Source organism: Clostridium sp. 1001271B_151109_B4 (assembly GCF_015670405.1).
Lineage (GTDB): Bacteria > Bacillota > Clostridia > Clostridiales > Clostridiaceae > Clostridium.
Genome location: NZ_JADPBQ010000002.1, coordinates 1 through 57,671, shown reverse-complemented (window position 1 = coordinate 57,671; position 57,671 = coordinate 1). Strand labels below are relative to the sequence as shown.

Annotated in this window: 70 protein-coding genes and 3 pseudogenes (1 of these 73 running past the window's edge); 69 read left to right on the top strand and 4 right to left on the bottom strand. The window is 27.6% G+C overall.

All coding sequences use genetic code 11. From position 1 onward, the window contains the following. The 9 genes from I4V63_RS01895 to I4V63_RS01855 form a co-directional block, all read left to right on the top strand. Nucleotides 1–200 carry the 3' end of a DUF881 domain-containing protein gene (locus I4V63_RS01895; RefSeq protein ID WP_195999615.1) on the top strand. It extends 538 nt beyond the left edge of the window, so the window shows 200 of its 738 coding nt (coding positions 539–738); its start codon lies beyond the left edge, outside the window; its stop codon occupies nt 198–200. Nucleotides 201–349: 149 nt separating this feature from the next. Then, complete coding sequence (locus I4V63_RS01890) at nt 350–985, top strand: YggS family pyridoxal phosphate-dependent enzyme (RefSeq protein WP_195999614.1); 636 nt, start codon at nt 350–352, stop codon at nt 983–985. Nucleotides 986–998: 13 nt separating this feature from the next. Further along, entirely contained in the window at nt 999–1,442 is a 444-nt protein-coding gene (gene sepF, locus I4V63_RS01885; protein WP_195999613.1) for a cell division protein SepF, read from the top strand. 3 nt (nt 1,443–1,445) lie between these two features. Further along, the gene (locus I4V63_RS01880) at nt 1,446–1,706 is read left to right on the top strand and encodes a YggT family protein (RefSeq protein ID WP_195955238.1); all 261 of its coding nucleotides are present in this window, start codon (nt 1,446–1,448) and stop codon (nt 1,704–1,706) included. A gap of 2 nt (nt 1,707–1,708) precedes the next feature. After that, the gene (locus I4V63_RS01875; protein WP_195999612.1) at nt 1,709–2,476 is read left to right on the top strand and encodes a YlmH/Sll1252 family protein; all 768 of its coding nucleotides are present in this window, start codon (nt 1,709–1,711) and stop codon (nt 2,474–2,476) included. A gap of 14 nt (nt 2,477–2,490) precedes the next feature. Beyond that, entirely contained in the window at nt 2,491–3,093 is a 603-nt protein-coding gene (locus I4V63_RS01870) for a DivIVA domain-containing protein (RefSeq protein WP_195999611.1), read from the top strand. A gap of 153 nt (nt 3,094–3,246) precedes the next feature. Continuing rightward, the gene (locus I4V63_RS01865) at nt 3,247–4,158 is read left to right on the top strand and encodes an RluA family pseudouridine synthase (protein ID WP_195999610.1); all 912 of its coding nucleotides are present in this window, start codon (nt 3,247–3,249) and stop codon (nt 4,156–4,158) included. Nucleotides 4,159–4,236: 78 nt separating this feature from the next. Next, nucleotides 4,237–4,773 carry a bifunctional pyr operon transcriptional regulator/uracil phosphoribosyltransferase PyrR gene (gene pyrR / locus I4V63_RS01860; protein ID WP_195999609.1) on the top strand — a complete coding sequence of 179 codons (537 nt, stop codon included), beginning with the start codon at nt 4,237–4,239 and terminating at the stop codon, nt 4,771–4,773. Nucleotides 4,774–4,788: 15 nt separating this feature from the next. Further along, the gene (locus I4V63_RS01855) at nt 4,789–5,946 is read left to right on the top strand and encodes a class I SAM-dependent RNA methyltransferase (RefSeq protein ID WP_195999608.1); all 1,158 of its coding nucleotides are present in this window, start codon (nt 4,789–4,791) and stop codon (nt 5,944–5,946) included. A 76-nt stretch (nt 5,947–6,022) separates the two neighbouring features. Here the strand turns inward: I4V63_RS01855 and I4V63_RS01850 are convergent, their stop codons facing one another. Beyond that, nucleotides 6,023–7,762, bottom strand: coding sequence for an NFACT RNA binding domain-containing protein (locus tag I4V63_RS01850; RefSeq protein WP_195999607.1), 1,740 nt, complete (start codon nt 7,760–7,762; stop codon nt 6,023–6,025). An 89-nt stretch (nt 7,763–7,851) separates the two neighbouring features. On the opposite strand from I4V63_RS01850, the gene dapF reads away from it, so the two are divergent. The 39 genes and pseudogenes from dapF to I4V63_RS01660 form a co-directional block, all read left to right on the top strand. Next, nucleotides 7,852–8,670, top strand: a complete 819-nt coding sequence (gene dapF / locus I4V63_RS01845) for a diaminopimelate epimerase (protein WP_195999606.1) — start codon at nt 7,852–7,854, stop codon at nt 8,668–8,670. A gap of 16 nt (nt 8,671–8,686) precedes the next feature. Next, nucleotides 8,687–9,682: a hypothetical protein gene (locus tag I4V63_RS01840; protein WP_195999605.1), complete on the top strand. Its 996-nt coding sequence runs from the start codon at nt 8,687–8,689 to the stop codon at nt 9,680–9,682. 123 nt (nt 9,683–9,805) lie between these two features. Further along, complete coding sequence (locus tag I4V63_RS01835) at nt 9,806–11,191, top strand: GspE/PulE family protein (RefSeq protein ID WP_195999604.1); 1,386 nt, start codon at nt 9,806–9,808, stop codon at nt 11,189–11,191. Then, entirely contained in the window at nt 11,181–12,206 is a 1,026-nt protein-coding gene (locus I4V63_RS01830) for a type II secretion system F family protein (RefSeq protein WP_243280432.1), read from the top strand. Before I4V63_RS01835 ends, I4V63_RS01830 begins: the two co-directional genes overlap by 11 nt. Nucleotides 12,207–12,215: 9 nt before the next feature. Further along, nucleotides 12,216–12,653 carry a prepilin-type N-terminal cleavage/methylation domain-containing protein gene (locus I4V63_RS01825; protein ID WP_195999602.1) on the top strand — a complete coding sequence of 146 codons (438 nt, stop codon included), beginning with the start codon at nt 12,216–12,218 and terminating at the stop codon, nt 12,651–12,653. Continuing rightward, nucleotides 12,654–13,091: a hypothetical protein gene (locus I4V63_RS01820; protein ID WP_195999601.1), complete on the top strand. Its 438-nt coding sequence runs from the start codon at nt 12,654–12,656 to the stop codon at nt 13,089–13,091. Next, nucleotides 13,084–13,575, top strand: a complete 492-nt coding sequence (locus I4V63_RS01815) for a prepilin-type N-terminal cleavage/methylation domain-containing protein (protein WP_195999600.1) — start codon at nt 13,084–13,086, stop codon at nt 13,573–13,575. Before I4V63_RS01820 ends, I4V63_RS01815 begins: the two co-directional genes overlap by 8 nt. Further along, a complete protein-coding gene (locus I4V63_RS01810; protein WP_195999599.1) occupies nt 13,566–14,003 on the top strand; it encodes a hypothetical protein in 438 nt (145 codons plus the stop codon). The genes I4V63_RS01815 and I4V63_RS01810 overlap by 10 nt, the downstream gene beginning before the upstream one ends. Nucleotides 14,004–14,019: 16 nt before the next feature. Further along, on the top strand, nt 14,020–14,652 hold the full coding sequence (locus I4V63_RS01805; RefSeq protein WP_195999598.1) for a hypothetical protein: 633 nt from the start codon (nt 14,020–14,022) through the stop codon (nt 14,650–14,652). Further along, nucleotides 14,630–15,022 (top strand): hypothetical protein, encoded by a 393-nt coding sequence (locus I4V63_RS01800; protein ID WP_195999597.1) that lies wholly within the window; start codon nt 14,630–14,632, stop codon nt 15,020–15,022. The genes I4V63_RS01805 and I4V63_RS01800 overlap by 23 nt, the downstream gene beginning before the upstream one ends. Continuing rightward, nucleotides 15,015–15,386 (top strand): hypothetical protein, encoded by a 372-nt coding sequence (locus tag I4V63_RS01795; RefSeq protein ID WP_195999596.1) that lies wholly within the window; start codon nt 15,015–15,017, stop codon nt 15,384–15,386. Before I4V63_RS01800 ends, I4V63_RS01795 begins: the two co-directional genes overlap by 8 nt. Nucleotides 15,387–15,551: 165 nt before the next feature. Further along, nucleotides 15,552–16,109, top strand: a complete 558-nt coding sequence (gene efp, locus I4V63_RS01790; protein WP_195999595.1) for an elongation factor P — start codon at nt 15,552–15,554, stop codon at nt 16,107–16,109. 111 nt (nt 16,110–16,220) lie between these two features. Beyond that, nucleotides 16,221–16,586, top strand: coding sequence for a CD1247 N-terminal domain-containing protein (locus I4V63_RS01785; RefSeq protein WP_195999594.1), 366 nt, complete (start codon nt 16,221–16,223; stop codon nt 16,584–16,586). 274 nt (nt 16,587–16,860) lie between these two features. Next, nucleotides 16,861–17,784 (top strand): stage III sporulation protein AA, encoded by a 924-nt coding sequence (gene spoIIIAA, locus I4V63_RS01780; RefSeq protein WP_195999593.1) that lies wholly within the window; start codon nt 16,861–16,863, stop codon nt 17,782–17,784. Further along, on the top strand, nt 17,769–18,287 hold the full coding sequence (gene spoIIIAB / locus I4V63_RS01775) for a stage III sporulation protein SpoIIIAB (RefSeq protein WP_195999592.1): 519 nt from the start codon (nt 17,769–17,771) through the stop codon (nt 18,285–18,287). The genes spoIIIAA and spoIIIAB overlap by 16 nt, the downstream gene beginning before the upstream one ends. 18 nt (nt 18,288–18,305) lie before the next feature. Continuing rightward, nucleotides 18,306–18,503, top strand: a complete 198-nt coding sequence (spoIIIAC, locus tag I4V63_RS01770) for a stage III sporulation protein AC (protein WP_195999591.1) — start codon at nt 18,306–18,308, stop codon at nt 18,501–18,503. A 9-nt stretch (nt 18,504–18,512) separates the two neighbouring features. After that, nucleotides 18,513–18,896, top strand: a complete 384-nt coding sequence (gene spoIIIAD, locus I4V63_RS01765; RefSeq protein ID WP_195999590.1) for a stage III sporulation protein AD — start codon at nt 18,513–18,515, stop codon at nt 18,894–18,896. 8 nt (nt 18,897–18,904) lie between these two features. Beyond that, nucleotides 18,905–20,104, top strand: a complete 1,200-nt coding sequence (gene spoIIIAE, locus I4V63_RS01760; RefSeq protein WP_195999589.1) for a stage III sporulation protein AE — start codon at nt 18,905–18,907, stop codon at nt 20,102–20,104. Nucleotides 20,105–20,108: 4 nt separating this feature from the next. Then, complete coding sequence (gene spoIIIAF, locus I4V63_RS01755; RefSeq protein ID WP_195999588.1) at nt 20,109–20,696, top strand: stage III sporulation protein AF; 588 nt, start codon at nt 20,109–20,111, stop codon at nt 20,694–20,696. A gap of 5 nt (nt 20,697–20,701) precedes the next feature. Next, nucleotides 20,702–21,313, top strand: a complete 612-nt coding sequence (gene spoIIIAG, locus I4V63_RS01750) for a stage III sporulation protein AG (RefSeq protein WP_195999587.1) — start codon at nt 20,702–20,704, stop codon at nt 21,311–21,313. 39 nt (nt 21,314–21,352) lie between these two features. Beyond that, a complete protein-coding gene (locus I4V63_RS01745) occupies nt 21,353–21,883 on the top strand; it encodes a SpoIIIAH-like family protein (RefSeq protein ID WP_195999586.1) in 531 nt (176 codons plus the stop codon). Between the two features lie 84 nt (nt 21,884–21,967). Beyond that, nucleotides 21,968–22,360: an Asp23/Gls24 family envelope stress response protein gene (locus I4V63_RS01740; protein ID WP_195999585.1), complete on the top strand. Its 393-nt coding sequence runs from the start codon at nt 21,968–21,970 to the stop codon at nt 22,358–22,360. Between the two features lie 295 nt (nt 22,361–22,655). Continuing rightward, a complete protein-coding gene (nusB, locus tag I4V63_RS01735; RefSeq protein ID WP_195999584.1) occupies nt 22,656–23,063 on the top strand; it encodes a transcription antitermination factor NusB in 408 nt (135 codons plus the stop codon). A 25-nt stretch (nt 23,064–23,088) separates the two neighbouring features. Beyond that, nucleotides 23,089–23,937, top strand: a complete 849-nt coding sequence (locus I4V63_RS01730; RefSeq protein WP_195999583.1) for a tetrahydrofolate dehydrogenase/cyclohydrolase catalytic domain-containing protein — start codon at nt 23,089–23,091, stop codon at nt 23,935–23,937. Then, nucleotides 23,927–25,162, top strand: a complete 1,236-nt coding sequence (gene xseA / locus I4V63_RS01725) for an exodeoxyribonuclease VII large subunit (protein ID WP_195999582.1) — start codon at nt 23,927–23,929, stop codon at nt 25,160–25,162. The genes I4V63_RS01730 and xseA overlap by 11 nt, the downstream gene beginning before the upstream one ends. Next, nucleotides 25,140–25,355, top strand: a complete 216-nt coding sequence (xseB, locus tag I4V63_RS01720) for an exodeoxyribonuclease VII small subunit (RefSeq protein ID WP_042396764.1) — start codon at nt 25,140–25,142, stop codon at nt 25,353–25,355. Before xseA ends, xseB begins: the two co-directional genes overlap by 23 nt. Next, the gene (locus I4V63_RS01715; RefSeq protein ID WP_195999581.1) at nt 25,345–26,214 is read left to right on the top strand and encodes a polyprenyl synthetase family protein; all 870 of its coding nucleotides are present in this window, start codon (nt 25,345–25,347) and stop codon (nt 26,212–26,214) included. Before xseB ends, I4V63_RS01715 begins: the two co-directional genes overlap by 11 nt. Nucleotides 26,215–26,231: 17 nt before the next feature. Continuing rightward, nucleotides 26,232–28,091, top strand: a complete 1,860-nt coding sequence (gene dxs / locus I4V63_RS01710) for a 1-deoxy-D-xylulose-5-phosphate synthase (RefSeq protein ID WP_195999580.1) — start codon at nt 26,232–26,234, stop codon at nt 28,089–28,091. Between the two features lie 11 nt (nt 28,092–28,102). After that, the gene (locus tag I4V63_RS01705; protein ID WP_195999579.1) at nt 28,103–28,912 is read left to right on the top strand and encodes a TlyA family RNA methyltransferase; all 810 of its coding nucleotides are present in this window, start codon (nt 28,103–28,105) and stop codon (nt 28,910–28,912) included. A gap of 43 nt (nt 28,913–28,955) precedes the next feature. Then, nucleotides 28,956–29,786, top strand: coding sequence for an NAD(+)/NADH kinase (locus tag I4V63_RS01700; protein ID WP_195999578.1), 831 nt, complete (start codon nt 28,956–28,958; stop codon nt 29,784–29,786). A gap of 39 nt (nt 29,787–29,825) precedes the next feature. Then, nucleotides 29,826–30,275, top strand: a complete 450-nt coding sequence (locus tag I4V63_RS01695; RefSeq protein WP_195999577.1) for an arginine repressor — start codon at nt 29,826–29,828, stop codon at nt 30,273–30,275. Between the two features lie 20 nt (nt 30,276–30,295). Further along, entirely contained in the window at nt 30,296–31,990 is a 1,695-nt protein-coding gene (gene recN, locus I4V63_RS01690) for a DNA repair protein RecN (RefSeq protein WP_195999576.1), read from the top strand. A gap of 183 nt (nt 31,991–32,173) precedes the next feature. Beyond that, nucleotides 32,174–33,364, top strand: a complete 1,191-nt coding sequence (spoIVB, locus tag I4V63_RS01685) for a SpoIVB peptidase (protein ID WP_195999575.1) — start codon at nt 32,174–32,176, stop codon at nt 33,362–33,364. Between the two features lie 307 nt (nt 33,365–33,671). Continuing rightward, nucleotides 33,672–34,490, top strand: a complete 819-nt coding sequence (gene spo0A / locus I4V63_RS01680) for a sporulation transcription factor Spo0A (RefSeq protein WP_195999574.1) — start codon at nt 33,672–33,674, stop codon at nt 34,488–34,490. Nucleotides 34,491–34,657: 167 nt separating this feature from the next. Continuing rightward, nucleotides 34,658–35,008, top strand: coding sequence for a site-specific integrase (locus I4V63_RS15900; RefSeq protein ID WP_347707709.1), 351 nt, complete (start codon nt 34,658–34,660; stop codon nt 35,006–35,008). Nucleotides 35,009–35,012: 4 nt separating this feature from the next. Further along, a complete protein-coding gene (locus I4V63_RS01675; RefSeq protein ID WP_347707713.1) occupies nt 35,013–35,678 on the top strand; it encodes a tyrosine-type recombinase/integrase in 666 nt (221 codons plus the stop codon). A gap of 59 nt (nt 35,679–35,737) precedes the next feature. Further along, entirely contained in the window at nt 35,738–35,902 is a 165-nt protein-coding gene (locus I4V63_RS01670; RefSeq protein WP_195999573.1) for a hypothetical protein, read from the top strand. Nucleotides 35,903–36,011: 109 nt separating this feature from the next. Then, the gene (locus tag I4V63_RS01665) at nt 36,012–36,272 is read left to right on the top strand and encodes a hypothetical protein (RefSeq protein WP_195999572.1); all 261 of its coding nucleotides are present in this window, start codon (nt 36,012–36,014) and stop codon (nt 36,270–36,272) included. A 187-nt stretch (nt 36,273–36,459) separates the two neighbouring features. Beyond that, nucleotides 36,460–36,588 (top strand): annotated as a pseudogene (locus I4V63_RS01660) (sporulation initiation factor Spo0A C-terminal domain-containing protein); the annotation flags it as partial. Between the two features lie 347 nt (nt 36,589–36,935). Here the strand turns inward: I4V63_RS01660 and I4V63_RS01655 are convergent. Then, nucleotides 36,936–37,268: a DUF1622 domain-containing protein gene (locus I4V63_RS01655; RefSeq protein ID WP_243280426.1), complete on the bottom strand. Its 333-nt coding sequence runs from the start codon at nt 37,266–37,268 to the stop codon at nt 36,936–36,938. 174 nt (nt 37,269–37,442) lie between these two features. Between I4V63_RS01655 and I4V63_RS01650 the strand changes: the two genes are divergently transcribed. The 17 genes and pseudogenes from I4V63_RS01650 to scpB form a co-directional block, all read left to right on the top strand. Next, entirely contained in the window at nt 37,443–38,111 is a 669-nt protein-coding gene (locus I4V63_RS01650; protein WP_195999571.1) for an HD domain-containing protein, read from the top strand. A gap of 75 nt (nt 38,112–38,186) precedes the next feature. Next, nucleotides 38,187–38,831, top strand: a complete 645-nt coding sequence (gene spoIIM / locus I4V63_RS01645) for a stage II sporulation protein M (RefSeq protein ID WP_347707712.1) — start codon at nt 38,187–38,189, stop codon at nt 38,829–38,831. Between the two features lie 75 nt (nt 38,832–38,906). Next, entirely contained in the window at nt 38,907–39,785 is an 879-nt protein-coding gene (locus I4V63_RS01640; protein WP_195999569.1) for a tyrosine-type recombinase/integrase, read from the top strand. A gap of 41 nt (nt 39,786–39,826) precedes the next feature. Then, a complete protein-coding gene (locus I4V63_RS01635; protein ID WP_195999568.1) occupies nt 39,827–40,999 on the top strand; it encodes a phosphopentomutase in 1,173 nt (390 codons plus the stop codon). Nucleotides 41,000–41,015: 16 nt separating this feature from the next. Further along, nucleotides 41,016–42,320, top strand: a complete 1,305-nt coding sequence (locus I4V63_RS01630; RefSeq protein ID WP_195999567.1) for a pyrimidine-nucleoside phosphorylase — start codon at nt 41,016–41,018, stop codon at nt 42,318–42,320. Nucleotides 42,321–42,608: 288 nt separating this feature from the next. Beyond that, nucleotides 42,609–43,823 carry a D-alanyl-D-alanine carboxypeptidase family protein gene (locus I4V63_RS01625; RefSeq protein ID WP_195999566.1) on the top strand — a complete coding sequence of 405 codons (1,215 nt, stop codon included), beginning with the start codon at nt 42,609–42,611 and terminating at the stop codon, nt 43,821–43,823. Nucleotides 43,824–43,988: 165 nt separating this feature from the next. Beyond that, a complete protein-coding gene (locus I4V63_RS01620; protein WP_207746481.1) occupies nt 43,989–44,612 on the top strand; it encodes a hypothetical protein in 624 nt (207 codons plus the stop codon). A 121-nt stretch (nt 44,613–44,733) separates the two neighbouring features. Then, the gene (locus tag I4V63_RS01615; protein ID WP_195952844.1) at nt 44,734–45,453 is read left to right on the top strand and encodes a PspA/IM30 family protein; all 720 of its coding nucleotides are present in this window, start codon (nt 44,734–44,736) and stop codon (nt 45,451–45,453) included. A gap of 46 nt (nt 45,454–45,499) precedes the next feature. After that, nucleotides 45,500–46,573 carry an SPFH domain-containing protein gene (locus I4V63_RS01610; RefSeq protein ID WP_195999564.1) on the top strand — a complete coding sequence of 358 codons (1,074 nt, stop codon included), beginning with the start codon at nt 45,500–45,502 and terminating at the stop codon, nt 46,571–46,573. Nucleotides 46,574–46,636: 63 nt separating this feature from the next. Then, the gene (locus I4V63_RS01605) at nt 46,637–47,248 is read left to right on the top strand and encodes a DNA-3-methyladenine glycosylase (protein WP_195999563.1); all 612 of its coding nucleotides are present in this window, start codon (nt 46,637–46,639) and stop codon (nt 47,246–47,248) included. Nucleotides 47,249–47,302: 54 nt separating this feature from the next. Further along, nucleotides 47,303–47,668: a methylglyoxal synthase gene (locus tag I4V63_RS01600; RefSeq protein WP_195999562.1), complete on the top strand. Its 366-nt coding sequence runs from the start codon at nt 47,303–47,305 to the stop codon at nt 47,666–47,668. Nucleotides 47,669–47,943: 275 nt separating this feature from the next. After that, on the top strand, nt 47,944–48,894 hold the full coding sequence (locus I4V63_RS01595) for a GTP-binding protein (protein ID WP_195999561.1): 951 nt from the start codon (nt 47,944–47,946) through the stop codon (nt 48,892–48,894). 11 nt (nt 48,895–48,905) lie between these two features. Further along, nucleotides 48,906–49,541, top strand: a complete 636-nt coding sequence (locus I4V63_RS01590; protein WP_195999560.1) for a GTP-binding protein — start codon at nt 48,906–48,908, stop codon at nt 49,539–49,541. A 16-nt stretch (nt 49,542–49,557) separates the two neighbouring features. Next, on the top strand, nt 49,558–50,466 hold the full coding sequence (locus I4V63_RS01585; protein ID WP_195999559.1) for a permease: 909 nt from the start codon (nt 49,558–49,560) through the stop codon (nt 50,464–50,466). An 18-nt stretch (nt 50,467–50,484) separates the two neighbouring features. Beyond that, nucleotides 50,485–51,150, top strand: a complete 666-nt coding sequence (locus I4V63_RS01580; RefSeq protein ID WP_195999558.1) for a DUF1980 domain-containing protein — start codon at nt 50,485–50,487, stop codon at nt 51,148–51,150. A 97-nt stretch (nt 51,151–51,247) separates the two neighbouring features. Next, complete coding sequence (locus I4V63_RS01575) at nt 51,248–52,003, top strand: segregation/condensation protein A (protein WP_195999557.1); 756 nt, start codon at nt 51,248–51,250, stop codon at nt 52,001–52,003. After that, nucleotides 51,996–52,580: pseudogene (scpB, locus tag I4V63_RS01570) on the top strand (SMC-Scp complex subunit ScpB); the annotation flags it as partial. The gene I4V63_RS01575 and the pseudogene scpB, both read left to right, overlap by 8 nt. 182 nt (nt 52,581–52,762) lie before the next feature. Here scpB and ytfJ read toward each other — a convergent pair. Together ytfJ and I4V63_RS01560 are read right to left on the bottom strand one after the other, a co-directional pair. Beyond that, entirely contained in the window at nt 52,763–53,182 is a 420-nt protein-coding gene (gene ytfJ / locus I4V63_RS01565) for a GerW family sporulation protein (protein ID WP_195999555.1), read from the bottom strand. A 22-nt stretch (nt 53,183–53,204) separates the two neighbouring features. Continuing rightward, nucleotides 53,205–53,783 (bottom strand): DUF2953 domain-containing protein, encoded by a 579-nt coding sequence (locus I4V63_RS01560; protein WP_195999554.1) that lies wholly within the window; start codon nt 53,781–53,783, stop codon nt 53,205–53,207. Between the two features lie 133 nt (nt 53,784–53,916). Here I4V63_RS01560 and I4V63_RS01555 point away from each other — a divergent pair, with 133 nt between their 5' ends. The 4 genes and pseudogenes from I4V63_RS01555 to I4V63_RS01540 all read left to right on the top strand — a co-directional run. Beyond that, on the top strand, nt 53,917–55,101 hold the full coding sequence (locus tag I4V63_RS01555) for a D-alanyl-D-alanine carboxypeptidase family protein (RefSeq protein WP_243280424.1): 1,185 nt from the start codon (nt 53,917–53,919) through the stop codon (nt 55,099–55,101). Nucleotides 55,102–55,204: 103 nt separating this feature from the next. Next, on the top strand, nt 55,205–55,813 hold the full coding sequence (locus I4V63_RS01550; protein ID WP_195999553.1) for an NUDIX hydrolase: 609 nt from the start codon (nt 55,205–55,207) through the stop codon (nt 55,811–55,813). A 197-nt stretch (nt 55,814–56,010) separates the two neighbouring features. After that, nucleotides 56,011–57,351, top strand: coding sequence for an APC family permease (locus tag I4V63_RS01545; RefSeq protein ID WP_195999552.1), 1,341 nt, complete (start codon nt 56,011–56,013; stop codon nt 57,349–57,351). A gap of 169 nt (nt 57,352–57,520) precedes the next feature. Next, nucleotides 57,521–57,671, top strand: a pseudogene (locus tag I4V63_RS01540) (sulfide/dihydroorotate dehydrogenase-like FAD/NAD-binding protein); the annotation flags it as partial.

The following is a 57,671-nucleotide window of genomic DNA, read 5'->3' as shown; positions in this document are numbered from 1 at the left end:
ATATGGAGGGGGCGCCTTTCAAATTTTATGCAATAGGAGATCCAGATCAACTAGAAGCAGCATTATTAGCAGAAGGTAGTCATATCAATGAATTATTAATAAGAAAATTAAAAATTACTATTGATAAATATGATGAAGTGGAATTACCAAGTGCAATTAAATCAATTTCACCCAAATTTATGGAAAGAGCGGATAATTAAATTAAAAAAAGTATTAAAAATTATAAAGAAAAATGTTATAATTATATGGTAGTATAGAAGGGAATTTTATACTTTTGAAGAATATAAATGTATGGAAGATATTATGCTCTTTCAAGGGAGGGATAAATATTAGTATTGCAGAGAAAAGTATGGCAATTTTAAATGAAATACCTAAGGAAGTTACTTTAATAGCCGTATCCAAAACTAAACCTGTAGAAATGATAATGGAATGTTATAATATTGGTCAACGAGATTTTGGGGAAAATAAGGTTCAAGATTTAATTGCAAAAAAAGAAGTATTACCTAAGGATATAAGATGGCATTTTATAGGTAAATTACAAACAAATAAGGTGAAGTATTTAGTAAATAATGTTCACTTAATACATTCTTTATCTAGTATAAAGTTATTAGAAAAAATCGAAAGTGAATTTGGAAAAAATGATTTATCTGCAGATGTACTTATTCAAATAAATATTGGAAGAGAAGAAAGTAAAAGTGGTATTTATGAAGAAGAGCTTGAAGAGATGATTAAAGCTGTTGAAAGTTGCAATCATGTTAAAGTAAAAGGCCTTATGGTTATAATACCGAAAGGTACTGATGAAGAAAATAGATATTATTTTAATAAAACTAAAAAAATATTTGATAACTTAAAGGATAGAAAATTTAAAAATATATCTATGCAAGTTTTATCAATGGGAATGACAAATGATTATAAAATTGCAATCCAAGAAGGAGCTACAATGATAAGAGTTGGTTCTGGAATATTTGGATTAAGAGAAAAGTAGGAGGATGGAGTAAATGAGTATGTTTGAAAAGTTTAAAGAAATAATAGGTGGCGGAGATTATGATGAAGAATTCGATGATATAGAAGAAGTTGAAGAAGAGGAAGAAGTTGAAGAAGTTGAACCAATAATTTCAAAGCAAAGAGGTAATAAGGTTGTTAATATTCATAATTCGGCATCAGCTAAAGTTATGGTTGTTAAACCTGCTTCTTATGATGAGGCTAGAGAAATTTCAGAAGCAATAAAAAATAGAAAAATTGTAGTTGTTAATACTACAGCTATGGAAACTAAAACTGCACAAAGATTAGTTGATTTTATTAGTGGTGCTTGTTGTGTATTAGGAGCTCAACTTCAAGAAGTTGAACAAAGAGTATATTTGCTTTCACCATCTAATGTTGAAGTTAGTAATGAATTAAGAACTGAAATAAGCTCAAAAGCACTTTTCAATTGGAACAAGTAGGAGGTGATTCCAATAGGAATCATAGGTAGTTTTTTATATTTACTATTTTCAGTTTTGAATATAACAATTTTAGCAGAGGTAATTTTATCATATATACCTAGTATTACTGAAAGTAATTTCTATAGAATTTTAATTTCATTGAATTATCCTATATTAGAACCTTTTAGAAGAATTCAGGAAAAGTTTTTTGGAAATATGATGATTGATTTTGCACCTCTGATGGCAATTGTTGTATTAAATTTAATTAGTGGGATGTTGTTATAATAATGATTTCTAAAGAAGATATTTTAAAAAGTTTTTTAAAAGAAGATACTGAAGATGTTTTAAAGGTTTATGAATGTATGAATTTAGCATATAGCAAGGGGATTCCGACTTTTACTAAATTCTTTTGTAAACCTAATGTATGGATTTTCTTTATTAATAAATTTAATTCGAATAATTTTAAAGTAGAAGCTAAAGGCGCCTTTGATGAATGTGATAGAAGAATACTAGCTTTTAATAATATTTATGATATTCCTATGCCTTATAGGATTATAAAAGTTATTAATAAATCTAAATTTAATAATTTATGTCATAAAGATTATTTAGGTGCTATTATGGCTTTAGGACTAGAAAGAGAAAAATTAGGTGATTTAAGAGTAATTGATGATTTTGCAATAGTTCCTATTTATGATGAAGTTGCTGATTATGTTATAAGTGAATTAAATAGTGTAGGAAGGGCTCCTGTAATTGTTGAAGAAATACATGAGGATAATTTACCTAAGTGCAATTATGTAGAGGAAGTTATAATAGTTTCATCTCTTAGATTAGATAGTATAGTTGCAAAACTTGCTAAATTATCAAGAGGAAAAGCAATTGATTTAATTGATAGTGGGAAAGTGTTAGTTGATTATTCTAAGAGTTCACAAAAGAGTAAAGATATAAAAACTAACCAAAGAATTACTATTGGAGGAACAGGAAAATTCATAATAGGGGAAATTATAGGAAGCACAAAAAGTGGAAAATATAAAGTTAAAATAAACAAATTTGTATAGAAGAGGTGGATGGAATGAAATTAACTCCTATGGATATAAACAACAAAGAATTTAAAAAGGGAATAAGAGGATATTCAGTTGAAGAAGTAGATGAGTTCTTAGATGAGGTTGTTGAAAACTATGAGGAAGTATATAAAGAAAATTCTAGATTAAAGGAAAGCTTAAGCAGAGTTAATGAGAAACTAGAACATTATGAAAAATTAGAAGTTACAATACAAAACACGCTTTTATTAGCTCAAAATGCAGCTGATCAAGCTAAAGAAAGTTCTGAAAAGCAGGCTGAATTAATAATTGGAAATGCAAATGAAACAGCACAAAGAATTTTAGATAAAGCTCACGGTGATGTTATTGCAATTAACGATGAGTATGAAAGAGTTAAGCAAGAGTTTATAAAGTTTAGAGCTAAGTTTAGAGGGTTTATGAATACTCAGCTTCAAACTTTCGATGAATTAGAAAAAGATTTAACAAAGAATTATAATGTTGCTCAACCTATAGACAAGTATGAGCTTCATGAAAAAGAAGCTGAAACTTTTACTAATGAAGAAAAAGAAGAATTTAATGTGGAAGATCTTAATGATGATATAAATGAGGTTAAGAGCTTCTATGCTAATAACTAATACATATAGGAGACCGATATTCGGTCTCCTTTAGTTAATTTATTAATTATTATTTTAAGTTAAGAATTTGCTTTATAATTCATACTACTATTGAGTAACATAAGTTTATATATTATAATGTCTTAAGAATACTAATAGACGGAGTAAAAATATATGGAAAATTTGAATTATTTAATTAGTAATGAAGAACAAGGGCAAAGAATAGATAAATATTTATCATTAATGATAGAAGGAAAGTCTAGATCATTCATTCAAGGCTTAATTGACGATAAAAAAGTTATGGCCAATGGAAAGGTTATAAAAAGTAACTATAAGTTAAAAAATAATGATGAGATTACTGTAGAAATGCCAGATCCAATAGAACTAAATGTTGAACCAGAAGAAATGGATTTAGATATTATTTATGAAGATGAAGATGTTATAATAGTTAACAAGTCTAAAGGGGTTGTTGTTCATCCTGCACCAGGTAATTATACTGGTACCTTAGTTAATGGGATATTACATCATTGTAGCGATTTATCAGGAATTAACGGGGTAATAAGACCAGGTATCGTACATAGAATTGATAAAGATACATCAGGAATACTTATTATAGCTAAAAATGATGAAGCTCATAACAAATTAGCAGTTCAATTTAAAGACCATTCTATTAAGAGAGAATATTATGCTTTAGTAGAAGGAAAGTTTAGTAATACTACAGGAACTATTAATAAGCCACTAGGACGAGATAAAAAAGAGAGAATAAAAATGGCTATTAATGAAGAGGGTAAAAGAGCAGTTACTCACTATGAGGTCTTAGAACAATATGATAAAGGTTTATCATTAGTAAAATGCACACTAGAAACTGGGAGAACACATCAAATCAGGGTTCATATGGCTTCAATAGGGCATCCATTAGTTGGTGATTTAGTATATGGATATAAAAGACAAAAGTTTAATGTAGAAGGTCAAGTATTACATGCTAAAACTTTAGGCTTTATTCATCCAAGAACTAATGAATATATGGAATTTACATCAGAGCTGCCAGAGTATTTTAAAGAATTAATAAATAAATTGAATTCTTAAATTAATAGAGAAAATTTTAATTCTAAATTAGAGATGAAATTTAATATCTGAAAATATATAAAGTAAGGAGTTATTTTTATGAAATTAAAGGCAAATTTATTAGATGCAAATGCAGTTAGAAGAAGTTTAATTAGAATTTCTCATGAAATAATTGAAAAAAATAAGGGTGTAGAAGATATAGTATTAATCGGTATAAAGAGAAGAGGATATCCTTTAGCTAAGAGAATTGCTGAAAATATTGAAAAAATAGAAGGAGTATCTGTGGAAGTTGGATATGTTGATATAAGTCTTTATAGAGATGACATAACTGAAGTTACAGAAGCGCCTAAAATAAACTCTGTCGACTTAGGAGTTGAAGTAAAAGGAAAAAAAGTAATATTAGTTGATGATGTTTTATTTACTTGTAGAACTGTAAGAGCAGCTATAGAGGCTATAATTGATGGTGGTAGACCATTATCAATTCAATTAGCTGTACTAATCGATAGAGGACACAAGGAATTGCCAATAAGAGCAGATTATGTAGGGAAAAACATACCAACATCAAAAACTGAAATAGTAGCAGTTGAAATAAACGAAATAGATGGAGAAGATTCGGTTAAAATATATGAATCTTAAAAGGAGACATAAATAATGGAATATAATTTAGTAGCAACAACAACTTTTGGGCTGGAAGGAATAACGGCAAAAGAGTTAAAGGCATTAGGATATGAAGATTTAACAGTTGAAAATGGAAAAGTTCATTTTGAAGGAGATGAAATGGATATTGCAATAGCTAATGTTCATTTAAGAACTGCAGATAGAATTTTTATTAAAATGGCAGAATTTGAAGCAAGAAGCTTTGAAGAATTATTCCAAGGAACTAAAGCTGTAAAATGGAGTGATATTATACCTGTAGATGGTGTTATGCACGTTGTAGGTAAATCGGTTAAATCTACACTTTTTAGTGTTCCAGATTGTCAATCAATTGTTAAAAAAGCTATAGTAACAAGTATGAGCGAAGCATATGGAGTATCTCATTTTTCTGAAGATGGGCCAGTTTATAAGATAGAAGTATCAATTTTAAAGGATGTTGTAACTTTATCTATTGATACAAGTGGTGTAGGACTTCACAAAAGAGGTTATAGAGAAGAGGCTGGTATAGCTCCATTAAAGGAAACATTAGCAGCTGCATTAGTTTTAATATCAAGATGGAAAGAAGATTATACTTTAGTTGATCCATTTTGTGGTTCAGGAACTATTTTAATAGAAGCAGCAATGATAATGCAAAATATAGCACCTGGTTTATTTAGAAACTTCGTAGCAGAAACTTGGCCAACAATTGGTTCAGAGGTATTTGAACAAGTAAAAGAAGGTGCAGAAAGATCTATTAAGAACAAAGATATAAAATTAATAGGTTATGATATAGATGGAAGAATGCTTAAGATTGCTAGAAGCAATTCTCAAAAAGCTGGAGTTGCTAAATATATTGAATTCCAAAAGAGAGATTTCAAACAATTCTCAAGTAGTGATAAAAATGCATTTATTATTACAAATCCTCCATATGGTGAAAGATTAGGAGAGAAAAAAGAGGTAGAAGAGCTTTATAAGTATTTAGGGATGAATAAGAGAAAGCTTGATACATGGGATTTCAACATTTTAACTTCTTACGAAGGTTTTGAAGTGCCGTTTGGTAGAAAGGCAACAAAAAATAGAAAGCTTTATAATGGTAAATTAAAATGTTACTACTATCAATACTTTGATAATGAGAAAATAAAAAATAACGGAGATATGGTTGTAAACCATATTTAGGGTAAGTAGTAGTTAGGAATTAGAAGTTAAGGAATTAAAAAGGTGAAATTGCAAAGCAATTTCACCTTTTTTCAATTTATTTTTTATCTAAATTTAAATTGTTAATTTCGGAAGGATCAACAGTCATTGTATAGTTTGTATGATATATAACCATTCCAGGTTTAGCACCATTAGGCTTTTTTAAATTTTTTACTAATGTATAATCAACATCTACTTTTGAAGAGTCTTTTGCTTTACTGTAATATGCAGCTAAAGTTGCAGCTTCTACTAAAGTATTATCAGGAACGTCATTAGAACAAACAATTACATGTGAGCCAGGAATATTTTTAGTATGAAGCCACATGTGATTTTTATTTGCAAACTTTAATGACAAATTATCATTTTGAAGATTATTTTTACCAACGAAAATATCAATTCCATCTGAAGAAATATAATGAAGAGGCTTTGATGGTTTTGCTTTTTTGTTATTTTTACCATTAGTTTTTCTCTTTCTTACATAACCAGTTGAAATAAGTTCTTCTTTAATATCATCAATTTCAGTATAACTTTCACAATTTTCAATATTAGTTAGTACTGAGTTAAGATATTGTAATTCATCACTATTTTTTTCTAATTGTTCAATGGCTGATTCTTCAGATTTTTTTAGTTTATTATATTTTTTATAATAGCTTTGAACATTTTCAGATGGTGTTTTGTTTTCATCAAGTGGTATAGTTACCTCTTCGCCTTTCTCACTAAAGAAATTAACAGTAGTAAAAGAATTGTCACCTTTTTTTATACTATAAATATAAGATGTTAATAAATCACCTTTTATTTTGAAATCTTCTTTATCATTACATTTTTCTAAGACAGAGTTTAATTTATTTTCTTTCTTTAAACATCTGTCAATATTAGTAGTTACTAATTTTTGAAGATTTACTGAACGTCCTTTAATTCTTTCTTGCTTATCTTTTTCTAAATAGTATTTATCCATCAATTCATGAATATTATTAAATACTTGCGGTGTAAAATTATCCTCAAGTTGATCTAATGGAAGCATATAAAAGTCTACGTAATTACCATCTTTATCTTTATATATAGTAAATACTTCATTTTCTATTAAGTCTTCTAAGAATTTAGATAAAAATACACTTACATTTTCAATAGAAAAATTATTGTAATTTTTGGCATATTCCATAAATAAATGCTCAGATAATGGTTTACTAATACCAGTAAAGCAAGAAACAAAGAAATTTTTGCTAAAAGTTATAGAATTGTTATTCACAAACTCTTGCAAAGTGGTATTATTATAAGAGAAAGGATTAATTTTAGTTGATTTTGGGGGAAGTTTGTAAGCTATTCCCGGATACAAAACCCTAAAACTATTCATTGAAGGAGAAATATGTTTTATACATTCCATAATTTTATTATCTCTTTCTCTTACTAAAGTAATATTACTATGTCTGCCCATTATTTCAATTATTAATGTGTAGACACTATTAAAGCCAAGTTCATCAGATGATTCAATAAGGAATTTTACAATTCTATCACCTTCAAGTTGGACAATATCAATTATTTTACCACCGATTAAATATTTTCTAAGAACCATAGTAAACATAGGAGCCTGCAAAGGGTTAGCTTTTACAACTTCTGTTAAGTTAAACCTTGGATATTTTGGTGAAGCAGATACTAAAAGTTTAAGATTCTTTCTTTCTTTTCGTAAAGTTATTATAATTTCATCTTTTTCAGGCTGATTAATTTTATCAATTTTAGAATTTAATATTGATTTTTTTAAATCTTCAACTAAACTATATAAGTAGATACCGTCTATTGCCATAAATTTCATCCTTTCTTTAGTATTAATTAAAGTAAGTATATCATTATTTTTTGTAATAGTAAAACGGTTAAATAAAGGAGGCAGATATTATGAAGTTTACAAAAATGCATGGAACAGGGAACGATTTTATATTTTTATTAGATTTAGATAATAAGTATATTGGACAAGAGGAAAGTTTAGCAAAAAAACTTTGTCATAGAAGATTTGGTATAGGAGCAGATGGAATAGTTCTTGTAAGAAAATCTGATATTGCTGATATAAAAATGGTAATAATAAATAGTGATGGTTCATGGGCAAATATGTGTGGAAATGCTATAAGATGCTTTGGAAAATATGTTTATGAAAGAAATATTGTATCAAAAGATTTAATATCTGTTGAAACTGGAGATGGAGTTAAAAAGCTAAATCTTACAATAAATAATAGCACTGTAGATGGTGTTAAAGTATATATGGGTGAAATATCTTTTGATGGTTCATTAGTACCATTAAAGAATAAATCACAATTAATAAATGAAGAAATAAATGTTAACGATAAAAAGTATAATGCATCAGCTCTTTTAGTAGGTGTACCACATACTGTAATATTTGTAGATGATGAAAACTATGATGTTAGTGAAGGTAAATATATTGAAAAGTTTGAACTTTTTGAAGAAGGAACAAATGTAAATTTCGTTAAAGTTGTAGATGATGAAAATATAATAGTAAGAACATGGGAAAGAGGTGCTGGAGCAACTTATTCTTGTGGAACAGGATGTTCAGCATCAGTTGTTGTTTGCAATAAATTAAATTTAACAAAAGAAAAAGTAAATGTAAAAGTACCAGGAGGTGAGTTAAGAATAGAAATAGAAGGCAATTCAATTTATATGATTGGAGATGCAAACTTTATTTGTGATGGAATAGTGTATTAAAAATGAGGAAAAATAAATGACTAAAAAAATATATATAAAATTATTAGTAGTATTTCAAGTTGTAGTATTAGGCTTTATACTTGTTGGTTGTAATAAAAACGAAGAAGAGAATAAAGAAGGCATTATAATAAATAAAGGTTCATTTGTTGATGAAGGAAATGATTATGAAACATTCAATATGAATGATGAAGGTAAATATGAACTAATTGACACGGAAGATAAGATAATTAATAACTACAATTTATCATCTCATACTTATACTTTCTTTAAGGATAATAGTTTTTATATTAATTATAATTCAGAAGATATTAAGATTGATCATGATAATATTGTAAGCTTAAAAATATCGCCAGATGGAAATTATGTTTTTTATTTTATTAATGATGAATATCTTATTCCAGCAGTTATGAGGCTTAATGATAAAAAAGAAATTTTGTTAGAAAATAATGCTGTTATTTCTGGTCAGTTTATTGATTGGATTACTGATAAAAAGTTAGCTTTTTATGGAGTAGATACAGAAAACAAAATATCAGGGATATTTACATATGATATTGAAAGTAAGTCCGAAGAAAATCTTTATAAAATTAATAATGGATTTGTAAAGTTTTTAAAGCATATTAAAGATGGAGTTGCTCTTGTAGAAGAACATTATGAAGAAAGTACAATGCTTAAGATTGTTAATATCGATGGGACTGTAAGTGAAGTTTCTGATGAAGTTATAGATGTTAATGATATTGAAGAGGTTAATGGAAGTATATATTTGTTAGGAAGAGTTAAAGATAATAATTTTTCCATTTATGAAATTAGCAATGATGAAGTGAAAAGACTTGTATTTGATTTTCCAAATGCACTACATGTAGAAAAAGGATTATCAGTTAATGATAATGGAGAAATTTTATTTGTAGGTGGAGATGGAAGAAGTAAAAATGAACATCTTTATAAATATGCAGAAGGAACAGTTACTTTGGTGGATGATAGTCTTAAAACCTGTGATTTTATAAATATTGATTAAATAAGAATTTAGAGTTATTCTAAATTCTTATTTTTTTGTACAAAATCACAAAATATTTGTTTAAATAAACAAAGAGAAGAATTTTATGTATATAAAAAAGATTAGTGGTGAGTTTTATAAAGGATGAAAGAAACAATATATAATAATTTATTAAAAAGTATTAATATTACAACGGCTAGAAAAATTAATGAACAAAAAGCTAGATTACTTAAAGCAATACCATTTAAAGAAAATGAAAAGGAGGTTTATGTTTATTGTAGTGAAGTTAATGAAAAGATTGAAGATGATATGCTTTTCATATTTAGGAAAAAAGTTATCATAACACTAATTAAAGAGGAAGAAATTCTATATCTTATTAAAATAGCATATTTAGGTCAAAAAAAAGAAGCATATGACATTATTATTAAAGAAGCTATTGAATTTAATGTATCTGATATACATTATGAGCCATATAAGGATAAGGTAGTAGTTAGATTTAGAATAGATGGGTTATTGAGACCTATGTATATTTTTAATAAAGAAGAATATCAATTAATTCTATCAAAAATAAAGCTAAATTCTAATATGGATATAACAGAAAAGAGAAAGCCTCAGGATGGGAAAATTTCATTTGAGTACAATAAGAAAAGTTATGATTTAAGAATTAGTACAATGCCAGCTATTTTTGGTGAAAAGGTTGTAATAAGGATACTATATGGAAATGTATTTAATTATTCAATAGATAAGCTCAATTTAACTTCTGAACAAAAAGACAAGTTAAAATATATTATGAAGGTTAATTCAGGGCTTACTATTGTTAATGGGCCTACAGGTTCAGGTAAATCAACAACTTTATATAGTATATTGCAGGAATTGAATAAAGATCAAGTTAATATATCAAGTTTAGAGGACCCTATAGAGGCGATTATCCCAGGAATAAATCAAATGAATTTAAATAAAACTTTAAATATTGGCTTTGCAGAAGGCTTAAGATGCTTCTTAAGACAGGATCCTGATATTATTATGATGGGAGAAATAAGAGATGAGGAGACAGCAGAAATGAGTGTTAGGGCAGCATTAACAGGGCATAAAGTTTATTCTACAATACATACACGTGACCCAAGAGAAGTTTATTTTAGACTTGAAGATATGAAGGTTGAGAAATATTTAATAAGGGATTCATTAGTTGGAATAGTATCTCAAAGGCTTATTAGATTATTATGTGATAATTGTAAAACTATAATTGATGAAAAAGATATTGATGGAGAAGTAATTAAGATTTATGAAAAATGTGGATGTAATGAATGTAATTTTACTGGATATAAAGGACGTTCATTAGTTGCGGCAGTACATGTTATTGATAATGATATGAAAGAAAAAATAAAAAATATAAATAATGATAATAATCTACTTTCGAATTCAGAAATGGTTAAAAATTTAAAGACTTTATTAATTAATGGAAATATTTCATTGCGAGATTATGAAAACTTCATTGAAGTGGAGGGGTTAAGCTTTGAATATGAAAAATAAAGTAAGTTATAAAGATTTAGCATTAATTGCAGGTAATATTTCTAAGTTATATGAAGAAGGTATTCAGTTATTAAATATATTTACATTATTAGATGAGTTACCACTAAAGAAAGAGTATAAGACTCTTCTTAAAGAAATGGAAATCATAATAAGAGATGGAGGAACCTTAAGAAAAGCTTTTAGTAAAGGGGAAGGCTTAATACCAATATTTTTTGTTTCTATGGTTGGAATAGGAGAAAGAACTGGGAGAATTGTTTATGTGTTGAAGGGATTGGAGATGTATTACAATAAGCTACAATATATAAACAAAACAATTATAAGCTCAATAACATATCCTTCAATTTTAATGATTGCCCTAATAATATTAGGATTCTTTGTTTTATTTTTCTTTATTCCGAGTATGGCTAATATTTATGGTGCTATGGGGAAAGACATACCTGATATTTATTTAAATATAATTTTTATGAAAAAATTTATTTTTAGAAATCCAATTTTAATATTAATTCAAGTAGTAATTTGGGGAGTAATTGTACCAATATTTATATTTAATACTTTTCTTAGAAAGACTTTTTATTACTGTATAGGGAAGATTCCTGTTTATAATTTGTTTAATGAATATATGACTATTGTTCTTATGTCGGTAGTTATTAATAGTGGTATTAATATTGCAATAGGCTTGGAATACTGTTGTGAGGGTGAGTTAAATGAAAAGATAACTAAAGTGCTAAGAAAGATAAATGCTGATATAAAAGGTGGAAAAGTATTATCTGAATCTATGAATGAAACAATGATGTTTTCTAAATATACATTAGCGCATATAAAATTGGGAGAAGAATGCGGTGCTTTAGATAAAAGGCTTCTTATACTTGAAAATGAAATATTTAATAATTTAAGTGATAAAATTACTAAAATAACAGTGTTGATTCAGCCAGCATTAATATTAATTATAGGGATAATTATATTAACTTTTGTTATGAAATTTGTAGTTCCTCTCTTAGATATTGTTTTAATTTGAGGGGATTATATGAAAAAAGGTTATACATTAATAGAATTAATAATTGTTATAGCAATTATTTCACTGTTATTATTACCAACTATAAATATAGCTAATTCTATAAAAAATACAATGAATAGAGCTGAAGCAGTTAGTTTTTGTAATGAACTAAGTAATATTATAAGTTATGGAAAGTTCTATTGTATGAAAAATAGTAGTTATGGTGAGATTGAAGTTAATAAGAGTGTTGGAATGGTTAGTTTTAAGGATAAAAAGCAAGGTGGAAAAATAATAAAAAGTATATATTTAAATGATAAATATAAATTTTCAACTGTATATATTTTGAAAATTAATAATTTAGGTCATATAGATTCTGATACTATTCAAATTTTAGATAGTGACGGTAATGTTTATAAAGTAGCAATAGCAACTGGGGTTGATACAGTAAATATATATGAGGGTAAATAGATGAGGAGTAAAAAAAGAGGTAATACAATAATAGAAATTATTGTTGCAGTTAATATTATATTGATGATGTTTTTGATTGTTGCTATGTTAATTGCAAGTAATAGAGCTAATTATTATAAAAGGGGGAGGTTGGAAGAAGGAAGTAGAATAGTATACTGTATCATGCAAGAAATAAAATATAATATGTCAATTGATGAAATAATGGGTGAAAAGGAAGTAGAATATATTTCACTAAAATATGATGAGGAATTTTTAAAAAATTTAACTATTAAATCACTAATGAGTATGGAGTCTGGAAGTGATATAGTTATTTCTATAAATAAAAAAAGTGATAATGAAGAAGTTTTAGAGGTCAAAATAAAATTTTATATTGAAAACGATATTGATATATTAGAAAAAAGCTTTTTAAAGTATCAATGGATGGAGTATTATGAATAAAAATAAAAGAGGTTATACATTAATTGAAAGTATCATAGTAATTGCAATTATATTTATTTTGGGTGGAATAACTATAGTCTTATCTTTTGAAGGGATAAAAGATTATTATGTTAGTTTATATAATTGTTATTATGAAGACAGATTTGATAATGCTTTATTAAATATAGAATCTTTATGTAATAGTGCAGCAATTGTATCTATAGAAATAAATAGCAGCTTTAGTGATATATATTCAAGTGAGATAAATGGAAATAATATAGTAGTTAAATTTAAAGAAACAAATGATAATCAAAAAACTAAGATAATTCATTTAAGTAATGGGAAATTAATGATGAAAACTATAAGCTATGAAAGTGGAATAGTTAAGACTGGTAATAACACCATAATAGATAAAGTTAATGATTTTACAGTTATAAAAAAGGGAAAGCTTATTTATTACTGCATAAGTACAGAAAACTCAGGAGTAAGAATAAGATGTATATAGTTAAAAAACAGGGAGCTATAATGTTAGAAGTATTAGTTTTACTAAATGTATTAATAGTATTAATAGTTTTAAGTAGCAAAACAATAGTTGCAAATAGCAGTAAGTATTCATTATATGAAATACGTGAAGATATTTTAACATTAACAAATGAAGAAAATAAATTACTAAAAGAAGTTAAGGAACTTATATTAAATGATCAGGAAATATTAAGTAAATTCAAAAGCTACAAAGAGGATAATAGTGTAAACTATGAATATGAATTTAGCGAAAATAAAAATATTAAACTTATAGTGGTTAATGGAAATTGCTTTTTGAATGAAGTCAAAAGTAACACAGAATTTATTAGAAAAGTAGATTGTATTTTTATAGAAAGTGAAGAAAATATAGATATTATTTTTGTTCCAAGATTATATAAAACCTTTATTTAAAAAATAAGGAGAAGTTATGAAGGATATTGTAATTGCTAATAAAAATAAATATATCCACAAAGGAAAATTATATGATGATATATCTATTAAAAAGATAATAGATAAAGAAGTAGATTTATATATAATAGAAGAAAATTTATTGATAAAAGCTTATGATGGAATAAAAAATGTAAAGGAAAATGTTATTTGTGACATAATTAATGATGAATATGGTTTTGAACATAATGTTTTAATGCATTATGAATATGATAAAAAAAGAAAAAAACTATTTTTATATTCAATTGGGGATGTTGAAAGAATACAGTTTTTATGTGAGGGATTAAGTGAGATAACTATTTTGCCTATACAATTTTATATTAGAGAAATAACGATGAAAAAATTTAAAAAACTATCACAGTATATAGTTTTAGCGGAAATAAGAGAATATATGTATTATTTAGAAATTATAAATAATTTAATTACAAAAAGTACTGTAAATAGTAAAGAAGATTTTGTTAAAAATTTCAACTACAAAGATGTTAATGAAGGAAAAACTTTTGTTATAGATAAAAATATAGATAATGTACTTATAGAGGGATTTAAGGAAAAGAATAATCTTATAAGAATGGATATTGGAGATAAAATTCATGAAAAAATATTTGAGGTATAAAAATTTTCTTCCTTTAAATTATATAGAAAAAAAGAAGCTTAAAGAAAATAAAGAAAATAAAAAAGGATATCAAGCATTAATATTACTTAATTTAATGTTATTAAGTTTTAACTTACAACCTTTATTTAGGGAAGAAGTGAAAAGTGATAATAATTATGAAGTAAAGGATACTTATATTAAACCAGAAGAGGTTAGTAAGTGGTTAAAGTTATATGATAATAAAATTGTAGAATTACATGTAGAAAATGATGAAGCTGACATAACTTATAAAATAGATGAAGATATTAATTATTTAGAACATAAGGGTGTTGTAATAAAAAAGATAACAAACAAAGAGGATTTAAAGGTTGTGAAAATTTTTTATGAATAAATTTAAATTATATATGCATGATAATAAAGAAAGTATAATAATTTTACTTACGTTTTTTCAGATTTTATTTTTATTATTTTATAGTACAATCAAAAAGGAAGAAACTATTAAAGAAATGCCGGTTGTTATAGTAAAAGATAATTTGCTTTATAGCGATGTTTTTAACGAATTGAAAAATATAAAAAATATTAATATTTTAGAAATGGAAGAAAGAGATGAAAAGTGGAATCTTAAAATAGAGATTAGTGGTAATGCAGAAAATATAGTTGAAGTGTTAGATAAACTAGAATATTTTGATATAAAATCTTATAATATCACTGGAAAAGATGGAGTTTTATTAGCAAATTTGGAGTTATATAGATAATTTGATTAAAATTTTAGATGTTCTTTCGTAAATAATTGCATTTCTTTAGTAATTTTGATAGAATGTTTTTGTTGTGTCATTAAACAACAAAATAAGTTATGACTATTTGTAATTAATAAAGGTCATAATAACAATGAATTCAAGTTATTTGGAGGGAATTTTTTTATGATATCAGCAGGAGATTTAAGAAAAGGTACAACTTTTGAGTATGAAGGACAAGTGTATACAGTTATAGACTTCCTACACGTTAAACCAGGTAAGGGAGCTGCTTTCGTTAGAACTAAGCTAAGAAATGTTATTTCTGGTGGAGTTACAGATACAACTTTCAATCCAACAACTAAATTACAAGAAGCTGTAATTGAAAGAAAAGAAATGCAATACCTTTATTCTGATGGAGAGTTATACTACTTCATGGATCAAGAAACTTATGAGCAAATTCCATTAAACTACGAAAAAGTAGAAGATGCTATAAAGTTCATAAAGGAAAATATGTTTGCTGTAATTAAGTTCTACAAAGGTGATGCATTCTCAGTTGAAGCACCAAACTTTGTTGAATTATTAATCACTCAAGCAGATCCAGGAATAAAAGGAAACACAGCTACAAACGCTATGAAACCAGCTACATTAGAAACTGGAGCTGTTGTTAACGTACCAATGTTCGTTAATGAAGGGGATACTATCAGAGTTGATACTAGAACTGGCGAATACATGGAAAGAGTTTAATATTTAAAAGTAAATGCTAGGTTTAAAAACTTAGCATTTGTTTTATTTAAAAAAAGCAAAAATGGGTATAATTAGTAATGGTAAAAGTATTTCTTCGAAGGAAGTGAAAGTATGAAAAATATAAATAATAAGATAAATAGTCTTAAAGAAAAAATTCAAGATATCAAAGAAGAACAGTATAAAGAGTTATTTGATTCTGTAAGTGATATTTTAAGTGATTTATCTTCTAAGGTTGAGGAAATATCATTAAAGCAAGATTACTTAGAAGAGAATATTGAGTATATTGATAATGATTTAACAGATATACAAGATGAACTTTTTGAAGAGGTTTCATTTGATGACTTAAATTCTATTGAAGATGAATATGTAGAGATTAAATGTGAAAATTGTGATAAACCACTTTTTGTTGAGCAACAAGCTTTAAATAGCAATTCTTATATTCCTTGTCCATTCTGTGGGGGAAAGGCAAGAGAGTGATAAATAATTATTTTATACATATTAAGGTAAATCGTAAGATTAAAGCATAGACTAATGCAATAAATTTGCAATAGTCTATGCTTTTTTTGAATTTAAAAGCATTTATATGAGAATAACTCAATATATTTTAAATAGAGAGTTATTTTACATAGTATTAAAATTTGTAATTTATATAGATATAAAATAAATATTTTACATATTTTTTTATAGTATGAATAATTATCTATTATGTGAAATAAAAATTAAAGAGAAAGATAATTAAGGAAGTGAGTTTATGGAATATGATGAGATTTACAAAATACTTCCCAAAGATATTGGTAATATAGTAAAGCAATACTTACAAGAAGATGCAGTACAAGAAATACGAATTAAAAGTGGAAAGCCAGTAATACTAAATTTATCATATGGAGAAAAGGTACTTGATTATAGGACAACTAGTGAAGATCTTAAGTTTATGATGGCTAAAGTATCTAATTACTCTTTATATGCATTTGAAGAGGAAATAAAGCAAGGGTATATTACTTTAAAGGGTGGACATAGAGTTGGATTGGCAGGAGAGTGTGTTATATCGAATGGAGAAGTTAGAACTATAAAAAATATTTCATCATTAAATATAAGGATTTGTAGAGAAGTAATAGGTTCCTCTAATAAAGTAATGAGTTTAATAACCAAAAATAACAGAGTATATAATACGTTAATTGTGTCACCGCCTAAGTGTGGAAAAACAACAATCTTAAGAGACATAGCAAAGAATATATCAAATGGAATGTACAAGATAAATTTAGCTGGTAAAAAAGTAACTATTGTAGATGAAAGAAGTGAAATAGCAGCTTGTTATAATGGTGTACCACAAATGAACGTGGGGATAAGAACAGATATATTAGATAATTGTTTAAAGAAGTCAGGGATGATTATGGCAATAAGAAGTTTATCACCAGAAGTTTTAATTTGTGATGAAATTGGAACAAGAGGAGATTTAGAGGCTTTAAATATGGCATTTAATTCTGGTGTAAATGTAATAGTAACAGTTCATGGATATGATATTACTGATGTTTATGGAAGGGCAGTATTTAAGGATTTAATTGATAATTGTATATTAGAGCGGATTATATTACTAAGCAATCGGAAGGGAGCTGGAACTATAGAGAAAGTATATAAGGTCAGTAGAGAAAGGGGATTACAATGCTTAGAAGTATAATGATATTTTTAATGTTTCTAATATGTACCTTTATAGGCTATTTTATAGGAGAAAATTACAAAAGGAGAAGTGTTCATTTAAAGGAAATGCAAAAGGCGTTATTACTATTAAATAATGAAATATTATATTCCAATACACCATTACCAAATGCTTTGTTTGAAATTGGAAATAAAGTTTCAGAGCCTATTTCTTTTATATTTATTGAAATGGCTTCGGTATTAGAAGAAGGAGATATTAATAGTGTATACGAAAGCTTTGAAAACGCTTATGAAAAAAATAAAGATAACATAAGTTTAAATAAAGATGATTATAAAATTATAAATGATTTGTTTAAGACATTAGGTAATAGTGGAGTAATGGGTCAGGAAAGAATTTTCAACTTAGCTTTAGATAATATAGATATTAATTATAAGGAAGCTAAAAAGTTAGAAAAAGAAAATATTAAATTATATAGAACATTGGGGTTATCTATAGGTGCTATGTTAGCAATATTTTTTATCTAAAAGGGGAGAGGCTTAGGGATGTTTGATGTAAATTTGTTATTTAAAATAGGTGCAATGGGAGTTTTACTCATGGTTATTGAGAAAGTATTAAAAGATAATGGTAAGGGAGAAATAGCAGTGTTAGCAAATTTAGCAGGAATAGTCATTATATTAATTACTGTAATTGGAATGATTTCAAATTTATTTGATACTGTTAGAACAATGTTCAGTCTTTAGGTGAATTATATGGAGATTATCAAAGTTGCATTTTTTGCTTTTACTGCATTATTTATTTATCTTTTATTAAAACAAACTAAATCTGATTTAGGAATGCTTGTAATACTTGTAGCTGGGGCTGGTATTTTTCTATATATGATAGGGCAGCTTGGAGAGGTAATAGATTTTATAAATGATATTGCAAATCGAGCTAATATAGATACTGTATATATAGGAATTGTACTTAAAATTTTAGCTATTGCATATATAACCTCATTTTGTAGTGAGATTTGTAAAGATTCAGGAGCCGGTAGCATAGGAAGTAAAGTAGAGTTTGCGGGTAAGATAATGATTTTAGGACTAGCAATACCAATACTGATGGCTGTATTAGATTCAATACTTCAGATATTGTAGGTGAGAAAATGAAAAACAATATTTTAAAGATAATTTTAATTTTTGTTTGTACATTTATATTAAGTTTAAGTAGTTTTTTTATTGCAGAAGAAAGGAATGTTTATGCGGAAGAACAAACTACAACAGCATTGATTAATGATGAGGAAACAGAATCGAAATTAAATAGTTTATATGATTATATAAATACAATGAAAAGTGATGTTGAATTAATGAATGACTTAGATCCAGTTTCTTATATAGAAAGTTATATTGAAAATGGGGAAGGAAATTTATCGGTTTCAACAGTAATAAGCGCTGTAGTAAGTTTATTTTTTAAAGAGGTAAAAACAGTATTATCATTAGCATTTTCGATTGTAGTAATAGGAATAATATGCTCATTGTTTAAAAATTTACAATCCTCTTTTTCAAGTGAAGGAATTTCACAAATAGCATTTTTTGCATGTTATGCAATATTAATTATATTACTATCAAAGACATTTATTATTTCCTTATCTCTTGCAAAGGATGTAATAGTACAAATAGCTACGTTTATGGATAAGGTATTACCAGTATTGGCAGCACTACTCATTGCATCAGGTGGATTAACACAAGCAGCAACAATGGATCCAATAATTTTAGGAGCAACAATATTAATACCAAAAATTTATTTGAATATAATTATACCTTTAATATTAATTACTTTTGTATTGCAATTTGCTAATAATATTTCCGCTGAGCCAAAATTATCAAACTTATGTGGACTTATTAAAAAATCTACTGTTTGGTTACAAGGATTTATTATTACGGTATTTATTGGAGTTTTAACTATAAGAGGAATAACATCTTCAACAATTGATGCAGTTACATTAAAAACTACAAAATTTACAGTAGATAATTTTATTCCTATTGTAGGTAAATCCTTATCAGATGCTATATCTTCTGTAGCTGGATATTCATTGATAATAAAAAATGCAATTGGTTCTATTGGGCTTATAGTAATTATTTTGATAATTATATATCCAATAATAAAAATTGTATTATCATCACTTATATTTAAGCTTTCAGCGGCATTATTAGAGCCGATAACTGATAAAAGAATTACAGCTTCAATTGCAGCGGCAGGTGAATCATTAATTTTAATAATGTCATGTGTATTATGTGTAAGCCTAATGTTTTTTGTACTTATAGCAATAATGATATCAGCTGGAAAGTTTGTTGTAGGAGGATAGGAAAATGGAATATTTAAATAATTTTGTGATTACTTTAGTTGCAACATTAATTTTTATGACAGCTGTAGAGATAATTGCTCCTGATAATTCAATGAAAAAATATATAAAATTTGTTTTAGGATTAATATTAATTTCAGTAATGATTAATCCAATAATTAAATTCTTTACTGGTGGAGAGCAAGAGGTAGTTAAAACAATTAAAAATTATGAAAATATGATTACACAAGGTATAACTAGTGAAAGTGCTTCAGAGGATATAAGTGAAAGTCAAAAGGAATCTTTTAAAAAAAATTTAAATAATAATTGTGATAGTATGCTGAAGGAAGAGTTTTCAGATATGGATTTTAAATCAAATGTAGAATGTACTATAAATTTAGAAGATATGACATATAGCATAGATGGTTTAGAGGTAGGAGTAAAAGAAAGTGGAATTAAGATTATAGATAAAATTAAAATTAACATAAATGATGAAAGTGAACAAACTGCATCTAATGATGAAACTATTAAAAATGAAGAAGAAATAAAAAATTATTTATCAGAAGTATTTAAAATACCAGTAGAAAAAATAAAATTATACAGTATGGGAGGATAAAGAATATGGATAAAGATAAGTTTAATAAAGAAATTAACAAAATGTTTCAAAATAAAAAGTTTGTTAATTGTTTAATTGTTTTATTAGCTATTATATTTCTATGGTTGGCAGTAAGTAATTTTTTAGGAGATGATATTGGAATATCGAAAGGAAGTGATACACCACAAGGAGCACAAGAAGTATCTACAGATGATGGACTTATGACGTCTAAGGAATTGCTAAATTATGAAGATCAACAAAAGGCGGAGCTCGAAAAAATACTTTCTAAGATGAGTGGCGTAGGAGAAGTAATAGTTAATATTTACTTTGAAAGTGGAGAAATACAAGTGCCAGCAACAAATTCAAGCACTCAAGCATCAGAGACACAAGAAGAGGATACAAATGGAGGTACAAGAGTTACAAAGCAAGAAACAGAAGGGACAACAGTGGTTATGAAAAGTGATTCTAGCACAAGTGAACCATTTATAACTAAAACATATAAACCAACGATTACAGGAGTATTAATAGTTGCAGAAGGCGCAAATAGTAGTGAAGTTAAATATAATATACAAAAGGCGGTTTCTAATTTATATAATTTAAGTTTAGATCAAGTTAACGTATATCCAATGAATGACTAGCATATAAATGTTATATATAATATATGGGAGGAATTAAAAATGACAAGAAAACAATTTGGGATTATCTTTACTCTAATGGCTTTGATAGTATGCGTAGGAGTACTATCAATGAAATTAAATGAAAATGGATTAAATGATCCAACAAGCCTAGAAGCTGTATTAAAACAAAATACAGATAAAACTAATGAAAGTGAGGCTACGACAGAAGAAACATTAAGTACATCTGAATATTTCTATAGCATGAGATTAACTAAAGAGCAACAAGATGATAAGTATGTTGATGATATGAAAGCTATTACTGAAGATGCAAATGCTTCACAAGAATCTAAAGATGTTGCAAATAATGCTTTAGTTGCAAAAGCTAAGATGAAAGACCAAGAAAGCAGAGTAGAATCTGAAATAAGAAATAAAGGGTATGAAGATTCATTATGCATGATTAATGATAATGGAACTGTTAAGGTATATGTAAAAGTTGATGATGTTTTGGCAGAAGAAGATGCTGCAACAATTAAAAAGGTAGTTGAAGATATCACTACATTAAGCGATGTAGATATCACATCAATGAAATAATTCATTGTAAAGTAATAACTCTTTTGTTATAATAAACATAAGTAAAAGTAGGTTTAACAAGATAAACCTTTAGGAGGTTAGGGAATGGAAAATGTAAACAATGAATCTGCAATAGGAATTGTTAAAATTTCTGATGAGGTTGTAAGTGTTATAGCGGAAATAGCAGCTGATGAGATTAAAGGAATCGTTGAAATTCCACATGGGGTTTCAAGTAACATATCACAAATTTTAAAAGGGAAAAAAGCTTCTAGTGGTAAAAGTGTAAAAGTTACATTAGAAGAAGATAAAGCTACAATTGAAATAAATGTAGCTGTAGAATATGGAATAAGAATTCCAGAGGTAGTTGCATCAGTTCAAGAAAATGTTAAGAGAACTGTTGAAGCTATGACTGGATTGAAAGTTGACAAAGTTAATGTTAATGTTCAAAACATATATGTTCCAAAAGAAGAGCAACCAGAAGCTGAAAAAGAAGTATAGTTAAAAAAAACCCTCTGATATTCAGAGGGTTTCTCAATGTATAAGAAAGCTAAAAAACTTTAAGTGGATAAAATTTTCAATTTTACTTATTGAAGAAGTTTTACAAAAAACATGTGATATAATAATAAAAAATAGTAAAATATTTATTAAAAATAAAAAAAATAAAGTATGAAAGTATTATTTTTCTAGACAGAAATAAGATAATATTGTAATATACATATGTTTAATTAATGTAATATAAGCTTATAATACAGATAAGAAGAATATGTATATTATATATACTTAGGAGGAAATTATGAAAAGACAAAAATCAAGAGAAAAAGCAATGGAACTGCTTTTTAGTATGGAATTAAGTAAAAATACTTACGAGGAAACAATAGAAACATTCATAGAAGATTATGAAATGGATTTAAAAACAATAGATCTTGAATACATAAAAAATGTTGTAAGAGTAGTTACTAACAATTTAGAAGATATTGATAGTAGAATAGTTAATGCATTAGTAAACTGGAAAGTAGATAGAATTTCAAAAGTTAATTTAACAATATTAAGATTAGCAGTGGGTGAAATGCTATTTGTTGACGATGTACCAGGTAGTGTTGCGATAAATGAAGCTGTAGAATTAACTAAAAAGTATTCAGATGAAAAAAGTACATCATTCGTAAATGGAGTTTTAGATAAAGTATTAAAAACTTTAGAGTAATAATTAATAAACTGGAGGGGCAATAATGGGTAAAAGAATAGATGGCAAGGAAATAGCTTTAGAAATAAAAGAGGAAATTAAAGAGTTTGTAAATAAGAGAAAAGAAAACAATTTAAATGTTCCTAAGGTAGCATCTATATTAGTTGGAAATGATGGAGGATCTTTATTTTATTTAAATAATCAAGAAAAGGTAGCAACATCATTAGGAATGGAATTTGAAAAAGTTCATTTAAATGAAGAGGTAACAGAAGAAGAATTAATTAATAAGATAGATAAATTAAATAATGATAATACTGTTAGTGGAATAATTCTTCAATTACCATTACCAAAGAATATGGATGAAAAGAAAGTTATATCAGCTATATCTCCTGAGAAAGATGTTGATTGTTTAACATTTGTTAATCAAGGAAAGTTATATATGGGAGAAAATACTTTTATGCCATGTACGCCTAAATCAGTATTAACAATTTTAAAAAGCTTAAATATTAATTTAGAAGGTATGGAAGTTGTTGTTATTGGAAGAAGTAATATAGTTGGTAAGCCAGCTGGAGCATTATTACTTAAGGAAAATTGTACAGTAACAATGTGCCATTCAAGAACTAAAGATTTAAAGGAAGTATGTAAAAGAGCAGATATTTTAGTTGTTGCAATTGGAAAAGCAAAGTTTGTAGATGAGAGCTTTGTAAAAGATGGAGCTATAGTAATAGATGTAGGAACAAACTCTGTTGAAGGAAAGATAACAGGGGATGTAGATTTTGATAAGGTTATTGATGTAGCTTCATTTGTTACTCCAGTTCCAGGCGGTGTAGGAGCACTTACTACTACCTTACTTATGAAAAATGCATGTGAGGCTATAGAAAAGTATGAAGATTAAAACCTTAACGGTATCTGAAGTTAATAATTATATAAAAAAAATATTAGATAATGATTTTATATTAAATAATCTTTCAGTTAGGGGAGAAATTTCTAATTTAAAATATCACTCAAGTGGTCATATTTATTTTTCATTAAAAGATGATAATAGCAAAATTAACTGTATTATGTTCAAAAGCAAAAGCTATGAGTTAGATTTTGTTCTTAAGGAAGGGATGGCTGTAATAGTTTCTGGGAGGGCTTCTGTTTATTCTACTAATGGAACTTTTCAGCTATACTGTGATAGAGTTGAACAAGAAGGACTAGGTGAACTTCACATAAAGTTTGAAAAGCTAAAGGAAAAATTAAGTAGGGAGGGGTATTTTAATGAAGAACTTAAAAAACCCCTTCCTAAAAATCCTTATAGAATTGGAGTAGTTACATCAGAAACTGGTGCAGCTATATGTGATATAATAAATGTAATACGAAGAAGAAATAGTAAGGTTGATATTGTTCTTTATCCAGCATTAGTACAAGGAGAAGGAGCTTATAAAACTGTAATTAATGGAATTGAATATTTTAATAAAAGTAAAAATGTAGATGTTATAATCATAGGAAGAGGCGGAGGATCACTTGAAGAATTATGGAATTTCAATGAAGAAGCCTTAGCTTATGCAATTTATAAATCAAATTTGCCTATAGTGTCAGCAGTAGGGCATGAGGTAGATTTCACAATATCTGATTTTGTATCAGATTTCAGAGCTGCTACACCTTCACAGGCAGCAGAGGTAGTTGTACCTTTAGAAAAAGAATTATATAGGGAAATTAATGAATTTGAAAATAAATTGAACTTTATTATAGATAATAAATTATCTAGTGAAAAAAGAAAGCTTATGAACTTAGAAAAAGTTTTAAGTTTGAATTCACCAAGTAGCAAAATAGCCAATGCATATATGGAAATAGATAATTTAAAAGAAAAAATAGAAAAAATTATAGCATTTAAAATAAAGAGCAATAAGGAAAAAATATTTTCACTTAATAATGTATTAAATGCTCATAATCCAATAAATATATTAAGAAAAGGATATGCTATAATAGAAGATGAAAATGGAAAAATAGTAAAAAGTAAAGATTTCTTTAGTGAAGATAAAGAAATTAAAATTTCTATGGAAGATGGATACGTTATAGGGAATTTTGTTCCAATAGAAAGAGGGGGAAATTATCATGGCCAAGAAGGAAAGTTATAATGAAATGCTAGAAAATTTAGAAGGCATTTTATCAACTTTAGAAAATGATGAATTAAGTTTAGAAGAAGCTATGAAGGAATATGAAAAAGGAAGTAAAATAGTAAATAAACTATATAAAACCTTAGATACTTTAGAAGGAAAATTTCTAACTATTAAAGAAAATTCTGAAGTTGTGAGGGAAAATGATGTTTAATGAAATGAAAAAAGAAATTAATACTTTTCTATTAAATTATTTTGAAAATAAAGGTAACTTTAATAAAGTGATTTATGATTCAGCTAGTTACAGTCTTAATATTGGTGGGAAAAGAATTAGACCTTTACTTATATTGCTAACTTATAATATGTATAAAGAAAATTGGAGAGAAATATTAGAATTTTCTAGTGCAATAGAAATGATTCATACATATTCATTAATTCATGATGATTTACCTTGTATGGATAATGATGATTTAAGAAGAGGAAAGCCAACTAATCATAAGGTTTATGGTGAGGACATTGCTGTATTAGCAGGAGATGCTTTATTAAATGAAGCAATGAATATAATGATGAAATTTTCATTAAATCATGGTAGAGAAGCATTAGTGGCATCTCAAAGGATAGCTGAAGCTGCAGGTGCAGAGGGCATGATTGGTGGTCAAGTCGTAGATATAATAAACGAGGGAAAAAAGATAAGTGAAGAAGAGCTTAAATATATGCATATGAAAAAGACAGGAGCACTTATTAAGGTTTCAATAGTAGCTGGAGCAATACTTGGTAATGCATCAGAAGAAGATATTCAATTATTAGAAAAGTTCGGTGAAAATTTAGGGTTAGCATTTCAAATTAAAGATGATATATTAGATGTTATTGGTAATACTGAAAAACTAGGCAAAAATGTTTTAAGTGATAAAGAAAATGATAAGACTAATTTCATATCAATGCATGGTTTAGAGTATTGTATTAAGGAATGTGAAAGACTAACTAAGGAAAGTATTGATATACTAGATAGCTTATCTGTAAATACTGAAGCTTTAAAAATTTTAACTAAGGAACTTTTGGATAGAGAAAACTAAACAAAGGAATGGTAATTATGTCAAAACTATTAGAGGATATAAATTCACCAACAGATGTTCATGCCTTGACTGATAAAGAGTTATATGAGCTTAGTGATGAAATAAGAGGCTTTTTAATAGATAAGGTATCAAAAACTGGCGGGCATTTATCTTCAAATTTAGGTGTAGTAGAGTTAACGCTTAGTTTATATAAAAGCTTTAATTTTGAAGAAGATAAATTAGTGTGGGATGTTGGACATCAAAGTTATGTGCATAAAATATTAACAGGAAGAAAAGATAAATTTGATACATTAAGAAAATATAATGGGCTTTGTGGTTTTCCTAAAATAAGTGAAAGCAAATACGATGCTTTTGGAGTAGGACATAGTAGTACTTCAATATCAGCAGCTTTAGGAATAGCAAGAGCTAGGGATATAAAAAAACAAAACTTCAGTGTTATTGCAGTTATTGGTGATGGTGCTTTAACTGGAGGAATGGCATTAGAAGCTCTTGATGATGTTGGATTTAATAAAACGAATATTATTATAGTCCTAAATGATAATCAAATGTCTATTTCTAAAAATGTAGGTGGTCTTTCAGATCATTTAAATAAGCTTAGAGTAGGACCGGGATATAATAAGCTAAAAGAAGATATTAATAGTACACTTAGCCATAGTGATGCAGGAAAAACTGTAGTTGAGTGTTTACATAGAGTTAAAGATAGTATAAAACATTTATTAGTTCCACCAATGTTATTTGAAAATATGGGGGTTAAATATATTGGGCCTATAGATGGTCATAATATAGAATTAATGAATGATGTATTTGTTAAGGCAAAACAAATAAAAGGTCCAGTTATAATTCATACTATTACTCAAAAGGGTAAAGGTTACGAGTATGCTGAACAGAATCCAAATAAATTTCATGGAGTATCTCCTTTTGACCTAGAAAGTGGAGAAGCTTTTATGCCTTCAAAAAAGACATATTCAAAAGTATTTGGAGATACAATGATAGAGATTGCAAAAAGTAATAGTGATATAGTCGCAATTACTGCAGCTATGCCTGATGGTACAGGCTTAAAAGAATTTGCTAAGGAATATAAGGATAGATTTTTTGATGTAGGAATAGCAGAACAACATGCAGTTACACTTGCAGCTGGTATGGCATCTGCTGGTTTAAAGCCAGTTTTTGCAGTATATTCAACCTTTTTACAAAGAGGTTATGATCAAATAATACATGATGTATGCATTCAAAATTTACCAGTTATATTTGCAATTGATAGAGCTGGTATTGTAGGAGATGATGGTGAAACTCATCAAGGAGTTTTTGATTTATCATTCTTATCGGCTATACCTAATATGACTATTTTAGCACCAAAGCATTTAGAAGAATTACCTTTAATGCTTAAATGGGCATTAAATCAAAATAGTCCAATAGCAATAAGATACCCAAGGGGTACTGATTGTGTTAAAGATATTAATCCTATAACTGAAATAAAATATGGAAAATGGGAAAAAATAATAAGCGGTGATAAAATTGCGATAATAGCTGTTGGGAAAATGGTTCAACATGCAATGATAGCTTCAAATGCATTAAAGGATAAAGGAATAAATCCAACAGTAATCGGAGCTACTTTTGTTAAGCCATTAGATACAGAAATGTTAAAAGAATTGTCTAATCAAGGATATGATATTATCACAATTGAAGACAATACTATAAATGGTGGTTTTGGAAGTTATGTTTTAATGGAATTAAGCAAACTTGATTTTAAAGGAAAGTTTAAAGCTTTAGGATATGGCGATAGTTTTGTGCCTCATGGAGATGTAGATTTGTTATATAGGGATGCGAAATTAGATCCAGAATCAATAGAAAAGTGCGTTATAAGCGTTATGAAATAGAGGAGAAGAATATGGCATCAAAAAAAGAGAGATTAGATATATTATTAGTTGATAAAGGAATTTGCACATCAAGAGAAAGAGCAAAAACTAATATTATGGCAGGACTTATATTTGTTGATGGACAGAGAGTTGACAAGGCTGGAGAAAAGGTTAGTGTCGATGCAGATATAGTTTTTAAAGGTGAAGAACTTAAGTATGTAAGTCGTGGTGGATTAAAATTAGAAAAAGCAATGAATACTTTTGGAATAGATCTTACTAATAAAGTATGTATGGATATCGGTGCTTCAACGGGAGGCTTTACAGATTGTATGCTTCAAAATCATGCAAGTAAAGTTTTTTCAGTAGATGTTGGTTACGGACAGTTTGCTTGGAAGTTAAGAACCGATGAAAGAGTTGTTTGTATGGAAAGAACAAATATAAGATACGTAACTCCAGAAGAGATTGGTGTGCCATTAGATTTTGCATCAATAGATGTATCATTTATTTCATTAAGAACAATAATGCCTGCAGTTAAAAATCTTTTAGCTGACAAAGGTGAAGTTGTTGCACTAATAAAACCACAATTTGAAGCTGGAAGAGAAAAGGTAGGAAAAAAAGGTGTTGTAAGGGATATTGAAGTTCATTTAGAAGTTGTAAATAAAATTGTAAACTTCTTAATTGAAAATGACTTTAATGTTTTAGGATTAAGTTTCTCACCAATTAAAGGTCCAGAAGGTAATAGAGAATATTTAGTTTACTTTACAAAGGATAAAGAAAAAGAAGGCACTTTTGAACTAAGTCAAATTGATGATGTTGTAAATGAATCACATAGCCAGCTATAAATGCTGGCTATAGGTATATAGCATATAATTAAAAGGAGTTAATATGAAAAATATTATAGTAGCATTAAATCCTTCAAAAGATAAAGATGGTAAGATATTATCTTTAGTGATAGCGGAGATTACCCGTGTATTTAAACATTCAAAAATTACTGTATTAAACAGTTATGAAATGGGTAAATATAAATTCGATAATAAACTAGATTTGCTAATTGTTCTAGGGGGAGACGGTACATTACTAGGTATAGCTAGAGATATAAATGGAAGATACGATGTACCTATCTTAGGAGTAAATATTGGAAATTTAGGCTTTTTATCTAGTATAGAAATACAGGATTTTGGCGAAGCTTTAAATGAGATAAAAAATGGACACTATACTATTCAAAATAGAATCCTTTTAGAATGTACTATGTTAAATGATAAAAATGACGAGAAAGGTAAAGCTTTAAATGATGTAGTTATTGCCAGGGGTACATTATCAAGGATGGTAAAATTTGAAGTGTTTATCGATAATAAGCTTTATTATAGATTTAAAGGCGATGGAATAATAATTGCAACTCCAACTGGGTCAACTGGATATTCGTTTTCAGCAGGAGGACCATTTATTTATCCAGATGTAGATGTAATTACATTAACTCCAATTTGTCCACATACAAGAGGAATGCAACCTATAGTTTTAAAAAGTAGTAGTGAAATACTTATTAAAGCAGAAAATTATAATGGAGAAATTTATTTAACCTTTGATGGACAAGAAGCTAAACAAATTAATGATAATACATCTATAATAATAAAAAAATCTGATTATTTAGCAAAAATTATGTTATTTGATAACTATGATTATTTTAATGTTTTAAGGCAAAAAATATTAGATAATTAAAAAAGAAAAATAGAATTACAAATGGAGAAGGTGGTTAATTTGAAGTCCAAAAGACATAATCAAATTTTAGATATTATTAATAATAATGATATAGAAACACAAGAAGAGTTAGCAGAAGCACTTAAGAAATCAGGATACGATGTAACGCAAGCAACAGTATCAAGAGATATAAAGTTATTAAAACTTGTTAAGATGCAAAGTGAAAGTGGTAAATATAAATATAGTGCACCAACAAAAGAGGAAAGAGATATAAATGACAAATTATATAGCATATTAAAAAATGCTGCAATTTCTGCAGAACAAGTTGATAAATTTGTTGTTGTAAAAACTTTAACAGGTGCAGCATCAGCAGCAGCAGAAGCTATAGATAGTTTATATACTAATGATGTTGCAGGTACTATTGCAGGAGATAATACGATTTTTGTGTTAGTAAGAACTGATGAAAAGGCTTTAGAACTTATTTCTAAGATAAGAAAGATGATTTCTTAATTATTTAAAGGTGGGGTATAATGCTAGTTGAGTTAAATATTAAAAATTTCGCGTTAATTCAAGAGTTATCTGTAGAGTTTGGTGCGGGATTCAATATATTATCAGGAGAAACCGGTGCAGGTAAGTCAATTCTTATTGATACTATAGATTATGTATTAGGTGGAAAGTTTTCTAAAGATCAAATAAGATATGGTGAAGATAAAACAATTGTTGAGGCTGTTTTTTCTATAGAAAATGATGAAGTTTATGAAGTATTAGACGAATTATCTATAGAAAGAGATGAAATGCTTATTATTAGAAGAGAAACAACATTAAATGGTAAGAGTATTATTAAAGTCAATAATAGAAGTATTGTTTTATCTCAATTAAAAAGAATTAGAGAAAAACTTTTAGATATTCATGGCCAGCATCAAAATCAAAACTTACTTAATAAAGGAACTCATATTTTATATATAGATGAATTTTATCATGACAAAATAAAAAATTTACTTAGTGAATTTGAAGAACTAAGGCATATATATATAGAAAATATTGATAAAATAAATGAATTAAAAGGTAATGAAGATAGAGAAAAATTAGCAGACTATATTAAGTTCCAAATTGAAGATATAGAAAAAGCAAATCTAAAGGTTAATGAAGAAGAAGACCTTAAAGATGAATTTAATATGCTTTCAAATGCTGAAAAAATTTCTAACAGCTTAGTTAAATCATATGGATACTTAAATTCATCTAATGATGGAATTTCTGTATTAGAAGGACTATCAAAGGTTATATCAGAATTATCATTAGTTGAAAATGTTTCGGAAGTAATCAAAGAAAAAAAAGATCAAATTGAAGAAGCATTTTATAATTTAGAAGAAGTAACGAGAGAAATCCGTGATATTGGTAGTGAAATAACTTATGACGAAGATAGATTAGCACAAATAAATGAAAGAATTTATAGTATAGGCATATATAAAAAGAAATATGGTAATTCAATAAGAGAAATATTAGAAAATTTAAAAAATTTAAAAGAAAAGTATAATGAATTAGTTAACAGTGAAGAAATAATTAATAAATTAAAAGAAGAGCAAAGTAAGCTCGAAGAAAAAATGAAGGTTATAGGTGAAAAACTTCATAATTTAAGAGTTGAAGCAAGTGAAATTTTAGAAACTAACATAAAAAAAGAATTGTCTTATGTTGGGCTTGAAAAAGCTATAATTAAAATAGAAGTTCTTTTAAGTGATAATATTAATAGTAGAGGATATGATGAAGTACAATTTTTAGTTTCTGCAAATCCTGGAGAACCGTTAAAACCATTAGAAAAAGTACTATCTGGTGGTGAACTTTCAAGAATAATGTTAGCTTTAAAATGTGTTTTTGTAGATAAGGATAAAATTCCTACATTAATTTTTGATGAAATAGATACTGGAATAAGTGGAACTATAGGAAAACGTGTTGGTGAAAAGATGTATGAAGTATCAATAAAGCACCAAGTTTTATGTATTACTCATTTACCACAAATTGCGGCACTTTCAGATAATCATTACTTTGTTTCTAAGGAAGTATTAAATGGAAAAACATTTACTGGAATTAGAATGTTAAGTAGAGATGATAAAATTAGAGAAATTGCTAAAATGGTTGGCGGGGATGAAATTAGTGAAGTTACTATCGAAAATGCGTCAGAAATGGTGAAATTTGCTGAAATAAAAAAGAAAGAAATGAAAAATAATTAGCTTTTATATACATAAGGCGTTGCAATACTGCAAACAATAAAATCATGGTAATTTATCATGGTTTTATTTTTTTTATATAAAATGTATTAAAATATAAATTTTTAACTATGTTAACAGAGTTATTACAGCATATAAAAATTGTGTAGCGGGAAAATTAATGTCAGAAGGCAAGGAGGAGATAAAATGATTAAAAAAATATTAAAGTATTTTAGTATAATTACTGCTCCAATAGCTATTTTGGCATTAGTAGCATATTTAAGTGTTTCGCAACTGCCAGAAAAGATATACATTAATGATAGCATGGAAGTGTCAGAGATTTCTGTACATAATCAAGGTGTATTAAATACTGTTAAGTTAACTAAAGATAAAGTTAACATTGATTTTCTTGGTCTTATACCAATAAAGTCAGTAGCAGTACAAAAATTAGAAGATATTAAATTATATCCAGGAGGAACAAGTGTAGGTATAAAATTATCAACAGAAGGTGTATTGGTAGTAGGCTTTTCAAATGTAGACACTAGAGGTGGAAATGAATTAAGTCCAGCAAAAGCAGCAGGAATACAATTAGGTGATGTTATATTAAAGGTAAATGGAAAAAATGTTGAAAGTTCAAAGCAATTGATTACTTTAATAAAAGAAGCAAATTCTAGTATTGTTAATGTAGAATTTATTCGTGAAGGTTGCAAATTCAATAAAGATGTTGAATTAGTAAAAGAAGGAGAAGACTATAAATTAGGATTATGGGTCAGAGATTCTACAGCTGGTATAGGGACATTAACTTTCTATCATGAAGATAGCGAAACATTTGGTGCTTTAGGTCATCCTATAACAGATGGTGATACAAATACTACATTTACAATTAAAGATGGAGATCTTTTATCAGCATCAATCTTAAGTGTTAGAAGAGGCGAAAAAGGAGTACCAGGAGAATTAAGAGGATTATTTGTAAATGAAAAGAACTCTATAGGAGAAATAAAAGATAATTCTTCTTCAGGTATTTTTGGAAATTCATATGAACCATTAATAAATCCTAAGTTTAGTGAACCCATGTCAGTTGCATTTAGAAATGAAGTAGTTGAAGGACCTGCCACAATAATAACTACAATTGATGATGAAGGTCCAAAAGAATATGATATTGAAATAGTGAAGCTACTCCAACAAGATAAAAGTGGACCAAAAAGTATGATTATTCGAGTAACTGATGAAGAATTGTTAAGTAAAACTGGTGGAATAGTCCAAGGAATGAGTGGAAGTCCAATAATACAAAATGATAAAATTGTAGGAGCTGTAACTCATGTACTTATTAATAAGCCAGATATAGGATATGGTATATATATAGAGTGGATGCTTGAAGAAGCTGGGATTATAGAATAATAAAGTTGAAAAATAGATCGTAAGATATAGTATCATTTATTTTAAAATACTATATCTTACGATTTTAAGATTAATATATTATTCTACAAAAAAACTACAACAATTTTGTAAAAAAATTTCAAAATAATGTCAAAACCCCTATGATATTTTTAAATTTTATGTTATAATACAATCAATGGAGTTAAAAGACATGTAAATATAACTGAATTAGAAGTTTTATAAAATAACTAATTTAAGTTTTAATGTTATTTTAAGTTTTATATTTAAAAAAAATACTATTATGATGGGTAGAAAGGGAGAGAAAACGATGGATGGAAATAAAATATCTGTAATTATTGCTGATGATAATAAAGAATTCTGTAGTATTTTGAATGACTATCTTTTAAATCAAAAAGATATAGTTGTAACAGGGATTGCGAAGGATGGAAGAGAGGCATTAACGTTAATTGAGGAGAAGAAACCAGATTTAGTTGTTTTAGACATAATTATGCCACATTTAGATGGTTTAGGAGTTCTAGAAAAATTGAATTCTATGGATTTAGATAAATTCCCAAGAGTAGTTGTTTTATCGGCAGTAGGACAAGATAAAATAACTCAAAGAGCTATAACTTTAGGTGCTGATTATTATGTAGTAAAACCTTTTGATATGGACATATTCACTAAACGTATTAGAGATATGTTTAATGATTCAATAGGAAATGATGAGCCAGTTAAAAAGCAAGTTGCTATGACTGCTACTGAAATGATTAGTACAAGCAATAATAGAGGTCCTATGGATTTAGAAACTGAAATTACAAACATAATTCATGAAATAGGTGTACCTGCGCATATTAAGGGATATATGTATTTAAGAGAAGCTATTACTATGGTAGTAAACGATATGGAATTATTATCAGCTGTAACTAAGGAATTATATCCTTCAATAGCTAAGAAATATAACACAACTGCTTCAAGAGTAGAAAGAGCTATTAGACATGCTATTGAAGTTGCTTGGGGTAGAGGACAAGTAGAAGCTATCAATAAATTATTTGGTTATACTGTTCACAATGAAAAAGGTAAGCCAACTAATTCTGAATTCATAGCTATCATTGCAGACAAGCTAAGATTAAAGAATAAAGTATCTTAGGGATGTCTAACGCTAGTGAAATCAGCGTAGAGCAAGTATTTCTAATTTATCAAATGTATATCAGATATAGCACTAAACTATATTTCGATGACACTAAATTTTGTATATAGAAGATAAAAAACACTTTTTATTAATTGGTAAAACAGTTAATAGGAGGTGTTTTTTTTGTGTCTAAAATTTTGAAGTCTAATAGAGATATTCAGTTTTATATCCAGGATTTTATGGAGTATTGTAGATTAAAGGGACTATCTGTCAAAACTATGTCATCATATGAAACTACATTAAAGTTATTGGCTAAGTATCTACAGGAAGAGTACTATATTTCAACACTAAAGGAAATCAAAGGAGAACATATATCGGAGTATTTAAAGTTTACAAAAGATAGAGGTAAATACTCATATGTAAGTGATGATAAGACAGTAGGTCTAAATAACCCAGCAGGTAGAAAAGAGTTTGGAAAGCCTGTATCTGATGTAACCATTAATAACTACATAAGAAATATAAAGGTATTTTTTTAACTGGCTGTATGACCAAAGGATCATTAAAAGTAATCCAGTAGATAAGATAGGCTTTATAAAGGTTAAGAGAAAGGCTAAGGAAGATATATCAGATAGTGAGTTTAAGGCTTTAATTAAAGCGTTAGACGTAACCAAGTATCATGAGTATAGGGACTATGTAGTAATACAGCTCATTATGGATACAGGAATGAGATTAGGAGAGACATTAGCTTTATCTTATGAGGATATAGACATAGATAAAAGGACTATCTTAATACCAGCTCAAATATCAAAAGGTAAAAAGGATAGATATGTATTTTTTAGCTCTATAATGGCTGGAATACTTAGGAAGTGGCTCCAGTATAAAGACAGATATAGTATAGCTGAGGATACGTTATTTCCAACTAAGAAAGGGACAGCTCTAACAGTACGTAATTTTGAAAAGAACTTTAAAATTTACAAAAACAGAGCAGGTATATCTAAGGATATAGCTCCTCACGGATTACGTAATAATTTTGCTAAGAGGTGCCTAATGTCAGGTATGGATATATACACTTTATCAAGAATATTGGGTCATAGCTCAGTAACAGTAACAGAAAAGGCTTATTTAGACTTGACTGTAACAGATATTAGAAAGAATTATCAGAGATTTAGTCCTTTTAATTCGAGATTAATAAAAGTTAGAGCATAGTATTTATTGCAAGGGATATATAAGCTATAATAAATATAGATTACTTAGGAGGAATATATATGTTAGAAAATATGATAGAGAGATTACCTATAGCGATAGCATTTTTAGTAGCTGGATTAATATGCTACGTTCTAGCACAAAGACCAGCACTAAGCAAGAGAGAGGAACAAGAATTAAAAGAACTAGATGACATAATAGCTAAGACATACGGATTCAAGAAGTAAGGGAGCTGTGTAACAACGGCTCTTTTTACTTTATAGAGAAAATATAAAAATACAATATGTTGAGAAGTTTTGATATATATGGTACTATATAACAATAGGGGGTGGGAATATGTCAAATAATAAAACAATGGTAATATATACACTAGAAAACGGTAAGTATCACGCGTTTATAACAGGTATGAATTTATTTGTATCTGCTTACAGTACCTTAGAAGAGTGCGAGGCAAGTGTAGTCGAGGAGTTTAAGGAAATGATAGAGCCGTGTACTGTAGAGGAGACAGCTGACCAGCTAAAGAGATACTTTGAGGACGGAGCTGAGGATATACAGACAATAACTAATATAGTGAAGATAGATATAGTAGAGTATTAAGAGCTAAAGCTGTACAAAAAAGTACAAGCTGATAGCTCTTTCGTCATTTTTAGGGTATTATACGGAAAAGTGTATCGGTAATTCGTATAAAAAATGATAGTAATATGGAGGTTTAAGAAGTGGAGTACAAATATTTGGTAGATAAAGATATGATAACATAAAAGAAAAACTGCTGAATACAGGCTGTGCTTGGGGTAGAGGACAAGTAGAAGCTATCAATAAATTATTTGGTTATACTGTACACAATGAAAAAGGTAAGCCAACTAATAGTGAATTCATAGTCATCATTGCAGACAAGCTAAGATTAAAAAAATAAAGTATCTTAATTTTTACTGAAAATGATTGGTTAGCAAGAATTAATAAAAAGGTCAAGCTTATATTATTTATTGAGACAAATTATATTTGATACTGATAAATAAATTTGGATTAGTAATAAAACACTTTCTGTCAGTTTGATTTATTACAAACTGATAGAAAGTGTTTTTTTTGTATGAAATTTTTAAATCATGCATTAAAAAATACATAAAATTGCAGCTATTTTACATATAAAAATTAATTAAATATTGTTTATAATAAAAAATATAAAATATTGATAAGATATCAGTAATATAATAGGTTAATGTGAATTGTAAAATATTATAAGCATGATTAATTTTAGATAAATTAATCGCGTTCTTTTTTAGATTTTTCTATTTTCATTTCTTTCTCTAATACAAAGGTCATGATTATTCTTATAATAAATACTGAAGCTAAAATAATTAATTCATCCATATTTTTAATAATAACAGTTTTTAATATTTCTGCTGCTAACTTAAAATCTAAAGTTGTAACCATAACATCCGCAAATTCATATTTAATATCAACATCTCTTTTGAAAAATCTTTTTAAAATATAATGATAAAAGGCTGTAAAGACTCCAAGAGTTAAAATAAGAATTCCCATAAGCTCAAAAATATGAATAAGAATAGGTAAATATTTATTAAATAATTCTTCCAAAATATATACACCTCAAAGTTATAATATCTTTAGGTTGCCCAAAGCTTAAAAAATAATACGAATATAGTAATAAACTTATAAATAATTATTAGAATAAAAAATATGTGTATTAAATATTTTAAAAGAATGTAGGAAAACTAAATATGTACAAAACCATATGTAAAGGAGAAAAGGATGGAAGAGAATAAATTAAGGAAAATACAAAAAGAATTGATGATTTGTGAAAAACCATCAAGTTATTTGGAAGAAATCAAAGATTCGTTAAGAAATACACCCTTAGATGCATTGCTTGTACTTGAAAACACAGAGCAAAACCTTAAATATCATCCAGAAGGAAATGTATGGAATCATCTTATGCAGGTAATAGATACAGCAGCTAAAATAAAAGAATTTGCTAATGATAAAGAAAGTTTAATGTTAGGAGCATTATTACATGATGTAGGAAAAGGACCAACAACAAAGAAAAATAAGCAAGGTCGATGGATTTCATATAATCATGATGTAGAAGGGGTAAAATTAGCAGAAAAAATATTAGATTATTATAATTATGAAAATAATGAAAAAAGCAAAATATTAAATTTAATAAAATATCATATGCATCATCTTTATATAATTCAAGATTTACCTTTTGCAAAAACAAAAGAAATGATAAAAGATGTAGATTTAAATGATATGATTTTACTATTTATAAGTGACAGATTAGGAAGAGGACAATTAGAAGGTAATAAAAAGGCAAAAGAAATGGAAGATATAGAAAAAGTTATATCAATTTTAGAAGAAAACTACAATTTGGATTTAAAAAATATTAAAGAAAAGGTGAAAAAAATAGAAAAAATAATATAAATTTTAAGTTACATATATTCACTTATGAATATACTGGAAATTATCATCATATTATTAACATATAACAATATGGGGGTGGTTTCTTTGGAGATTATAAGTAAATTGAACTTAAATAAAAGAGAAAATAAATTTTATTATTTTATGGTTTTTATATTCTTTTGCGTAGGAATAGCATTAGGTACATATATAGTTAAATATATGAGTGCAAGAGATGCAACAGATCTTACGAGTTATTTTTCAACATTTACTGAAAGTATAGCAAAAGAAGCAGTAAATAATAAAGTTTTATTATTTAATATACTAAAGAAAAATTTAATACTTATAACAATAATTATAGCATTATCCTTTACAGTATTTGGTACGCCAATAATTCTTTTACTTGATTTAGTTAAAGGATTTACACTAGGGTATACTTTTAGTTTTTTAATTTCAACCTTCGACGGTAAAGGATTATGGTTGGCATTAGCTTCAACAATACCACAGAATATTATTTATATTCCCTGCTTTATAGCATTAAGTATAGTTGGAATTGAATTTTCTTCAACAAAACTTAAAGATAAGTTCTTTAATAAAGGTAAAGTAAATACAATAGTAGAGAGAGAACTAATTTTAAAGATTGGGGTATTTGCATGTGTATTCATTATCGGAACTCTAATTGAAGCATATCTTGGTCCAAATATTATTAAATTTGTAGTTACAAATGTTTATAAAGTTGGTTAATTAATAGATGATTATAAAAGGAAATTCTAAAGCTGTTGTCGAATAATAATAATTAAGGTGGGATTGGGGAGAATTATGAAAGAAATAGTAAATGAATATCGTGAGTCATTACTTGAAAGCCATAAAAGTGATAATACTGTTTATGCTTACGTAACTGATGTGAATTTGTATATCAAGTATCTAAATAGTAAAGATATATATTTAGATGAAACTGATAATGTTACAGTTAAAAATTATATCGACCATTTGTTGGAAGAGGGAAAATCTGAAAGATCAATAAGTAGAATTGTGATTAGCTTAAGAAGCTTTTATAATTATTTAAAAGATCAAAAGATAATAAGGGATATACCGAAGATATATTATAAGAGTACAGATCAATCAAAGAAGCTTCCAGAAATATTAACTGTTGAAGAGGTAGATAAGATTATTAAGATAGTAGATAAGGACTGTAATAAGGGCGTTAGAGATAATGCATTATTAGAACTTATGTATGCTACAGGAATGAAAGTTTCTGAAATAATTAATTTAACCGTTGAAGATGTAAATTTAGATTTACTGTATGTTAGGTGTCATGATAATAAAAATTATGAAAGACTTATCCCTATTGGAAGAAGTGCAGAGGCGGCTTTAAGAGAATATTTATCTATAAGAGATATAATAGCTTCAGCAGGGGTACACAACTTGTTTGTTAATTTAAATGGAAACCAATTAACAAGACAAGGTGTTTGGAGAATAGTAAAAGAATATTCTCACAAGGCAGGAATAAATAAGGATGTTAATTTAAATACATTTAGGCATTCCTTTGCAGTACATCTACTTCAAAATGGAGCAAATGTAAGAGCAGTACAAAAACTTTTAGGAAATCAAGTATTAACTTACATGGATACTTACTATGAGATAATAAATAATGATAAAATAAACTTAGTTTATAAGAACTCCCATCCAAGAGCGTAAGGCTTTTAAAAAGGGGCTTTATATACGAAAGGAGAAAAAATATGAAAAGAGCTATATTAATTGTATTAGACAGTGTAGGAGTTGGAGAATTAGAGGATGCAAAGAGCTATGGTGATGAAGGAACTCATACTTTAGATCATGTATATAAATCTTGTAAAGGTCTTGAAATAAAAGAACTAGAAAAGTTAGGAATAGGTAACATAGAAGGTGTTAATGCTCCTAACAAATGTGAAAATGCTATAGGTGCTTATGGTAAAAGTAAAGAAGCATCAAAAGGAAAGGATACTGTTACAGGGCACTGGGAAATTAGTGGTGTAATTTTAGAAAAGCCTTTAAATACTTACCCACAAGGTTTCTCAAAGGAAATAATAGATGAATTTATAAAAAGAGCAAATATAAAGGGAATATTAGGTAATGTTGTTGCTTCAGGAACTCAAATAATTGAAGATTTGGGTGAAGAACATGTTAAAACTGGATATCCTATTATATATACATCTGCAGATAGTGTATTCCAAATTGCAGCTCATGAAGATATTATTCCTGTAGAGAAATTATATGAAATGTGCCAAATAGCAAGAGATATGCTTGTAAATGAATGGGCAGTAGGAAGAGTTATTGCAAGACCTTTTATAGGAGAAGCTCCAAACTTCAAGAGAACTTCAAACAGAAGAGATTATGCATTAGATCCATTTAATAAGACTATGCTTGAATATTTAAAAGAACAAAATTTAGAAGTTGCAGCCGTTGGTAAAATTGAAGATATCTACAATGGAAAGGGTATTACTTGTGCAGTTCATACAAAAAATAACATGGATGGTGTAGATAAAACTTTAGATTATATGGATAGTATAAAAGAAGGACTTATCTTTACAAATCTAGTTGACTTTGATATGTTATATGGACATAGAAATGATCCAAGTGGATACGGAAAAGCATTAGAAGAGTTCGATAATAGACTACAAGAGATTTATTCAAAAATGACTGATGAGGATATCCTTATAATAACAGCGGACCACGGCTGTGATCCTACAACTAGTAGTACAGACCACTCAAGAGAGCATATACCAGTACTTGTTTATGGAAAACATGTAAAACCAGGAGTTAATATTGGAACAAGAGAAACATTCTCTGATATAGGAAAAACAATATTAGATTTCTTTAATGTTAAAAATGAACTAGTTGGAAAAAGCTTCTTAAATGAAATAATGGAATAGTTAGGGGATGAAACTTATGAGAATGTATGACCTTATAATGAAAAAAAGAAAAGGCGAGGAATTAACAAAAGAAGAAATAAACTTTTTTGTAGAAGGATTTACAAATGGAAGTATACCAGATTATCAAGCATCAGCAATGCTTATGGCTATATTTTTCAATAAAATGAATAAGAGAGAAACTGCAGAATTAACTAATGCTATGGTTGAATCTGGAGATAAAATTGATTTAAGCAATATTAAAGGAATAAAGGTAGATAAGCATTCTACTGGTGGTGTTGGAGATAAAACATCAATTTGTTTAACTCCTTTAGTTGCATCACTTGGAATACCAGTTGCTAAGATGTCAGGAAGAGGTTTAGGCCATACTGGTGGTACTATAGATAAACTTGAAACATTTAATGGTTTTTCTGTTGAGTTAACAGAAGAACAATTCATGGAAAATGTTAATAATATTAATATTGCTATTATGGGGCAAAGTGGAAACTTAGTCCCTGCTGATAAGAAATTATATGCATTAAGGGATGTTACAGCAACTGTTGATAATATGTCTTTAATAGCATCAAGTATTATGAGTAAGAAAATAGCTTCAGGAGCTGATGCCATAGTTTTAGATGTTAAGGTTGGAGATGGTGCATTTATGAAAACACCAGAAACAGCTAAAGAACTTGCAAGAGAAATGGTTGATATCGGAAATCATCTTGGAAGACAAACTATTGGAGTAATTTCTGATATGGATCAACCATTAGGATATGCAATAGGAAATAGTTTAGAAGTTATGGAAGCTATTGAATTATTAAAAGGAAATGGACCGAAAGACCTTTTAGAACTTACTTTAACTATAGGATCAAACATGTTACTTTGTGCTAAAAAAGCAGAAAGTGAAGAAGAAGCAAGAAAAATGTTAGAAGAAAATATAGCTAATGGAAAAGGCTTAGAAAAGCTTAAAGAATTTATAAAAGCACAAGGTGGAGATATTTCACCAATAGATGATTTTAGTAAATTCCCTAAGGCTAAGTATATTAAAGAAGTTATCGCACCAAGGGATGGTTATATTACTAAGATCAAAGCAGAGGCTTTTGGACTAATTGCCATGGAACTTGGAGCAGGGCGTGCAACTAAAGAAAGTGAAATAGATTTAGCTGTAGGGCTTGTTTTAAATAAAAAGAGAGGCGATAAAGTTAACAAGGGTGATGTTCTAGCGTACATACACTCAAATAATGAAGGTAATATAGAAAAGGCTAGAGAAAGTATTTTAAGTAATATAACTATTGAAGATAGATATGACTTAGATATTCCACTAATTTATGATATTATAAGATAAAACTAACAAACTTAATCAGTGATAAACTTAAGCAGTGACAAATGACAAATGGCAAATGGCAAATTGAGGGTAAAACTTCTTGGGGAATTTCTAAAATATAATTTAAATTTAGCATAAGCTAAATTTATTCCTTAGCTTGAAACTTGTAACTTGAAACTGACTTAAGTTTATCACTTTTAAAGATTAGGGGTGTAGCCTAAGAGGAAAATATGATAAAGAGAAAGTAAAATTCTTTTTATCATATTTTTATTTTTTTGGGAAATAATAAGCTTAAAAGGAGGAGAACAAATGAAGAAAAAAATATTTAAAAAAATCTCTATTATTCTTTTATGTTTATTATGTTTAAATACAGTTGTTCCAATGGCAGCTGAAAAAAATGAATTAGAAAATGAATATCCACAGGATATTTACACAGCATGTTTAGAAGAGGGAATGAATGTAGATGCAAAATCTGCAATTCTTATTGAGCCTATAAGTGGTACAGTGCTGTATGAAAAAAATCCAGATGAAAAATTTGCACCAGCTTCTGTAACTAAAATAATGACAATGCTATTAGCAATGGAGGCTGTTGATAGTGGCAAGATTTCATTAGATGATAAGATAACTTGTAGTGAAAATGCTAAGAGTATGGGCGGAAGTACAATGCTTCTAGATACTGGAGAGGTTAGAACTGTTGAAGAAATATTAAAAGGAATAGCGATAGCCTCTGGTAATGATGCAGCAGTTGCTATGGCAGAATTTTTAGGTGGTTCTACTGATGAATTTGTTAAATTAATGAATGAACGTGCACAAGAACTTGGAATGACTAATACAACATTTAAAAATTGTAATGGTTTACCAGTTGAAGGGCATTTAACAACTGCAAGAGATATTTCTATAATGTCACTAGAGCTATTAAAGCATCCAACAATATTAAAATATAGCGGTACATATATGGAAACAATATCTGAAGGAAGAAAGAGTCCCATTGAATTAGTAAATCATAATAAATTAGTACGTTTCTTCGATGGATGTGATGGATTAAAAACAGGCTTTACTCAAGAAGCTAAATATTGTATAAGTGCAACAGCTGTAAGAGATGGAGTAAGAATGCTTGCTGTAATTATGGGTGCACCTACATACAAGGTTAGAAATAGAGATGCTAGTATGCTTATGAATTACGGTTTCTCAAAATATCAAGGTAAAAAGCTATTTAATAAGGATGATGATGTTGAAACTGTATATTTAGGAAAGAGTAAAGATAGATATTATGTAGCAAAAGCTAAAGATGACTTATCTATAGTATTCTTAAAAGGCAGTGAAGGAGAACCGGAAAATAAAATTATATTAAATGAGCCAAAGGATAGTTATACTGAAGGTGAAATAGTAGGAAAATGCGAAGTATATCTAGATGGACAAAAAGTTGGAGAAGTAGAACTATATTGTGATAGAGATGTTGAAAAAGGCGGATTTATTGATAACTTAAAATATAATATGAAAAATCTATTTAAAAAAGGTGTATAAATGGTATGTTAAGTAAGTAGAATATTTATTTATTTACTAAAATTAATAATATTGTATTGGTTAAGCTTATTAATAAAATTACAAATCTTACAAAAGGGATTAATTCATAAAAAAATGGATTAATTCCTTTTTTTATACTACAATGTAAATGTAGGAAGGTGAATTTTGGTGAAGAGAAGATTAATATATGCAATGGTAGTAGTAGGTTTATTAACGGGATGTTCAGCAAATAATGATGCTATAACAAATGGTGAGAATAATAATACAATTATTGAAGAAAATATTGAAGAAGAAACTATAGAATATACTGTGTTTAATGCTTTAGGAAAAAGCTATGAATCAAGTAAAAATATATATGAATTAAATGAAGGGGATAAGATATATGATGACATGAATGGTTATCCTCATGTGCAAGGTGAATATAAGGAAATAGACTTTGCAATAGATTTATTAACGGAATATCTACATAAAAACTCAGAAGCATATAATTATATTGTTAGTGATTGGGATAGTAATAGTGAAGACGTTGTATTGATAGCGGATGAAGAAAAAGAAAGAGTTATGGAAAATGCAAACTTTCTAGGAGAACAATTTGGTTTATCAAATGAAGATCCTGTTTATTTTAAGCTAGATAAGGTTATACTACAAAGTAAAAATGAAGATGATAGTATTGTTGAATTAGAATTAAGAGGTTACTTATCTGCAACTGATGGTAATTATAGGCCACTTGGAACATTTACTGTTACGGTTTATACAAGAGGTGATAAGTTATATGCTTCAATAGTTTAAAGTAATATATAATTAGTTTTTTATAAAGTGAAATATGAAAATGAAAGGAATTAATATTTTTATTTAAGCTAAATAATGGTAAAATATAAATAGTAATATTTTAAATATAGGAGGATTAAAAATGTCAATTTTAAAAAGATTTAGTGATATAATGTCATCAAATATTAATGCGTTATTAGACAAGGCAGAAGATCCTATTAAAATGATAGATCAATTAATGAGAAACTTAAATGATGATTTAAATAAAGTTAAAGCAGAAACAGCTTCAGTAATGGCAGAAGAAACTAGAGCTAAAAGAGAATTAGATGAATGCCAAAGAGATGTAAATAAAATGTTAGAGTATGCAAAAAGAGCTGTAGATGCAGGAAATGATGATGATGCAAGAGCATTTTTAACAAAGAAGGCATCATTATCTGAAAAGTTAAGTGCACTTAACACAAAGTATGAAGCTGCACATAATAATTCAGTTAAGATGAAAGAAATGTATAATAAATTAACAAGTCAAATTGAAGAGCTTAATGAAAGAAGAAGCACAATTAAAGCTAAAGTTGCAACTGCAAAGATGCAAGAGAGAATTAATAAAATGGGCTCATCTATAAATAATTCAAAATCAAGTTTAGATTCATTTAGCAGAATGGAAGAAAAGGCAAATAGAATGTTAGATGAAGCAAATGCTATGGCAGAATTAAATTCAAAGCCAAGTGATGGAATAGATGATTTGATGAGTAAATATGATAAAACTTCTAATAGTGATGTAGAAGATGAACTAGCAGCTTTAAAGGGAAATAATAATGCTTCTGCAATTGACGATGAGTTAGCAAAACTTAAAGAAGAAAAATAATATATAGAATGTTTTAATGGCGTGGATAATATAGGAGGCAAATAGTATGGGGTTGTTTAGTAATCAACTGTTAGACGTAATAGAATGGAATGAGACGAGAAATGATGTTTTGTTCTGGAAATGGAAAAATAGCGAAATTAAAAAGAATAGTAGATTAATAATAAGACCAGGTCAAGATGCTATATTTATGCATAATGGCAAAGTTGAAGGTGTATTTACTGAAGAAGGCAATTATGAAATAGAAACAGAAATAATACCTTTCTTGTCGACTTTAAAAGGATTTAAATTTGGGTTTAAATCCGGACTTAAAGCAGAAGTATTATTTATTAATACTAAGGAATTTCAAGTTAAATGGGGTACTAAAAATCCTGTGAATATTCCAGCACCAGGAATGCCAGGCGGAATGCCTATAAGAGCTTTTGGATCATTTAATGTTAAGATAGATGATCATATGACATTAATAGATAAGATTGCAGGTATTAAAAGTCAATTTACTGTTGATGATGTAAAAATGAGAGCTTTAGCTGTTGTAGATCAGCTTTTAATGAAATGGATAGTTAGAGAAGGAAAGGATATGTTTAATTTACAATCAAATTCCTTTGATATAGCAAATGGTATAAAGACTGATTTAGATATGGAAATGATTAAAATAGGTCTTACTATAACATCATTTAATATAGAAAACTTCAGTTATCCTGAGTCAGTTCAAAAAATGATAGATAAAAATGCAGCTTATGGAATGGTAGGTAATATGGCTCATTACCAAAATGTTTCTATGGTAGAGGCTATGGAGAAAAATCCTAATAATTCAATGGCTAATATGGCTCAAGCAGGAATGGGTATGCAAATGGGAATGAATATGATGAATGAAATGAAGAAAAACATGGAAAATAGTTCATCATCTAATTCATCACATAATGCTGGAGGAAATAATTCTAGTACAACTTGTAAGAGCTGTGGAGAACCTCTAAGCGCAAATGCTAAATTCTGCCCTAATTGTGGAATGAAAAATGTTCAAGAAGAAGTTACTAAAACAAAGAAGAAGTTTTGCAGCGAGTGTGGGGCACAAGTAGCAGAAGGTGCTAAGTTCTGTGGAGAGTGTGGCTGTAAAGTAAATTAAAAAGAATTATAATTTTGAAATAGGAAATACCTAAACTTAAGAAAAACATTTAAGGAGTACATTATGATTATTGATAAAGAGTTTTATAACAGAAGTGCAATAGATGTTGCTAATGATTTACTTGGAAAGGTATTAGTTAGGGAAGTTGATGGTAAAGTCTTAAGAGGAAAAATAGTTGAAACAGAAAGCTACGTAGGAGCTATAGATAAAGCATGTCATGCTTATAATGGTAGAAGGACAAAAAGAACTGAAATATTATATAGTGATTGTGGAGTATCTTATGTTTACTTTATATATGGTTTATACCACTGTTTTAATGTTGTTACTAATGAAAAAGATGTGGCAGAAGCAGTTTTAATAAGAGCAATTGAACCTTTAAATGAATTTGATTATATTTCACAAATTAGATATAAAAAACAATTTAAAGAATTAAGTAAAACTCAAATTAAAAACTTAACTAATGGTCCATCTAAATTATGTTTAGCTTATCTAATAGATAAAGATTTAAATGGAGATAAGCTATATGAAAAAGGAAAAATCTATCTTGAAGAATCTGAGGAAAATGATTTTGAAATAGTTAAAACAAAAAGAATTGGAATAGACTATGCAGAAGAGGCCAAGGATTTTTTATGGAGATTTTATATAAAAGATAATGATTTTGTATCAAAAAAATAACAAATGTAATTTCTGAACCTTCAAGGTATAGAAAAGTAAAAGGGAGAGATAAAGATGAGAGTAGCATTAATTGCACATGATAAGAAAAAAGAGGAAATGGTTAATTTCGCAAAAATAAATGAGGAAAGATTATCTCATTTAGAGCTTTATGCAACAGGAACAACTGGTTTAAGAATTATGGAAAATACAAATTTAGAAGTTCATAGATTAAAAAGTGGACCTCTAGGTGGAGATCAACAAATTGGAGCTCTAGTTTCTGAACAAAAGCTTGATTTAGTGATATTTTTGAGAGATCCATTAACATCACAACCACATGAACCAGATATAAATGCATTATTAAGACTTTGTGATGTTTATGCAATACCTCTTGCAACAAATGTTTCAACAGCTCAATTAGTATTAGATGCATTGCATAAATAAAAAAATAATATTGAAATTACTAACTTTTATCGGGATGGTTAGTCACATATAAAAAATAGAGTTGCTTAATGCAGCTCTATTTTTTTTGTATAATATTCATACAAAATGATACATTTACAATAGTATAACGTTCATATAAAATGATACATTTACAATATTATTATATACAAAAAATAAAAAAATATATGATGAATATTATTAGAAATAAAACAAGCATAAAAGTAAGAAAGTTTTCATAGAATTTTTTGAGAACAATAATATAGGGAATGTTTAGAATGAGTGTTAAAGTAGAATTATTTTCAGGTTTTCTTGGAGCGGGAAAAACACAGTTAATAAAAAAATTAATAGAAGAAGGCTATTATAATGAAAATATAGCAATTATTGAAAATGAATTTGGTGAAGTAAGTATTGATGGAACAATATTAAAACGAACAAATACATTAGTAAAAGAAATTAATGCTGGATGTATTTGCTGTCAGGTAACTGGTGATTTTAAAGAATCAATTTTAGATGTAGTTGAAAATTGTAATGTAGATAGGTTATTAGTAGAACCTACAGGAGTGGCAAAGCTAAGCGACATAAAAAAAGTATTTGAAGAAAAAGAATTAAAGGATGTTGCTTATATTGAAAAGGCAATAACAGTTGTGGATGCAGAAAAATTTAGTTTATACTTATCTAATTTTAAAAGCTTCTTTGACAATCAAATAAGAAATGCAGATATTGTTATATTAAGTAGAACCCAAAATATAACTAATGAAGAAGTTAAAAAAATACATGATCAAATAGTAAAAATAAATAAGAACGCAATTATTGTTAGCAAGGAGTGGAAAAATACTAAAGCTGAAGATTTAGTGCCAAAGACTTTTGTTGTAAGGAATAAAAATACAAAAAACGAAAAAACATCATTAAAGAAAAGTAACGTTTCTAAAGGAATAATTAAAAAAGAAAAAAATGAGGAAAATGAATTCGAAAGCTTTGCACTTAAGGTTAATAGAAAGGTTTCTAAGGAGGAACTTTTAAGTAAGTTTAATTTTATCAAAAATAGTTTTGAATTTGGAGAAATAATTAGAGCAAAAGGAATAGTTGATACTAATAATGGAAAGGAACAATTTGATTATACTTTATCTGAAATAAATATGGAAAAGATAGCTTATAGAGGTGAATCTGTTATTTCCTTTATCGGAACAAATTTAAATAGAGATAAAATAAAAAACTTTTTTCTTTAGGTGGTGGTGTTATGAAGGTTGGCGTAGAAGTAGTTACAGGATTTTTAGGGGCTGGAAAGTCAGCCTTTATTAATTCATTAATTAATAAAACAAAAGCGTTTGGTGAAAAAATAATAGTCTTAACATGTGAAAGTGGAAATGTAAAGATTAAAGAGATAAAGGAAGATGATATTACAGTTAAATATATTGATTTTTTAGGAGATAATTCGGAGTTAAACGGGGAAATTTATAAGATTGTTAACGAATATAAACCACATAGGATAATAATTGAATATAACGGTACAGAAACTTTAGAACATTTATATAGATGTATTTTTGATAATGAAACAGGAAAGCTAATAAAACTAAACACCATGTATTTTGTATGTGACGGAGAAAGTTTAGATTTTTATATTAAGAATATGGGTGAATTATTACTTCCTTTTATTCAAAGTAGTGATGTTTTAGTAATTAATAATTGTTATAAGTTAAGTGAAGAAAAAATAAACGAAGATATAGAGTTGCTTGGAACATTAAATCATAAGGCACAAATTATAAAGTCAAATAATAATGAAGGTTTTGAAAAAGCATTAGATAAAAGTAAGTTGCTTGAAAATAATTTTTTAAGAAACATGAGGGTTAAGATAATTGATTATATGAGAAAGTGAGTTAGCAGGTGAGAAAGTGAGTATAAGTAAATTTGAAGCTTGGATGTGGAGTTACCTAGGAATTATTGTTGAAGCATTACCTTTTTTACTAATAGGTGCAGTTTTGTCGGCAGTGATTCAAATTTATGTTTCTGATGAATTTATAAAAAAAATAATACCTAGAAATAGTATTATAGGTTATTTTATAGCTGCAATTGCAGGTATATTTTTTCCAGTTTGTGAATGCGCAATTGTTCCTATTGCAAGAAGCTTAATAAAAAAAGGATTACCTGTAGGTATTGGAATTACATTTATGTTAGCTGTACCTATAGTTAATCCAGTTGTAATTATGTCTACATATTATGCATTTCCAGATGACATAAGTGTTGTTATCTATAGAACTATTGGAGGAGTATTTGGTGCATTAATAGTTGGTTTATTAACTGGTGTAATGTATGACAAAAAGAAGAAAAATGAAGTTGTTAAAGATGAGAATGTTGGACTTTATTGTGATTGTTGTACTTATAGTAATAATTATTATATTTCATTAAAAGGAAAGATAAAAAATTTAATATTAAATGCTTCTAATGAATTTTTGAATATAAGCATTTATTTTATTTTTGGCGCTTTTCTTTCAAGTATTTTTGTTGTTTTTATGCAAGATAGCTTAATAAATAATATGACTTCAGGAAAAACTATTGGAATTATAATAATGATGTGTTTAGGATTTTTACTTTCTTTATGCTCAGAAGCCGATGCATTTGTAGCAAAAGGCTTTTTGGACAACTTTGGTGTTGCAGGGGTAATTGCGTTTTTAATATTAGGACCAATGATGGATCTTAAAAATTTAATTTTAGCCTTTGGATTCTTTAAAAAGAAGTTCGTCCTTAAGCTTTTAGCAATGATTTCAGTTGTAGTATTTTTGATTTGTTTAGTTATAGTTTAATTAATATATGGGGGAGATATGAAAAAATTCAATGTTGATGAATTAATATGGTTTATTATTTTAATATTAATGGGAGTTTCAATTGTTTTTCTAATAAGAAGTGGAAATATTACTAACTTTGTAGGCGTAGACATGATAAAATACTTTTACTTAAGTATAGTTATTTTAGGTGTATTTGCAATTGCTCAGTTTGGAAGAATATTTACTATTAAAAGAAGAGTTGAAATAACAAATAAATTTATTCCATTAACTTTCACATTGTGTATAGGTTGTATTTTACTTTTTATATTTCCATTATTAAAGACTAACAATATAAATAGTGATTTGGGCCTTACTAAAAACAATGATTCTATAATTATAAGTAGTGAAAATTATGAAATTTTAAATGACATAAATGACAATAAAGAAAAGTTTGAAGGAAAAAGGCTGAGTTTTTTAGGATATATAGATAAAAGCGAAGAAAATCCTGATTGTATTATTATTTCAAGAATAGCAGTGAAATGCTGTCAGGCAGATAAAGAAAAGATAGAAATAAGGGTAAAAGGTATTGATAGTGAGTTTCAAGATGGGCAATGGATAAGTGTAAGTGGAGAAATTTGCTTTGATGAAAAGTTCTTTATATTAGCTAATGAATATAAACTTCAAAATGAACCAATGGATATATATTACCATGAGCACCTTTAGGGTTGTTCTTTTATTAGAAAATTGATATTATATAAGTTATGAAACCCTATAAGATTAATAGGGGAGTTTAATAAAAATATAAAGGCGGGATGAATTAATGGAATTGCCAAAGGTTAAAGTGGCAGATTTTGAAGGACCTTTTGATTTATTACTACATCTTATTAAAAAGAATAAGATGAATATATATAATATCGAGATATATAAAGTTACAAATCAATATTTAGAATATCTTAATACTAGAAAAGTAATGGACCTTGAAATTACATCTGAATTTATAGTAGTAGCAGCTACTTTAATAGAGATAAAGTCAAAAAATCTTTTACCGAAAGTAAAGGTTGATGAAGAAGAGGAAAGTGAAGAAGATATTGAAAAAAGATTAATGGAACGACTAATTGAATACAAGAAGATAAAGAGCGTTTCGGAATTCTTTAAAGATAAATATATAAATGCTGGTGAGGTTTTTAGTAAAAAGCCTGAAATTATTGAAGAAATAAAGCCAGAAAAAATCGATAATGAGGATATATTTAAAAATCTTACACTTTTAGATTTATATAATATTTATAATAAAATATTAGAAACCTATAGAGAAAAACAAAATAAGGTTAATGTAGTACAAAAGAAGATATATGTAGATAAGTATAAGGTTGAGGATAAAATGGAAGAACTTTTAGAAAGGTTTAATTCTAGTGATGTTATTGAGTTTAATAACTTAATGAAAGAAAGTACATGTAAGCTTGAAACTGTAGTAATATTTTTAGCATTGTTAGAGCTTATAAAGATAAGAACTATTCAAGTTTTCCAAGATAAGAGTTTTTCAAATATACTTATTAAGAGGAGGAGAGATATTGAGTAACATTGATGTTAAGCAATATGAATTTAATGAACTATCAAGAAAGTCAGATATAAAATCAGCAATAGAATCAATGCTATTTGTTAGTGGTGAACCCTTACCATTAAGGGAATTAAGCAATAACTTAGAACTTAAGGAAAAGAATGTTGAAGAAATACTTAATGAAATGGCAAATGAATATGAAGATAAAAGTAGAGGAATAAGATTAATTAGCATAAATGGAGCATATCAATTAGTAACTAAAAGTGAAAATTCAGATTTTGTTCAAAAGCTATTAAAGAAAAATAAAAAGCATTCTTTATCCCAAGCATCTATAGAAAGTTTAGCAATAATCGCATATAAACAACCAATAACACGTATAGATATAGATGAAATAAGGGGTGTTAAGTCTGAATCTGCTATTGCAAGATTAATTGAAAGAGGATTAATTAAGGATATAGGTAGATTAGAAGTTCCAGGAAGACCAATTCTTTATGGAACTACAGATGAGTTTTTAAGACAATTTGGTCTGCAAACAATAAAAGAATTACCATCATTAGATTTATATAGTGATGAGGAAACTCAAAGTTCAATTGATTTATTAAATAAGGCAATTGAAGAGATGGAACCAGAAGAAGATGATTCTGAAAATAATGATAATGTAAATAATATAGAAGAGGAAGCGGTAGAAGTCATGAATGAAGCTGCTACTGATGAAGATAAATAATTTTTATTATATAAATAAAGCTGTATCAAAATTTAATTATTTGATACAGCTGTTTTTTATAAGTCTAAATCTTCACATTCAGTGTTAGTGGTTTTATCTTTAAAGAATCCTTTAAATAAGTCTAAAAGTTGAGGAACAGAATCTACTATTCTGTCAACAGTTGTATCATAATCTACAGGTTGCAATCTTACAGAGCCATCTTTAACTATTAAAAATGCTACCGGCTTTACAGTTACGCCAGCTCCTGAACCACCACCAAAAGGATAATTTTCATTTCCATCATCTTTAACAGCAACATGGTTACCAAACTCACTTCCACCAGATGCAAAACCAAATGTTACTTTAGAAATTGGGACAATAGAAGTTCCATCACTAGTTTCTACTACATCTCCAACTACAGTGTTAACATCTATCATATCACGTAAATTTTCCATAGTACTTCTCATCAAGTTTTCTAATTCATGTTTATCAGCCATAATAATCCCCAAATAAAGGGATTCACCTCCTATTTTTATTAAATGATTTTATAATAATAAAACATATATAAATAATTTTTGCTAAATTAAAAGTAATTATACTATTTAGTGTAAGTTCAAAAAGTATTTTATCTTTAAAAATAGGCTTAAAATCATTTTTATATCTTTTTATCTTAAATATAATAGAAAAAATATTTAATAGGATTGGATTAATATTATAAAGTAAACCAAAAGCTATAGCAGTTTTGCTTGAATCTCCTAAAGAATAAGAAATGTTACTATCAAACTTTAATGTTGGCTTAAATTTATTATGAATAAGGTTATGATAAAGTTTTTTAAAGGATATTTCTCTAGACTTAACTTTTTTATTAGAGGACTCATTATCATCTTTATGATTATCAATTGTATTTTCAATATCCTTATCCTTTTTGATTTTTTTCTTATTAAGAAATTTTCTTATTAAGCCACCATCATTAGATAGTAAATTAATATTATAAAATTTTAAGTAAAACCTATCCTTAGAAACGTAAAAATGAAAGCTCAGGGGGATAGGCATAAACAAAATTAATACTATAACAACAAAAATTATTAAAATATGCATAATTAACCTCTCCTAATCTTCTATTAGTATTGCCACAAAAATTGAATCTAAATCATAAAAATTTAATAAATATGTTTAAAAATTTAATAAATGAAAATACTACATGTGTAAGGAGAAAATAGGAGTGATGGATATGAAAAATTTTAAAATCCTAGGAGTAACTTTAAGTTTAGTACTAATTATTTGTAATTTAATGAATAATTGTGTATATGCGCAAAGCTTTGATGATGAAGATGATATTGAAGATTTAGCTATAATCGATAATATTAAAGATGATGAAATAGATGATGTTGATATGGAAAATCTATTAAATAGCATTAGAGTAAATGCAAGATGTGCTATAGCAATGGATAGTAAAACAAAGCAAGTGTTATTTGCACAAAATGCAGACGAAATAGTGCCTATGGCAAGTACAACAAAAATCCTTACAGCCTTGATTGCAATAAGTCAAGGTAATTTAGATAGAGAAGTAACTATAAGTAAAAACGCATCATCTATAAGAGGCTCAAAAGTTAAATACTCAGCTGGTGAGAAAATAAAATTAATAGAATTATTATATGGACTATTATATAAGTCAGGTAATGATGCAGCGATTGCAATAGCTGAAGATATTGGTGGTAGTGTAGAAGGTTTTGCTAATATTATGAATGACTATGCAAGAAGTTTGGGATTAGTTAATTCTCACTTTGAAAGTCCACACGGGTTAGACAGTGCTAAGCATTATACATGTGCTTATGATTTAGCACTATTAACTGCAAAGGCAATGGAAAATGAAACATTTTGTGAGATTTGTGGAACAAAGACTATAACAAGAGATGTATCTGGTTTTACAAGAGATTATAATAATATTAATAAAATTTTGTATAGAATTCCCCAAGCTAATGGAGTAAAAACTGGATATACAGGTCAAGCAGGAAAATGCTTAGTTTCATCTGTTAAGCATGAAGGTAGAAATATTATTATTGTAGTTTTAAATTGTAGTGACAGATGGAATGTTACAGAACAAATTTATAAATATGTTTCAGATAATTATTGCTTTAAGGCAGAGAATATGAAGAATGTTATAAATTCATCAGAATTCATTAATTTAGGAACAATAGTTCAAGAGTCAGAGTTTGATTATGGATTTAAAGGTGAAGGATCTGTTGAAGTAGAAGTATTTAATACATTATTTGACAAAAATAATGGAGATATTATAGGAAAGGTAGCATTAAACGATAGCGGAAATGAGTTATTAAAAAAAGCACTAATATGCGATACTGATATCTCACAAAAGGAATTTGATAACTTAATGCAAAATGAAGGCACTAATAATTAGTGCTTTTTTCTTTTATTGTCTATAATTTTGGTATAAAATGAATATGTAGGTATTGTTAATTATTATAATTAAAATAATGTGAATAGAATCGGAGGAGAATATTTTGAGTAAAACTATAGTAAAAGAATTAAAGGCATTGGCTAAAACAAAGTTTTTAAGTTTATATAATGCTGATTATATAAATAAGGCTGGTAAGGAAAAAACTTGGACAATTGCAACAAGAAAAACTAAAGAAGCATTAGAAGAACAATTCTTTAATGGAAAAGAAGATAAGGTAGATGCAGTTGTCATATTAGCATATCATAAGGATGAAAAGAAATTAGTTGCTATAAAGCAGTTTAGAGTTCCTTTAAATAATTATGTTTATGAATTGCCAGCAGGATTAATTGATAATAATGATGATATAATCCCAACAGTTAAAAGAGAGTTAAAAGAAGAAACAGGATTAGATTTAGAAGAGGTAATAGAAAGCAAAATAGGAAATAAACTTTATTTATCACCAGGTATGACCGATGAATCAGTTTCATTGGTATATTGTACTTGCTCAGGTGAAATTTCAACTGAAAATTTAGAAGAAGATGAAGATATTGAAACTATACTAGTATCTAAAGAAGATGCAATTAAAATATTAAATAGTAATGAAAGATGTGATATTAAATTCTTTATGGCTCTACAAAGTTTTGTAGCTATGGGTGAGGAAATTTTTAAATAGATTAAAAAAATGATTAAAATATTTAAAAATTTTATAAAAAAATCAAATAGTTTTATTTACTAAATGTTAGTTTCATGGTATATTAGTAGAAACTTAGCATATTGTTCTACAAAATATTTATTTTGGGATATATGGGAATGACAATTTCAGGGTGAAACTTATGAAAAAGATATAAATAACATTGGGGGGGAAACAACATGAAGAAAAACGAATATGGATTATTTACTGCTATAGCAATGATTGTTGGAATTGTTATAGGTTCAGGAATATTCTTTAAAAGTGATAATATTCTTGTTGCTACTGGAGGAAGTGTAGCGTTAGGAGTATTAGTATTTTGCATAGCAGCAATTGCTATAATTTTTGGTAGTTTAACTATATCACAATTAGCATCAAGAAGTTCAAGTGAAGGTGGATTAATAGCATATGCTGAAGAGTATTATAATAAATCAACATCATGTGCTTTTGGATGGTTCCAAACATTTTTATATTTTCCAACATTAATTGCAGTAGTTTCTTGGGTGGCTGGAATCTACATTTGTATTTTATTTGGAATAGAAGGAACATTAGAAAATCAAATGCTAATTGGATTAGGAATAATGGTATTCTTATTTATAATTAATACTTTATCAGCAAAGTTAGGTGGATTATTTCAAAATGCATCTACAATAATAAAATTAATACCTTTATTATTAATTGCAGTTACTGGATTAGTATTTGGAGATACAAGCAGTGTTTCATTTAGTGATGTTACTGCAATGAAGTCTACAGGATGGATTGCTGCAATAGCACCAATTGCATTTTCATTTGATGGATGGGTAGTTTCAACATCAATTTCACATGAAATAAAAGATTCAAAAAGAAATTTACCAAAGGCTCTTATAATAGCACCTATATTTATTTTAATAGTATATGTTTTATACTTTGTTGGAATAAGTATGTACATAGGGCCAGAAACTATAATGAGCTTAGGAGACTCACATGTTGACTTAGCTGCAAATAACTTATTAGGACCATGGGGAGCAAAAATTATATTAATATTTGTTATAATTTCAATCATGGGTACTGTTAATGGATTAACTTTAGGTATGATAAGATTACCTCATTCTTTATCAGTAAGAAATATGTTCCCAAAATCAGAATTTGTAAATAAAATAGATGAAAAATTATTAATGCCAGTTAATTCTGCAATAGTAGCATTTATTATAACTATAGTATGGTATCTTGCTCATTATTTAACAACTAAATTTGGATTACTTCCAAATTCAGATATATCTGAAATTTCAATTACAATGAGTTACACAATGTATATACTTTTATATGTAAAAGTTATTCAATTAGGTAGACAAGGTAAGATTTCAGGTGTGTGGAATACTATAATTAACCCAATTTTAGCTACAATAGGTTCATTAATTATTCTTTTTGGAAGCATGGGTAATCAATTATTCTGGATATACGCAGCATTCTGCTTATTAGTAATGTTATCAGCAGTTTTATTCTGTAAGAAAAATGAAAAAATCATAAATAGTTGTTTAGAATAAAATATTAATAAAAAAATTAAAGCACACAATTATATGAGTTAACTCATGCAATTGTGTGCTTTTTATAATATTTTACAGTAGAAAATTTTATATATTAGGCGATTTATAGTAACAAAACGGATTTAATGAAATAATCTATATAGTGTGTAGTATTAATTTAGGAGTCAAGATGTTTAAGGAGACGATTGATTGTATAGATGCTGGTACTGAGTATTGTCCTTGCCATTTAGCTGAAAGTGGTGAATGCATACTTTGTTCTCAATTGCAAGGTAGTCATTTTTGTGATTGTTTAAATTGGAATGGAGTTTGTATTTATCAAG

Bases quoted from the DNA above. Each gene is read 5' to 3' on its own strand.
- I4V63_RS01890 (WP_195999614.1), top strand. From the start codon at position 350: ATGGCAATTTTAAATGAAATACCTAAGGAAGTTACTTTAATAGCCGTA.
- sepF (WP_195999613.1), top strand. From the start codon at position 999: ATGAGTATGTTTGAAAAGTTTAAAGAAATAATAGGTGGCGGAGATTAT.
- I4V63_RS01875 (WP_195999612.1), top strand. From the start codon at position 1,709: ATGATTTCTAAAGAAGATATTTTAAAAAGTTTTTTAAAAGAAGATACT.
- I4V63_RS01870 (WP_195999611.1), top strand. From the start codon at position 2,491: ATGAAATTAACTCCTATGGATATAAACAACAAAGAATTTAAAAAGGGA.
- I4V63_RS01865 (WP_195999610.1), top strand. From the start codon at position 3,247: ATGGAAAATTTGAATTATTTAATTAGTAATGAAGAACAAGGGCAAAGA.
- pyrR (WP_195999609.1), top strand. From the start codon at position 4,237: ATGAAATTAAAGGCAAATTTATTAGATGCAAATGCAGTTAGAAGAAGT.
- I4V63_RS01855 (WP_195999608.1), top strand. From the start codon at position 4,789: ATGGAATATAATTTAGTAGCAACAACAACTTTTGGGCTGGAAGGAATA.
- I4V63_RS01850 (WP_195999607.1), bottom strand. From the start codon at position 7,762: ATGGCAATAGACGGTATCTACTTATATAGTTTAGTTGAAGATTTAAAA.
- dapF (WP_195999606.1), top strand. From the start codon at position 7,852: ATGAAGTTTACAAAAATGCATGGAACAGGGAACGATTTTATATTTTTA.
- I4V63_RS01840 (WP_195999605.1), top strand. From the start codon at position 8,687: ATGACTAAAAAAATATATATAAAATTATTAGTAGTATTTCAAGTTGTA.
- I4V63_RS01835 (WP_195999604.1), top strand. From the start codon at position 9,806: ATGAAAGAAACAATATATAATAATTTATTAAAAAGTATTAATATTACA.
- I4V63_RS01830 (WP_243280432.1), top strand. From the start codon at position 11,181: ATGAAAAATAAAGTAAGTTATAAAGATTTAGCATTAATTGCAGGTAAT.
- I4V63_RS01825 (WP_195999602.1), top strand. From the start codon at position 12,216: ATGAAAAAAGGTTATACATTAATAGAATTAATAATTGTTATAGCAATT.
- I4V63_RS01820 (WP_195999601.1), top strand. From the start codon at position 12,654: ATGAGGAGTAAAAAAAGAGGTAATACAATAATAGAAATTATTGTTGCA.
- I4V63_RS01815 (WP_195999600.1), top strand. From the start codon at position 13,084: ATGAATAAAAATAAAAGAGGTTATACATTAATTGAAAGTATCATAGTA.
- I4V63_RS01810 (WP_195999599.1), top strand. From the start codon at position 13,566: ATGTATATAGTTAAAAAACAGGGAGCTATAATGTTAGAAGTATTAGTT.
- I4V63_RS01805 (WP_195999598.1), top strand. From the start codon at position 14,020: ATGAAGGATATTGTAATTGCTAATAAAAATAAATATATCCACAAAGGA.
- I4V63_RS01800 (WP_195999597.1), top strand. From the start codon at position 14,630: ATGAAAAAATATTTGAGGTATAAAAATTTTCTTCCTTTAAATTATATA.
- I4V63_RS01795 (WP_195999596.1), top strand. From the start codon at position 15,015: ATGAATAAATTTAAATTATATATGCATGATAATAAAGAAAGTATAATA.
- efp (WP_195999595.1), top strand. From the start codon at position 15,552: ATGATATCAGCAGGAGATTTAAGAAAAGGTACAACTTTTGAGTATGAA.
- I4V63_RS01785 (WP_195999594.1), top strand. From the start codon at position 16,221: ATGAAAAATATAAATAATAAGATAAATAGTCTTAAAGAAAAAATTCAA.
- spoIIIAA (WP_195999593.1), top strand. From the start codon at position 16,861: ATGGAATATGATGAGATTTACAAAATACTTCCCAAAGATATTGGTAAT.
- spoIIIAB (WP_195999592.1), top strand. From the start codon at position 17,769: ATGCTTAGAAGTATAATGATATTTTTAATGTTTCTAATATGTACCTTT.
- spoIIIAC (WP_195999591.1), top strand. From the start codon at position 18,306: ATGTTTGATGTAAATTTGTTATTTAAAATAGGTGCAATGGGAGTTTTA.
- spoIIIAD (WP_195999590.1), top strand. From the start codon at position 18,513: ATGGAGATTATCAAAGTTGCATTTTTTGCTTTTACTGCATTATTTATT.
- spoIIIAE (WP_195999589.1), top strand. From the start codon at position 18,905: ATGAAAAACAATATTTTAAAGATAATTTTAATTTTTGTTTGTACATTT.
- spoIIIAF (WP_195999588.1), top strand. From the start codon at position 20,109: ATGGAATATTTAAATAATTTTGTGATTACTTTAGTTGCAACATTAATT.
- spoIIIAG (WP_195999587.1), top strand. From the start codon at position 20,702: ATGGATAAAGATAAGTTTAATAAAGAAATTAACAAAATGTTTCAAAAT.
- I4V63_RS01745 (WP_195999586.1), top strand. From the start codon at position 21,353: ATGACAAGAAAACAATTTGGGATTATCTTTACTCTAATGGCTTTGATA.
- I4V63_RS01740 (WP_195999585.1), top strand. From the start codon at position 21,968: ATGGAAAATGTAAACAATGAATCTGCAATAGGAATTGTTAAAATTTCT.
- nusB (WP_195999584.1), top strand. From the start codon at position 22,656: ATGAAAAGACAAAAATCAAGAGAAAAAGCAATGGAACTGCTTTTTAGT.
- I4V63_RS01730 (WP_195999583.1), top strand. From the start codon at position 23,089: ATGGGTAAAAGAATAGATGGCAAGGAAATAGCTTTAGAAATAAAAGAG.
- xseA (WP_195999582.1), top strand. From the start codon at position 23,927: ATGAAGATTAAAACCTTAACGGTATCTGAAGTTAATAATTATATAAAA.
- xseB (WP_042396764.1), top strand. From the start codon at position 25,140: ATGGCCAAGAAGGAAAGTTATAATGAAATGCTAGAAAATTTAGAAGGC.
- I4V63_RS01715 (WP_195999581.1), top strand. From the start codon at position 25,345: ATGATGTTTAATGAAATGAAAAAAGAAATTAATACTTTTCTATTAAAT.
- dxs (WP_195999580.1), top strand. From the start codon at position 26,232: ATGTCAAAACTATTAGAGGATATAAATTCACCAACAGATGTTCATGCC.
- I4V63_RS01705 (WP_195999579.1), top strand. From the start codon at position 28,103: ATGGCATCAAAAAAAGAGAGATTAGATATATTATTAGTTGATAAAGGA.
- I4V63_RS01700 (WP_195999578.1), top strand. From the start codon at position 28,956: ATGAAAAATATTATAGTAGCATTAAATCCTTCAAAAGATAAAGATGGT.
- recN (WP_195999576.1), top strand. From the start codon at position 30,296: ATGCTAGTTGAGTTAAATATTAAAAATTTCGCGTTAATTCAAGAGTTA.
- spoIVB (WP_195999575.1), top strand. From the start codon at position 32,174: ATGATTAAAAAAATATTAAAGTATTTTAGTATAATTACTGCTCCAATA.
- spo0A (WP_195999574.1), top strand. From the start codon at position 33,672: ATGGATGGAAATAAAATATCTGTAATTATTGCTGATGATAATAAAGAA.
- I4V63_RS01670 (WP_195999573.1), top strand. From the start codon at position 35,738: ATGTTAGAAAATATGATAGAGAGATTACCTATAGCGATAGCATTTTTA.
- I4V63_RS01665 (WP_195999572.1), top strand. From the start codon at position 36,012: ATGTCAAATAATAAAACAATGGTAATATATACACTAGAAAACGGTAAG.
- I4V63_RS01650 (WP_195999571.1), top strand. From the start codon at position 37,443: ATGGAAGAGAATAAATTAAGGAAAATACAAAAAGAATTGATGATTTGT.
- I4V63_RS01640 (WP_195999569.1), top strand. From the start codon at position 38,907: ATGAAAGAAATAGTAAATGAATATCGTGAGTCATTACTTGAAAGCCAT.
- I4V63_RS01635 (WP_195999568.1), top strand. From the start codon at position 39,827: ATGAAAAGAGCTATATTAATTGTATTAGACAGTGTAGGAGTTGGAGAA.
- I4V63_RS01630 (WP_195999567.1), top strand. From the start codon at position 41,016: ATGAGAATGTATGACCTTATAATGAAAAAAAGAAAAGGCGAGGAATTA.
- I4V63_RS01625 (WP_195999566.1), top strand. From the start codon at position 42,609: ATGAAGAAAAAAATATTTAAAAAAATCTCTATTATTCTTTTATGTTTA.
- I4V63_RS01615 (WP_195952844.1), top strand. From the start codon at position 44,734: ATGTCAATTTTAAAAAGATTTAGTGATATAATGTCATCAAATATTAAT.
- I4V63_RS01610 (WP_195999564.1), top strand. From the start codon at position 45,500: ATGGGGTTGTTTAGTAATCAACTGTTAGACGTAATAGAATGGAATGAG.
- I4V63_RS01605 (WP_195999563.1), top strand. From the start codon at position 46,637: ATGATTATTGATAAAGAGTTTTATAACAGAAGTGCAATAGATGTTGCT.
- I4V63_RS01600 (WP_195999562.1), top strand. From the start codon at position 47,303: ATGAGAGTAGCATTAATTGCACATGATAAGAAAAAAGAGGAAATGGTT.
- I4V63_RS01595 (WP_195999561.1), top strand. From the start codon at position 47,944: ATGAGTGTTAAAGTAGAATTATTTTCAGGTTTTCTTGGAGCGGGAAAA.
- I4V63_RS01590 (WP_195999560.1), top strand. From the start codon at position 48,906: ATGAAGGTTGGCGTAGAAGTAGTTACAGGATTTTTAGGGGCTGGAAAG.
- I4V63_RS01580 (WP_195999558.1), top strand. From the start codon at position 50,485: ATGAAAAAATTCAATGTTGATGAATTAATATGGTTTATTATTTTAATA.
- I4V63_RS01575 (WP_195999557.1), top strand. From the start codon at position 51,248: ATGGAATTGCCAAAGGTTAAAGTGGCAGATTTTGAAGGACCTTTTGAT.
- ytfJ (WP_195999555.1), bottom strand. From the start codon at position 53,182: ATGGCTGATAAACATGAATTAGAAAACTTGATGAGAAGTACTATGGAA.
- I4V63_RS01560 (WP_195999554.1), bottom strand. From the start codon at position 53,783: ATGCATATTTTAATAATTTTTGTTGTTATAGTATTAATTTTGTTTATG.
- I4V63_RS01555 (WP_243280424.1), top strand. From the start codon at position 53,917: ATGAAAAATTTTAAAATCCTAGGAGTAACTTTAAGTTTAGTACTAATT.
- I4V63_RS01545 (WP_195999552.1), top strand. From the start codon at position 56,011: ATGAAGAAAAACGAATATGGATTATTTACTGCTATAGCAATGATTGTT.